General features: G+C 51.1%; 49 protein-coding genes and 1 riboswitch (2 of these 50 cut by a window edge). Of the genes, 11 read left to right on the top strand and 38 right to left on the bottom strand.

From position 1 onward, the window contains the following. From hemW to gpr, 4 genes are all read right to left on the bottom strand, one after another. Positions 1 to 682 carry the 5' portion of a radical SAM family heme chaperone HemW gene (hemW, locus tag DWY63_RS04765; RefSeq protein ID WP_117801483.1) on the bottom strand. Its footprint begins 452 nt before the window's first position, so 682 of the gene's 1134 nt are visible here — the first part of the coding sequence; the start codon lies at positions 680 to 682; the stop codon falls past the left edge of the window. Between the two features lie 88 nt (positions 683 to 770). Further along, the gene (lepA, locus tag DWY63_RS04770) at positions 771 to 2585 is read right to left on the bottom strand and encodes a translation elongation factor 4 (RefSeq protein WP_022462217.1); all 1815 of its coding nucleotides are present in this window, start codon (positions 2583 to 2585) and stop codon (positions 771 to 773) included. A 95-nt stretch (positions 2586 to 2680) separates the two neighbouring features. Continuing rightward, complete coding sequence (locus DWY63_RS04775; RefSeq protein WP_243001838.1) at positions 2681 to 4072, bottom strand: stage II sporulation protein P; 1392 nt, start codon at positions 4070 to 4072, stop codon at positions 2681 to 2683. Positions 4073 to 4095: 23 nt separating this feature from the next. Beyond that, on the bottom strand, positions 4096 to 4983 hold the full coding sequence (gene gpr, locus DWY63_RS04780; RefSeq protein ID WP_055218620.1) for a GPR endopeptidase: 888 nt from the start codon (positions 4981 to 4983) through the stop codon (positions 4096 to 4098). Positions 4984 to 5164: 181 nt separating this feature from the next. Here gpr and rpsT point away from each other — a divergent pair, with 181 nt between their 5' ends. Then, a complete protein-coding gene (gene rpsT, locus DWY63_RS04785) occupies positions 5165 to 5428 on the top strand; it encodes a 30S ribosomal protein S20 (RefSeq protein ID WP_117801484.1) in 264 nt (87 codons plus the stop codon). 169 nt (positions 5429 to 5597) lie between these two features. On the opposite strand, the gene holA is transcribed toward rpsT, so the two are convergent. From holA to argC, 11 genes are all read right to left on the bottom strand, one after another. Beyond that, entirely contained in the window at positions 5598 to 6581 is a 984-nt protein-coding gene (gene holA / locus DWY63_RS04790) for a DNA polymerase III subunit delta (protein WP_117801485.1), read from the bottom strand. Positions 6582 to 6652: 71 nt separating this feature from the next. Continuing rightward, positions 6653 to 8926, bottom strand: coding sequence for a DNA internalization-related competence protein ComEC/Rec2 (locus DWY63_RS04795; RefSeq protein WP_117801486.1), 2274 nt, complete (start codon positions 8924 to 8926; stop codon positions 6653 to 6655). Then, positions 8923 to 9846 (bottom strand): GerMN domain-containing protein, encoded by a 924-nt coding sequence (locus DWY63_RS04800; RefSeq protein ID WP_117801487.1) that lies wholly within the window; start codon positions 9844 to 9846, stop codon positions 8923 to 8925. Before DWY63_RS04800 ends, DWY63_RS04795 begins: the two co-directional genes overlap by 4 nt. A 12-nt stretch (positions 9847 to 9858) precedes the next feature. Further along, the gene (locus DWY63_RS04805) at positions 9859 to 11337 is read right to left on the bottom strand and encodes a sensor histidine kinase (RefSeq protein ID WP_022462210.1); all 1479 of its coding nucleotides are present in this window, start codon (positions 11335 to 11337) and stop codon (positions 9859 to 9861) included. Continuing rightward, positions 11282 to 11971, bottom strand: coding sequence for a response regulator transcription factor (locus tag DWY63_RS04810; RefSeq protein ID WP_022462209.1), 690 nt, complete (start codon positions 11969 to 11971; stop codon positions 11282 to 11284). Before DWY63_RS04810 ends, DWY63_RS04805 begins: the two co-directional genes overlap by 56 nt. Before the next feature lie 17 nt (positions 11972 to 11988). Continuing rightward, a complete protein-coding gene (locus tag DWY63_RS04815) occupies positions 11989 to 12693 on the bottom strand; it encodes a helix-hairpin-helix domain-containing protein (protein ID WP_117801488.1) in 705 nt (234 codons plus the stop codon). Between the two features lie 113 nt (positions 12694 to 12806). Next, positions 12807 to 13238, bottom strand: coding sequence for a DMT family transporter (locus tag DWY63_RS04820; protein ID WP_022462206.1), 432 nt, complete (start codon positions 13236 to 13238; stop codon positions 12807 to 12809). A gap of 292 nt (positions 13239 to 13530) precedes the next feature. Continuing rightward, on the bottom strand, positions 13531 to 14721 hold the full coding sequence (locus DWY63_RS04825) for an aspartate aminotransferase family protein (protein WP_117801489.1): 1191 nt from the start codon (positions 14719 to 14721) through the stop codon (positions 13531 to 13533). Then, positions 14708 to 15604 carry an acetylglutamate kinase gene (gene argB / locus DWY63_RS04830; RefSeq protein ID WP_117761227.1) on the bottom strand — a complete coding sequence of 299 codons (897 nt, stop codon included), beginning with the start codon at positions 15602 to 15604 and terminating at the stop codon, positions 14708 to 14710. Before argB ends, DWY63_RS04825 begins: the two co-directional genes overlap by 14 nt. A 107-nt stretch (positions 15605 to 15711) precedes the next feature. Continuing rightward, positions 15712 to 16935 (bottom strand): bifunctional glutamate N-acetyltransferase/amino-acid acetyltransferase ArgJ, encoded by a 1224-nt coding sequence (gene argJ / locus DWY63_RS04835; RefSeq protein ID WP_117801490.1) that lies wholly within the window; start codon positions 16933 to 16935, stop codon positions 15712 to 15714. A 52-nt stretch (positions 16936 to 16987) separates the two neighbouring features. Beyond that, on the bottom strand, positions 16988 to 18028 hold the full coding sequence (gene argC / locus DWY63_RS04840) for an N-acetyl-gamma-glutamyl-phosphate reductase (protein ID WP_022462202.1): 1041 nt from the start codon (positions 18026 to 18028) through the stop codon (positions 16988 to 16990). A gap of 282 nt (positions 18029 to 18310) precedes the next feature. Between argC and DWY63_RS04845 the strand changes: the two genes are divergently transcribed. Beyond that, positions 18311 to 19543, top strand: a complete 1233-nt coding sequence (locus DWY63_RS04845) for an argininosuccinate synthase (protein ID WP_055218598.1) — start codon at positions 18311 to 18313, stop codon at positions 19541 to 19543. A gap of 97 nt (positions 19544 to 19640) precedes the next feature. Here DWY63_RS04845 and DWY63_RS04850 read toward each other — a convergent pair whose 3' ends face one another. Genes DWY63_RS04850 through DWY63_RS04860 form a run of 3 tightly spaced genes read right to left on the bottom strand, consistent with a single transcriptional unit; the run spans position 19641 to position 23521 of the window. Then, positions 19641 to 21458: an N-acetylmuramoyl-L-alanine amidase gene (locus DWY63_RS04850; protein WP_117801491.1), complete on the bottom strand. Its 1818-nt coding sequence runs from the start codon at positions 21456 to 21458 to the stop codon at positions 19641 to 19643. Positions 21459 to 21473: 15 nt separating this feature from the next. After that, entirely contained in the window at positions 21474 to 22658 is a 1185-nt protein-coding gene (locus tag DWY63_RS04855; RefSeq protein WP_117801535.1) for an iron-containing alcohol dehydrogenase, read from the bottom strand. A 23-nt stretch (positions 22659 to 22681) separates the two neighbouring features. Further along, positions 22682 to 23521, bottom strand: a complete 840-nt coding sequence (locus DWY63_RS04860) for a carbon-nitrogen hydrolase family protein (protein ID WP_117801492.1) — start codon at positions 23519 to 23521, stop codon at positions 22682 to 22684. 643 nt (positions 23522 to 24164) lie between these two features. Between DWY63_RS04860 and DWY63_RS04865 the strand changes: the two genes are divergently transcribed. Both DWY63_RS04865 and DWY63_RS04870 read left to right on the top strand, forming a co-directional pair. After that, complete coding sequence (locus tag DWY63_RS04865) at positions 24165 to 25928, top strand: ABC transporter ATP-binding protein (RefSeq protein ID WP_117801493.1); 1764 nt, start codon at positions 24165 to 24167, stop codon at positions 25926 to 25928. Positions 25929 to 25995: 67 nt separating this feature from the next. Then, complete coding sequence (locus DWY63_RS04870) at positions 25996 to 27780, top strand: ABC transporter ATP-binding protein (protein WP_117761029.1); 1785 nt, start codon at positions 25996 to 25998, stop codon at positions 27778 to 27780. A gap of 2 nt (positions 27781 to 27782) precedes the next feature. On the opposite strand, the gene DWY63_RS04875 is transcribed toward DWY63_RS04870, so the two are convergent. Continuing rightward, the gene (locus tag DWY63_RS04875) at positions 27783 to 28136 is read right to left on the bottom strand and encodes a hypothetical protein (protein WP_199607186.1); all 354 of its coding nucleotides are present in this window, start codon (positions 28134 to 28136) and stop codon (positions 27783 to 27785) included. A 13-nt stretch (positions 28137 to 28149) separates the two neighbouring features. Between DWY63_RS04875 and DWY63_RS04880 the strand changes: the two genes are divergently transcribed. From DWY63_RS04880 to DWY63_RS04895, 4 genes are read left to right on the top strand one after another with little or no spacing between them, the layout of a single operon-like run. Next, positions 28150 to 29103 (top strand): metal ABC transporter substrate-binding protein, encoded by a 954-nt coding sequence (locus DWY63_RS04880; protein WP_242856691.1) that lies wholly within the window; start codon positions 28150 to 28152, stop codon positions 29101 to 29103. Next, positions 29104 to 29811 (top strand): metal ABC transporter ATP-binding protein, encoded by a 708-nt coding sequence (locus DWY63_RS04885; protein ID WP_117509517.1) that lies wholly within the window; start codon positions 29104 to 29106, stop codon positions 29809 to 29811. Then, complete coding sequence (locus DWY63_RS04890; protein WP_117801495.1) at positions 29808 to 30632, top strand: metal ABC transporter permease; 825 nt, start codon at positions 29808 to 29810, stop codon at positions 30630 to 30632. Before DWY63_RS04885 ends, DWY63_RS04890 begins: the two co-directional genes overlap by 4 nt. 43 nt (positions 30633 to 30675) lie before the next feature. Next, complete coding sequence (locus DWY63_RS04895) at positions 30676 to 31200, top strand: VanZ family protein (RefSeq protein WP_055227373.1); 525 nt, start codon at positions 30676 to 30678, stop codon at positions 31198 to 31200. Between the two features lie 97 nt (positions 31201 to 31297). Here DWY63_RS04895 and DWY63_RS04900 read toward each other — a convergent pair whose 3' ends face one another. The 11 genes from DWY63_RS04900 to sigK all read right to left on the bottom strand — a co-directional run bounded on the left by DWY63_RS04900 (position 31298) and on the right by sigK (position 44122). Continuing rightward, the gene (locus DWY63_RS04900; protein ID WP_117761020.1) at positions 31298 to 32008 is read right to left on the bottom strand and encodes a peptidoglycan recognition protein family protein; all 711 of its coding nucleotides are present in this window, start codon (positions 32006 to 32008) and stop codon (positions 31298 to 31300) included. Between the two features lie 101 nt (positions 32009 to 32109). Further along, complete coding sequence (guaB, locus tag DWY63_RS04905; RefSeq protein WP_117509520.1) at positions 32110 to 33567, bottom strand: IMP dehydrogenase; 1458 nt, start codon at positions 33565 to 33567, stop codon at positions 32110 to 32112. 69 nt (positions 33568 to 33636) lie between these two features. Next, positions 33637 to 34146, bottom strand: coding sequence for a DUF6106 family protein (locus DWY63_RS04910; RefSeq protein ID WP_055227377.1), 510 nt, complete (start codon positions 34144 to 34146; stop codon positions 33637 to 33639). Beyond that, positions 34139 to 34810: a hypothetical protein gene (locus DWY63_RS04915; RefSeq protein ID WP_117801496.1), complete on the bottom strand. Its 672-nt coding sequence runs from the start codon at positions 34808 to 34810 to the stop codon at positions 34139 to 34141. The genes DWY63_RS04910 and DWY63_RS04915 overlap by 8 nt, the downstream gene beginning before the upstream one ends. Before the next feature lie 268 nt (positions 34811 to 35078). Further along, a complete protein-coding gene (gene groL, locus DWY63_RS04920) occupies positions 35079 to 36704 on the bottom strand; it encodes a chaperonin GroEL (RefSeq protein WP_022462186.1) in 1626 nt (541 codons plus the stop codon). 36 nt (positions 36705 to 36740) lie between these two features. Next, entirely contained in the window at positions 36741 to 37025 is a 285-nt protein-coding gene (gene groES, locus DWY63_RS04925) for a co-chaperone GroES (RefSeq protein ID WP_022462185.1), read from the bottom strand. Positions 37026 to 37372: 347 nt separating this feature from the next. After that, entirely contained in the window at positions 37373 to 38194 is an 822-nt protein-coding gene (gene codY / locus DWY63_RS04930) for a GTP-sensing pleiotropic transcriptional regulator CodY (RefSeq protein WP_022462184.1), read from the bottom strand. A 260-nt stretch (positions 38195 to 38454) separates the two neighbouring features. Next, positions 38455 to 40536, bottom strand: a complete 2082-nt coding sequence (topA, locus tag DWY63_RS04940; protein ID WP_055227381.1) for a type I DNA topoisomerase — start codon at positions 40534 to 40536, stop codon at positions 38455 to 38457. Between the two features lie 367 nt (positions 40537 to 40903). Beyond that, positions 40904 to 41773, bottom strand: coding sequence for a DNA-processing protein DprA (dprA, locus tag DWY63_RS04945; RefSeq protein ID WP_022462182.1), 870 nt, complete (start codon positions 41771 to 41773; stop codon positions 40904 to 40906). 3 nt (positions 41774 to 41776) lie between these two features. Beyond that, positions 41777 to 43300: a YifB family Mg chelatase-like AAA ATPase gene (locus DWY63_RS04950; RefSeq protein ID WP_117801498.1), complete on the bottom strand. Its 1524-nt coding sequence runs from the start codon at positions 43298 to 43300 to the stop codon at positions 41777 to 41779. Between the two features lie 195 nt (positions 43301 to 43495). Further along, complete coding sequence (gene sigK / locus DWY63_RS04955; protein ID WP_022462180.1) at positions 43496 to 44122, bottom strand: RNA polymerase sporulation sigma factor SigK; 627 nt, start codon at positions 44120 to 44122, stop codon at positions 43496 to 43498. A 136-nt stretch (positions 44123 to 44258) separates the two neighbouring features. Between sigK and DWY63_RS04960 the strand changes: the two genes are divergently transcribed. Next, positions 44259 to 46310 carry a HelD family protein gene (locus DWY63_RS04960; RefSeq protein WP_117801499.1) on the top strand — a complete coding sequence of 684 codons (2052 nt, stop codon included), beginning with the start codon at positions 44259 to 44261 and terminating at the stop codon, positions 46308 to 46310. A gap of 58 nt (positions 46311 to 46368) precedes the next feature. Here DWY63_RS04960 and DWY63_RS04965 read toward each other — a convergent pair whose 3' ends face one another. Then, on the bottom strand, positions 46369 to 47913 hold the full coding sequence (locus DWY63_RS04965) for an alpha-amylase family glycosyl hydrolase (protein ID WP_117761016.1): 1545 nt from the start codon (positions 47911 to 47913) through the stop codon (positions 46369 to 46371). 198 nt (positions 47914 to 48111) lie between these two features. Here DWY63_RS04965 and DWY63_RS04970 point away from each other — a divergent pair, with 198 nt between their 5' ends. Then, complete coding sequence (locus DWY63_RS04970; protein ID WP_158568323.1) at positions 48112 to 48987, top strand: AraC family transcriptional regulator; 876 nt, start codon at positions 48112 to 48114, stop codon at positions 48985 to 48987. 91 nt (positions 48988 to 49078) lie between these two features. Here DWY63_RS04970 and DWY63_RS04975 read toward each other — a convergent pair whose 3' ends face one another. Continuing rightward, a complete protein-coding gene (locus DWY63_RS04975; RefSeq protein WP_022462176.1) occupies positions 49079 to 49903 on the bottom strand; it encodes a TrmH family RNA methyltransferase in 825 nt (274 codons plus the stop codon). 359 nt (positions 49904 to 50262) lie between these two features. Here DWY63_RS04975 and DWY63_RS04980 point away from each other — a divergent pair, with 359 nt between their 5' ends. Continuing rightward, positions 50263 to 50721 (top strand): DUF2798 domain-containing protein, encoded by a 459-nt coding sequence (locus tag DWY63_RS04980; RefSeq protein ID WP_022462175.1) that lies wholly within the window; start codon positions 50263 to 50265, stop codon positions 50719 to 50721. 112 nt (positions 50722 to 50833) lie between these two features. On the opposite strand, the gene DWY63_RS04985 is transcribed toward DWY63_RS04980, so the two are convergent. The 6 genes from DWY63_RS04985 to DWY63_RS05010 all read right to left on the bottom strand — a co-directional run. After that, complete coding sequence (locus tag DWY63_RS04985; protein ID WP_022462174.1) at positions 50834 to 51445, bottom strand: hypothetical protein; 612 nt, start codon at positions 51443 to 51445, stop codon at positions 50834 to 50836. A 139-nt stretch (positions 51446 to 51584) separates the two neighbouring features. Next, positions 51585 to 52889 carry a sirohydrochlorin cobaltochelatase gene (locus DWY63_RS04990; RefSeq protein WP_117509530.1) on the bottom strand — a complete coding sequence of 435 codons (1305 nt, stop codon included), beginning with the start codon at positions 52887 to 52889 and terminating at the stop codon, positions 51585 to 51587. A 294-nt stretch (positions 52890 to 53183) separates the two neighbouring features. Further along, positions 53184 to 53377: riboswitch (cobalamin riboswitch) on the bottom strand. A 63-nt stretch (positions 53378 to 53440) separates the two neighbouring features. Continuing rightward, on the bottom strand, positions 53441 to 55171 hold the full coding sequence (locus tag DWY63_RS04995) for an amino acid ABC transporter ATP-binding/permease protein (protein WP_117761011.1): 1731 nt from the start codon (positions 55169 to 55171) through the stop codon (positions 53441 to 53443). Beyond that, complete coding sequence (locus tag DWY63_RS05000) at positions 55171 to 56910, bottom strand: ABC transporter ATP-binding protein/permease (protein ID WP_117801501.1); 1740 nt, start codon at positions 56908 to 56910, stop codon at positions 55171 to 55173. Before DWY63_RS05000 ends, DWY63_RS04995 begins: the two co-directional genes overlap by 1 nt. A 13-nt stretch (positions 56911 to 56923) precedes the next feature. Next, positions 56924 to 57271 (bottom strand): nitrous oxide-stimulated promoter family protein, encoded by a 348-nt coding sequence (locus tag DWY63_RS05005; RefSeq protein WP_022462170.1) that lies wholly within the window; start codon positions 57269 to 57271, stop codon positions 56924 to 56926. Next, positions 57268 to 57671, bottom strand: the 3' portion of a protein-coding gene (locus DWY63_RS05010) for a YbaN family protein (protein ID WP_117801502.1). Its footprint extends 1 nt past the window's final position; the window shows 404 of its 405 coding nt (coding positions 2-405); only part of the start codon is in view: it crosses the right edge, with 2 bases visible at positions 57670 to 57671; it ends in the stop codon at positions 57268 to 57270. Before DWY63_RS05010 ends, DWY63_RS05005 begins: the two co-directional genes overlap by 4 nt.

The following is a 57671-nucleotide window of genomic DNA, read 5'->3' on the forward strand; positions in this document are numbered from 1 at the left end:
CGAGGATTTCCGCCGTTCTGGCATACATTTCGCGTTCTGTGTCCTCATCCGGCAGATCCAGTTTCTGCTCCGCAAACGGGGTTCCCGGCTCCACGATCAGGCTGTAGGCGGAAATGTGCTCCGGAGAAAGCTCCGCGATCGTCCGAAGACTCTCTTCCCATTTCTCTTCACTCTGCTCCGGCAGACCTGACATCAGATCCACGTTGATATTCGCAAACCCGGCATCCCGTGCCAGTGCAAAACTCTCCTGAAATTCCGCAAACGTGTGGATTCTTCCCAGCCGTTTCAGCTCCTCATCGTGAACCGACTGACAGCCGATACTGATCCGGTTGAAGCCGCTCTTCCTGTAACATTTCAGTTTTTCCGCATCCAGCGTTCCCGGATTGGCCTCCAGCGTAATCTCAGCATCCTCTGAAAAAACGTACTTGCTCCGCAGTTTTTCCATCACACGGGCGAGCATTCCGGCATCCACTGCGGATGGTGTTCCGCCGCCGAAAAAGACGGAAATCACTTCACTTTCTGCCGTCTCTTCCGCTGCATCGATTTCTGCCAGCAGAGCCTCTTCATACTCCTTCTGCATTGCTTTCGTGCCCGGTCCCGAGACAAAATCACAGTAGGCGCATTTCCGGATGCAGAACGGGATATGCACATAGAGTTCCAGTGGTTTTCTTTTTTTATTCATTCTGCTTTTCCTCCGTACGATCGAAAGACCGGCCCCTGCGCTCCCGCAACAGCAGGCGGCGCCGACAGGCCGGTCTCATTTTTATTTCTTAATTTTCATCCAGTTTCAGTACGCTCATAAAGGCTTTCTGCGGAATCTCCACGTTTCCTACCTGGCGCATCCGCTTCTTACCTTCTTTCTGCTTCTCCAGCAGCTTCTTCTTTCGGGAAATATCGCCGCCGTAGCACTTGGCGAGGACGTCTTTGCGCATCGCGCGGACGGTTTCTCTGGCGATAATCTTCGATCCGACAGCCGCCTGGATCGGGATTTCGAAGAGCTGCCGCGGAATCTCTTCTTTGAGCTTCTCGCACATCTTTCTTCCGCGCTCGTAGGCAGATCCCTCGAATACGATGAAGGACAGCGCATCCACTTCTTCTTTATTGACGAGGATATCGAGTTTTACAAGCTCGCTTCTCTCATAGCCGAGCAGCTCGTAGTCGAATGACGCGTAACCTTTGGAGCGGGATTTTAAGGCATCAAAGAAATCGTAGATAATCTCATTCAGCGGGAGATGGTAATGAAGCATCGCACGCGTCGTCTCCATGTATTCCATTCCCTGATACTGGCCTCGTCTCTGCTGGCAGAGCTCCATGATCGGTCCGATGTAGTCGGTCGTCACCATAATCTCTGCTTTTACCAGCGGCTCTTCCATATAATCAATCTCGGACGGGTCCGGCAGATTCGACGGGTTGGTCAGGTCAATGACGGTTCCGTCGGTTTTGTGAACCTTATAGATAACGCTCGGTGCGGTCGTTACGAGATCCAGATTGTACTCACGCTCCAGGCGCTCCTGAATAATTTCCAGGTGAAGCAGTCCAAGGAAACCGCAGCGGAAGCCAAAGCCCAGTGCTGCCGATGTCTCCGGCTCGTAGAAGAGGGATGCATCGTTTAACTGCAGTTTTTCCAGCGCATCGCGCAGATCGCCGTACTGTGCGCCGTCGGCCGGGTACATGCCGCAGTATACCATCGGGTTGACTTTTTTGTAGCCCGGCAGTGCTTCTGCACACGGACGGTCGGCATCGGTCACGGTATCACCCACGCGGGTGTCGCGCACGTTTTTGATGCTGGCGGTGATATAGCCTACCATTCCGGCGGAGAGCTCGTCGCACGGGATCAGACGGCCTGCGCCGAAGTAGCCGACCTCGACAACTTCCTCGACAGCGCCTGTCGCCATCATACGGATTCTCGTTCCTTTTTTCACGCTTCCTTCCATCACACGGCAGGAAATGATGACGCCGCGGTATGCATCGTAGACGGAATCGAAAATCAGTGCTTTTAACGGTTCCGTCGGATCACCTTCCGGTGCCGGAATTTTCTGTACGATCTGCTCGAGCACCTCGTCCACGTTCAGGCCGGTTTTTGCGGAAATCCGCGGTGCATCCTGCGCTTCCAGTCCGATGACATCCTCGATCTCTGCAATTACACGGTCCGGCTCGGCGCTTGGAAGGTCTACTTTGTTGATGACCGGGAACACATCCAGGTCATGGTCAAGGGCGAGGTAGACGTTGGCAAGGGTCTGCGCCTCGATACCCTGCGATGCATCGACAACGAGCAGCGCGCCGTCGCATGCGGCAAGGCTTCGGGAAACCTCATAGTTGAAGTCAACATGGCCCGGGGTGTCAATCATGTTTAAAATGTACTCCTCGCCGTCGGCCGCTTTGTATACGGTACGGACTGCCTGTGCCTTGATCGTGATGCCGCGCTCACGCTCCAGATCCATATTGTCCAGCACCTGATCCTGCATCTCACGCTCGGTCAAAAGGCCTGTTTTCTGAATAATACGGTCCGCAAGGGTTGATTTTCCATGGTCGATATGGGCAATAATACAAAAATTACGAATTTTACTCTGATCTATTCCTGACAAGTTTTTTCCTCCTGCTTTTTCACGGGTTAAATATCAATTTTATCTCATGTCTATTTTGTATGATACGAAATTCCACTCAAAAAAGCAAGATAAATTTATCCGCCTGATGCCGGACTTTTGCCCGACAGAACCTTATGCAGGATATCCGCAAACGGCCCCATTGCATTTTTCACCTCCTCGACCGTATTCGTCTGCGCACCAACCTCGAGAAGAACAGATCTCGGGCGGAGATGGAGGTTGTAGCGGTAGCCTTTTAAATAGATACAGCGCGAAAAGCCGGGATAATACTGTTTTGCCTCATACTCCATCTGAAAGGAAAATGCAAGGTTTTCCGCCTGATACGGATTGGGCAGGCTTGTCAGTTCGCCGCTTTCTTTCGTGCGGGAAAGGCCGTTGAAAAACATGATCTGCGCGGTCGGCTTTCCGTTGATTTCTGTCACAAGACGTTTTGAACCATTGACCCCGTCCCGGTGCAGGTCGATCACGACCTGAATGGACGGGTGTTCTTCCAGCGCCGCTGCGATGACCGGCTCCGCGTAGTTGTAGGCGCGGCTCCGCTCGAGACAGCCTTCTTTCATGTCAAATGCCTCTGTAATATGAAGCACTTCGTATCCGTACTGCTTTTCCAGAAGCTCCTGCAGATCATCACCGAGGCCGATTACCGTGTCCGCTCTTTCTCCCGGACGGGAATCGGCGAAGGTTTCCTGCGAATGGGTATGATAGATCAGAATCTGCGGGCCTTCGGCATTTTCCGGCAGGGTCAGGTCTTTTCCGAGCAGGGTGCTGCCGTCGATCTCGCCCGGCAGGACCGAAGTGTTGGGATCGACAACGAAGAAGCGGTTCAGGAGCGCCTGCGGGTCAGCAAGAAGGTCAGGTGAAATTGTCTCCTGAATCGTGTCGGCCTCCGGGTAGAGAATCTCACGCGGTGCGCCGCCGGTTTCGATGGTCTCCTCCGGGACAGACTGCGGCGCTTCGGGTTCTGCCGTTGATGCCGACTCTCCGGCTGCCGGTTCTGTGATTCCTGTTTCCGTCTGCTCCGGCTCCGTAATTTCCATTCCATCTTTTTGAGTTCCATCCTTTTGATCTTCCTCAGTTCCCTGCTCCTTCGATTCTGTCTGCCCTCTTTCTGCTCCCGGTCCCGGATTCGAATCCTGCTTCGCCGTATCCGTTTCCGCTGCTTCTGTCCCGGCAGACAGCGTATTTTCTGCCGTGCTTCCCTCCCGAAGCGCCGGTATCTGATCCCGCACTGCCGCGAGGAGATTTTCCATCCATCCCCTTCCGTCCTCTTTTCCGTCATAAAAAAGAAGCGGCATCATCACATCCACGGATAACTGCTCCGCCTGTGCTGCCGCCCGCTGCAGCAGAACTTTCCCCTCTAAGAAATGATTTTTCCGGAGAACCGCTGCACTGCGGAACAGCAGTATACTGCAGGACAGGAAAAGACATCCCCATCCGAACCATCGTCCATTTCGCCTGGCATTCCACATATTATCACCATATTCATGATATGTTACAGTTCCCCGGAAAATGCCTGATTCATACCTGCCGCAAGAACCCCGGCCAGGCGGCGGACCATCTCGTCGATCTCTTTTGTCGTCACGTAAAGGCTTTCGAGCGCCGGTGAAATGACTTCTCCCAGAAATTCATCCATCTCGGACTCCTCCAGCGATTCCAGAACACCTGCGACGGCATCGTGGACGATCGTTCCTGCCCCTACAACGGTCGGCACACCGATTCCGATGACCGGCACGCCGAGCGTCTCCTGATTTAAGGCATTGCGGTGGTTTCCGACGCCCGAGCCCGGCCAGATTCCGGTGTCGGCAAGCTGGATCGTACAGTTCAGCCGGTGAATACTGCATGCGGCAAGGGCATCCACGGCGAGAATCACATCTGGATGGGTCTGTTCTGCCGTTCCGCGCAGGATTTCCACTGCCTCCATGCCCGTCTGTGCCATAACGCCGGGAGCAAGGGCACTCACTTCCCGGCCCTTCTTTCCGTAGGTGCGCACCAGATGGCGCGTAACGTTAAGTTGCTCCACCGTCTCCGGCCCGAGCGCATCCGGCGTGATGCCGCGGTTGCCGAGGCCGGCCACAAGAACGGATCCGCACGCTTCCGGCACCATTTCCATCAGACAGTGGGAAAACTCCTCCGCCGCTTTCCGGCTCTCCTCCTCGTCTGCCGTCAAAAGCAGCGGCGCTTCGATCGTCACATACGTCCCTTTCGGCTTTCCCATCATTTTTGCACCCTGCTCCGATGTGATTTTCACAATGGTTGTCTGAATTTCCGCCTTTCTTTTCTTCTTCTCAATCTCGACCCCGGAGATCTCCACATGGTCCCTCTCAAATTTTTCCTGATTCTCCATCGCCAGGTCTGTCCGCATCCTATACTTTCCTATCATACTTTTCTCCTTCTCCTGTATTTTTGTTGTAGTTTTTGCAATTTTTTCAAAAATATGTATTGACAAAACATGCGAAATATTATAGGATAATAAAGCATGTTTCAGTGGAGCGCCCGTGTCTGTTCCATTGAATAACATCCCTTAAATCACATTAATTTTAAAAATATTGGAGGTGTACAGTTTGGCTAACATTAAATCCGCAAAGAAAAGAATCCTGGTAAATCAGACAAAGGCAGACCGCAACAAAGCAATCCGTTCTGCAGTTAAGACTTCTATGAAAAAAGTAGATGCTGCTGTTGTTGCAAACGATAAAGAGGCTGCTGCTGCTGCATTAGTAAATGCGATCTCTACCATCGACAAGGCTGCTTCTAAAGGCGTTTATCATAAAAACAACGCTGCCAGAAAAGTATCCAATCTGAGCAAAGCTGTAAACTCAATCGCATAATAAAGATATAAAACAAAGAGAACTTAGTCATACCGTCATGTGGCTGGGTTCTTTTTTTATGCTTACCAAAAGAGTGCGCCGCGACAGATCTTTTGATAAACACAGAACAAGGCGTACCGGTACAGGAAAACTGGCCGATACGCCTTGTTCTTTTTAGAAAACTCTGCTCTTACGCCGCCCTGCTGTATTTCGTAATCAGCAGCTCCACGCTCAGCAGATCGGAAATTTTTCCCGTCTTCACGTCCTCTTCCATCTGCACGCAGTCATTGACCGCCGCTTTTAATTCCTCCGCCGCATACTGGCGTGACATGGGAATATAGTTCCGCACAACGAAGCTCTGCAGTCCCGTCCGTTTTGCGATCGTCGCCTGATCGCAGTGCTCTGCCAGCAGCTCTTTGACCTGCAGCAGCAGATTGAACTGGCGTGCCAGCAGAAAGAGAATCCGCATCGGCGGCTCCTTTAAAGCCAGCAGATCCTGATACAGATCGAGCGCTTTCCGCTGCTTCTTCTCCGTTACCGCGCGGATCATCTCGAAAATCCGGTTCGTAATCTGCGTTGTGCAGACTGCCTCGATATCCGCCCGCGTGATCACATCTCTTCCCATCGTATAGCTGAGCAGTTTTTCCAGCTCCTGCGAGATATTTCCCATATCCGTGCCCGTCTTTTCCAGAAAATCTTCCATATCCTGGCGCGTGATCTTTTTTCCCTCTTTTTTCATCATGCCGAGTACCCAGGTCATCAGCGTCTTTTCGTCCTGACGAGCAAATTCCACTGCTCTTCCCTGCTTCTGCACCGCCTTGTACATACGGTTCCGCTTATCGACTTCCTCCTCCACGAAGATCAGCACCAGATAATCCGGCAGGGATCCCATGTAGTCTGCCAGCGCGTCGGCTTTGTTTTTGAAAAATCCTGTATTTTCCAGCAGAATCACACGGCGGTCCGCAAAAAACGGCATCGTCTCCGCAAGGTCAATCACTTTGGGAATCTCGGTTCCTTTTCCCTCAAAGCGGGAGAAATTCATCGTGTCGTCCTCCGGCAGCAGTGCGTTTTTCAGCTTGTTTTTATACTGATGCTTCAGATAGGCTTCTTCTCCGTAGAGCAGGTAGGCCTTCTTAAAATTCTGCGTTTTGATATCTTCTAAAATACTTTTCATTCCATCCTCTTTCTTTCGTTCCGGCAGAAACACGTTTGCGCAGTGCCGCAGCAGCCGGAGCTTTTGACCATTCAGGAGACGGGAAATTCCACATCCGACCGGTATCCGTGAACCGCCAGGCGGTCACGCTTCAGCTGTACTGTCACGGCTCCATCCACCGGTGTTCCGTAGATATGGCTTTTGCAGGCACGAAGCCGCTCCAGCAGCTCCCGGTGCGGATGGCCGTATCGTCCCGGCCACGCGCAGGAAATCAGGCTGATCTGCGGCTGTATGCGGTTCAGAAATGCCTCGCTCGTTGAATTTCTCGAGCCGTGGTGCGCCACCTTTAAAATCTGGCACCGCTCTGCCGCCCCCAGGACCTCTTCTTCTCCGCTTCCCTCCAGATCTCCCGTCAGAAGCGCGCGGCAGGCACCGCAGGAAAGCTGTAATACAACACTTCCGGCGTTTTCCTCTCCCGTATAGTCTTCGCCCGCTCCCGGATGAAGTACCGATACGGTGAGTTCTCCTGCACGGATCTCGTCTCCCTTTTTTAGATATTCTACCATAATTCCCGCTTTTTGTGCGGCTAAAATAAAAGGATTTTCTTTTTCGCTTCCTTTCATCCACACAGGCAGGAACAGATGGCGGATGCGAAGCGCCGTTTTCTGCTCCCCGATCAGCTCCAGCAGTTCGAGGATTCCGTTCGTGTGATCTGCGTCCGGGTGCGTGACAACAACGGCATCAAGAGCGGCAATGCCGCGCTGTTTCAGATATGGGAGAATCCTTTTTTCCCCGACCGCAGACGCACTGCTGCTCCCGCCGTCATTCAGCATCACAAAACGGCCGCTCTCCACCACCAGCGAATCGCCCTGGCCGACGTCCAGCGCTGTAATGGAAAACGTTTCCCGGGGACGGTAAAAAAGCAGAACACAGGCAAAAAACATGGTAATACCAAAGAGCATCCGCTCCCGCTTTCGTGCCTGCGCACCTTTTCGTTTTGCCCCATCCGGATTCATCTCCCGTTTTCGCTTTCGCACATACAGTATCACCAGCAGACCGGTCAGAATGATTCCATATCCTGCCATCTGCCATTTTTCCGGCTGACCGCAGATCCACACATTTCCCGGAATCTGTGCGACCGCCGCTGTCATCTGCCGCAGAAGTGTGAGCAGGAACCGCGCCGGAAGCAGAACAACACTTCCCGCTTTCACGCTTGCAAGTCCCGCCAGAAGCCCCGCAGCACCCGTCAGCAGCACCGCCGTCATGACAGCTCCTGCAAACAGATTCGGCAGAAACGCAAAGAGCGGAATCTCATAAAAATACCACGCCTGCAGCGGGATCATGACAAGCTGCAGGGAAAGGTACACCATCGCAGCCTCTTTTCCTTTCGCCGCAAGCTTTTCCAACCCCGTTTTTTCCCCGCGTCTCTTCCGTTCCGCCTTCTCCCCCGCCAGAACCGGATAAACCCCGGAAATGGCTGTTACTGCTCCAAACGAAAGCCAGAACCCGCTCTGCTCCAGATACGAGGGGTTTTCTGCCAGCATCAGAATTGCCGCAAGAGAGAGCGCACTTAAGGAATCATACGTCCTTCCCACTGCGACAGCTCCCATCCGCACCGCAAACATCACCACTGCACGCACGGTCGCCGTTCCGCTGCCGGTAAACATGCCATACAGCACCATACCGGCGGCCGCTGCCAGAGACGCGGAAGTTTTCGGCAGATGCAGCGCCATCAGCAGCCGTCGGAGTGCCATGCCGAGCAGCATCAGATGCATGCCGGAAACGGAAACCAGGTGCAGCAGACCGCTCTGCTGATACGCCAGATACGTCTCCTCCGTGAGTTCCGACCGTTCCCCGAGCAGCATCGCAGAAAGCACACCTGCCTCCTCCTCCGGCATCATTTCTTTTAAAACGGCACAGCACCGCTCCCGCTCCAGCCGGAGCGCTTCGCCGAGATTCCACCGCCCGGCATCCACAACTTCCTCCCGCTCCGAAATCACGTAGAACGCACAGCCTTTTCCCTCATAATATGTTTTCTCATCAAACATCCCCGGATTGCGCGGGCTTTCCGGCTTTTTTACAGTTCCGTACACCCGCACAGCGGCTCCGACCGGCAGATCTCCCCGCTTTGCGAGCAGATAAATTTTCCCTTTGCTTCCCTCCCCGCGCAGCACATACCCGTTGTTGCTGCTCTTTTTCTCATACGTTTCAATTGTCCCTGCAATCCACACCTTCCTGCCCTGCTGCGCTTTGTTTTCGTATTTGGGGTCAGAAAAAGGCGTGCCAAGAGGCACGCCCGCAATCCGCAGCAGCACAAGCACCAGCATGAATCCAAGACACGCCAGGCACATGGGCCGTTTTCTCATGTATCTTTTTCCTCCAGATAAGACAGGTCTTCCTCGTAGAACTGATTGAGTTTCATCGTTTCACGGAATGTTACATCGCTCTCTCCGTTGATGGAAAACTGCACCTTATCCACCTTACAGTTCGCCGTGATGGAATCCACCACCGCATAAATCGGAATCTGCTCCGCCACATTCAAAAGTGCAGAATCCTTAAAAGATTTGTCAAAATTCACATAGGCAATCCGGTCAGACGTTGTAACGCTGAGGACATTCATCGTCTCAGGAAATACTGCGTAGTGGCCGTCTTCTTTCGGCCCCTTCATCAGCTGCTCCACCACGACCCGCTCAAGCGGAATGTTCGTGCTGTACGGAACCCGCCGTGTCTCCTTCACAAGATGATCGCCTGCTTCATTTGCAAAATACAGTGTCAGCGTCGCATACTGATACTGATAAATTTCCCTTCCGGAATTTTCCAGAAAGCTGTCCGCCGTCATCGTTCCGATCTCGCGTCCTTTGGAATCCTTTAACGGATCCCCGTCGATCAGAAGCGTCACGCGCTCCACCTCCGGAACCTGCACAAAGGTACGCACCAGTCCTGCACGCACCAAAACCTCCTGCGGCCGCGCAAGCTCTCCGTACTCTCCGCTTAAGTTCAGCGTAAGGAGCCCGTTCTCCAGCGTATACGTCTTGATGGAAATCCCATTGGAAAGAAGTGCCTGGTTTCCGTCCTTGGCAGGTTTCTCCTGCAGCGCGTCAACCAGCTCCTTGATCAGTTTCTGATCCGTTCCTTCTTTTGGTTCATACGGCTCCTGCACCAGTGTTGTGCCGGTTTTGTCCAGGCAGTACAGGTGATACGCCGACTCCTTCTGGCTCTTCTGCCACTGCCCGCAGCCGCTAAGAAGCAGCACGCCGGCCAGCAGTACGCCAAGTATCCGTTTCATGTGCGCCACCTCCTACATCACGTAATTCAGAGGAATCCGCACGGAAAATGTCGTTCCCTCGTTTTCTTTGCTGTATACACGGATCGCTCCCCGGTGCATGACAATCGCGCTCCGCGCAATCGCAAGGCCAAGGCCGGTTCCGCCGATTTCCCGCGAGTGGGACTTGTCCACGCGGTAGAAACGCTCGAAGATATGCGCAATCGACTCCTCCGGGATGCCGATGCCGGAGTCTGCCACCGTCACGTAGAAATATTTGTGATCCGCATTTAAGGATACACGCACCCATCCATTCTCGTTGTTGTACTTGATGCCGTTTTCGATCAGGTTCGAGAACGCCAGCGAGAGCTTCGTCGCATCCACCTCCGCATTGACCGGGCGGAAGCTGTCGAGAATGAGCTCCACATTTTTCTGTGCGGCAATCGGATGAAGCCGCTTCAGCAGCTGCTCTAACAGCTCGTTGATATTGACCTGGGTGATATTGAGGTCTGCCACCTTTTTATCCATCTTGACCAGCGACAAAAGGTCGGTAATAATCTGGTTTTCGCGGTCGATCTCCGAGGTAATATCCTGCATGAACTCCTGATAAAGTTCCACCGGAACGCCCTCCTGCCCGTTCAGCGAATCCGCCAGAACCTTCATGGACGCAAGCGGCGTCTTTAACTCATGCGAGACGTTCGAAACAAATTCCTGGCGGGAATCGTCGAGCGTACGGACGCGGGTCAGCATCTTGTTGAATGCGTCCGTGATCAGCTCTGTCTCGAGGTAATCCGGAACAGAAATGCTTTCGTCGAGATAGCCGTCGGTGATGTCCTCGATGGAACGGGTGACCTTCTGGAACGGCTTCATCAGAATGCCCGCGAGCAGATAGCCAAAAACCAGCACGAGAAGCGCAATGATCGAAAGAATCGTCATTCCCTTCGTCTCCAGAATTTTCATATTCGCACGGATCTCATCCGTCGAAATGCTGACGAGCATAACGCCGAGCGTCTCCTTCGTCTCGGTATTCTGAATCCGCACCGTCATTTCCAGATAGCTGTTTTTCCGGTCGTACTGGCTCGTCTCCTTGCCCTGAAAGCTCTGGATGACCTCCTGCGAGATAATCGTCTTTCCGCGGTCCATATCGTACGTATCTTTGATGACGCGGAAATCCTGGTCGATAATCAGGATTCTGCCGCCGTAGATATTTGTCAGCATACTGAGCTGTCCGTTGATGACATCCGATCCAGGATCTTCCATGTAATTCTGCTGGATGAGCTGGTTGCAGATAATATCGCACTGATTTTTTACGGTAATGCTGCGCACCGATACCGCACGGTCCTCATAGCTGTTTACGATGCTCTTCTCAAGGATCACACACGGTACAATGCCGATGATCACAAGAATCACCGTGATGCGGAAGCGCAGACTCCGCAGAAACTTCCATTTTTCTTTGTTTTTAAGCCTGGAAATAGTAACCAACTCCCCACTTTGTGTGAACGTACTTCGGTTCACTTGGATTTTTCTCAATCTTTTCGCGCAGACGGCGGATATGTACATCTACGGTGCGCACGTCGCCCGGGTACTCATAGCCCCAGACAATATTCAGCAGGTTCTCTCTGCTGTACACCTTGTTCGGATTGAAGACGAGAAGCTCGAGCACATCGAACTCCTTCGCAGTCAGATTGATCTCGCGGTCTCCGATGAAGACTCTTCTGCTCTCGCAGTCGATCCGCAGGTCTTTCACCTGTACGACTTTTGCTTTCTCTTCTTTTGGCTCCTGGCGGGCCGCACGGCGCATGATGGCCTTGATGCGTGCTTTTACTTCCAGAATGTTGAACGGCTTTGTGATGTAATCATCTGCGCCGTATTCCAGTCCCAGGATTTTGTCCATGTCCTCGCCCTTTGCGGTCAGCATGACGATCGGAACGTTGGAAAATTCACGGATCTGCTGGCAGACGGACAATCCGTCCAGCTTTGGCAGCATCAGATCCAGAAGGATCATATCGTATTCTTTTTCTTTTGCCATGGAGAGTGCTTCCTCGCCGTCGTATGCGCAGTCAACCTCCATGCCGTCCTGCTCCAGGCTGAAGCGGATTCCTTTTACGATCAGTTTTTCATCATCAACTACAAGAACTTTCTTTGCCATTTCTTCTCCTTCTTGTTCTAAACCTCGATAGAACCCCTTATCTTTTCAAACATCTTTCCCTTGATGCCCTCAATGTTCATAATCTCCTCAATCGAACCAAACGGGCCGTTTGCTTCGCGGTAGGCGATGATGGCATCCGCACGGCTCTCTCCGATGCCGGAGAGTGTCATCAGTTCTTCTTTTCCGGCCGTGTTCAGGTTGACTTTGCCGGAACCGGAAGCCTGCTCCGTGCCGCCCGTATTCTGCTGCGGCGTTTCCGTGATTTCCATGTTTTCTGCCTCCTCGCGCGTCCAGACGGTGATCTGCTCTCCGTCTTCGATTTTCCGTGCAAGATTGAGGATTTTTTCTTCAGCATCCGGCAGAAATCCGCCTGCCGCTTCCACAGCCTGCACTACGCGGCTTCCGCCCGGCAGCGTGTAGACACCGGGGGAAGCGACCGCACCGCAGATATAAACCTGCACTGTTTCTTCCGGTGCTGCCTCCTGTGCCTCACGTTTTTCCGGAATGCCTGTGGTTTCTCCGGCGCTTTTTTCGGAAACCGTCTGCTCCTCATCCACTTCCTTCTGATTCCCGAAAACGGTTTCCGCCGTGCTCCCGCCTGTGCTATCTGACAGTTTGTATTCTGTATCCCTGTGGTTGCATCCGCAGAGCAAAAAAACCAGCATCGCCGCCAGTATTTTTGCATGTTTTCTGCCTCTGTCCTGCTGTTTTTTCAATTTCATGCTGTGTACTCCCTTCCGCTTCGCATCTGACGCGCAAGGGTCCCTTGTGTACGCATAACTACGTTTCTATTGTATCGAAGAAACCATAAAAATACAAGTAGAAATCTTAATCGTTATTCCCACTGAAACACTACAATTCCCACAACTGCCACTGCCATGCCGAGCAGCTTGCGCACGGTGAAATCCGTTTTTTCCATACCGAAAAGGCCGAACAGTTCAATCAGCCACGCCGCTGCGAGCTGGGAAATGACGATCAGCATCGCCGCCTTCGCCGGGCCGAGCCCTGCCATACTCCAGATAACCGTGATCGTGATAAACGCGCCAATTGCACCGCCGAGCAGCAGATACCACGGCTTTACGCGGAACAGATCCCCGATCGGCTCCCTCCCGGTAATGCACCATGCCGCAAGACAGACGACAAACGCACTGATCTGCACCCAGCCGGCCGCCAGCCATGTACTCGTCTGTTTCGTCACCTCCGTGTTGAATACACCCTGAATACTCATCAGCGCTCCGGAGAGCAGCGCTGTTAAAATTCCCGCCATTGATTTTTCCTCCTGCTGTTTTTTTATGTACTCTCGGAGTCTTTCTGCGCTTGATTTTACGAGAAGATTTTTTGTCAGTTGTGCCCAAATTTCTGAGGCGTACGCGGTGCGTACGTTGATGAAATTTGGGTGCAGCTGGCGGAAAATCGGCCGTAAAAGCAAGTGCAGAAAGGCTCCGAGAGTACATTTTATACTATTCCTTTTTTCCCCGTTTTTATACAGAACTCAGGGACAGCAGGAAAACAGCCGACCGGTCTCCTGCCTAGGAAACCAGACGGCTGTCTATTTCACATTACTGTAATGCTTTCTCCAGTTTTTCAATCATCTCATCGATGTCATCTTTCGTAATCACAAGCGGCGGTACCATACGAAGAACGTCGCTTCCGGCGGAAATCACAAGAAGTCCGTTCTCAATCGCGCGGTTGATGACTTCTCCGACCGGACGTCCCGTTACGACAAGGCCCTGCATAAAGCCTTTTCCACGGCGTGCTGCGAGGCAGTCATATTTTTCCACCAGCTCGTCCAGCTTTTTCTCCAGATACGGAGCCGTCTCTGCTACATGCTCTACGACATGCTGTTTCTCATAGCATTCAAATACAGCATTGACAGCCGCGCAGGCCAGCGGGTTTCCGCCGTATGTCGTTCCGTGGTCTCCCGGAATGAGCGAATGCTCTGCCGTCTTTTTATTCAGCACGAAGGCGCCGACCGGAACGCCGCAGCCAAGTGCTTTTGCACACGTCATGACATCCGGCTGTACGCCGTAATCCTGCCATGCGAACAGCTTTCCTGTTCTTCCCATGCCGCACTGGATCTCATCGAGGATCAGCAGAATGTCGTGCTCGTCACACAGATCGCGCACGCCCTGTAAAAATTCTTTCGTTGCCGGATAGATACCGCCCTCGCCCTGTACAGTCTCCATGATGATCGCACATGTCTTGTCGGTAATCTGTGCCTTTACGCTCTCCAGATCATTAAAATCCGCAAATTTAATGCCGCCGATCAGCGGTTTGAACGGATCCTGATAATGCGTATTTCCTGTTACAGAAAGCGCTCCAAGGCTTCTTCCATGGAAAGAATGGTTCATCGCGATGATCTCGTGATCGTTGCTGCCGTCTTTTAAGTAAGCGTATTTTCTCGCTACTTTGATGGCTCCCTCGATCGACTCCGTACCGCTGTTCGTAAAGAATACTTTATCCATGCCGGATGCCTTCGCCAGCTTTTCTGCCGCGGAGCCCATCGGCACATTGTAGAACAGGTTGGAAACATGGATGACTTTGTCCACCTGGTCTTTCACTGCTTTTTTATAATCGTCATTGCTGTAGCCGAGCGCATATACCGCGATACCTGCTGCAAAGTCCAGATATGCTTTTCCGTCGGTGTCATACAGATGAACGCCCTCGCCGTGGTCGATCACGAGCGGGAACCGGTTATAGGTGTGGAGCACGTACTGCTCGGTCTGTTCCATATACTCATTTGTCTTCATGATTGAATTTCTCCTTGTTTTCCCCTAAAATCGCCGTACCAATTCCTTTGTTCGTAAAGATCTCAAGCAGCAGGCAGTGCTGGATTCTTCCGTCCATGATGTGGACTCTTGAAACACCGTTCTCAATCGCGTCGATACAGCCCTGGAGCTTTGGAATCATACCGCCACCGACATTTCCGTTGGTGATGAGATCTCTTGCTTCCTGTACGTGGAGCTCGGAAATCAGGCTCTCCGGGTCCTTCGGATCTTTGTATACACCCTCGATATCGGTCAGGAATGCCAGTTTTTCTGCATTTAACGCCTCTGCGATCGCGCAGGCTGCGTCGTCTGCGTTAATGTTGTAGGTGTTGAAATCATCGTCCATGCCAACCGGGCAGACAACCGGCAGGAAGTCGTTGTCCAGAAGATCGTACAGCACCTTCGGATTTACATTTTTGATATTTCCAACGAAGCCGATGTCCTCTCCCTTGGACAGCTTTTTCTCTACGTTTAAGAGACCGCCGTCTTTTCCGCTGATGCCGACTGCGTTGACACCGAGCGACTGAATCATGGTGACAAGCTCTTTGTTGACCTTATTCAGCACCATCTCTGCCACTTCCATCGTATCCGCATCCGTTACACGAAGGCCGTTGACAAACTTCGGTTCCATGCCGACCTTTCCGACCCAGCGGCTGATTTCCTTTCCGCCGCCGTGTACGATGATTGGTTTGAATCCAACCAGCTTCAGAAGAACAACGTCCTGAATGACGTTTCTCTTCAGCTCTTCATCCACCATCGCGCTTCCGCCGTATTTGATGACAATGATTTTGCGGTTGAACCGCTGAATATAAGGAAGTGCCTCGATCAGCACATTTGCTTTGTCCAGATACATCTGATTTACCATGATTTTTTCCTCGCTCTCCTCTTTTGATTCCTGGTTCTGCTGTACCGGAAACACGATTTCCCGGCACGTTTTCGTTGTATTCCCTCAGAATTTCATCCGAATGTTTTTTAAGAACGGTAATCCGCATTAATTTTTACATAGTCATAGGTCAGGTCGCAGCCCCATGCCGTTGCTGTCGCCTCTCCCATGTGGATGTCGGCGATCGCAGTTACTTTCGGCTCGGAGAGGATCTCCGTTGCCTCCTCCTCGCTGTAGTCAACGGCAACACCTTTCGTGATAATCTGCAGTTTTCCGGCTGCGCTCTCAAAGTAGAGATCTACATTTTCCGGATCGAATTTTGCTCCGGAGTAACCCATCGCGCAGAGGATTCTTCCCCAGTTGGCGTCATGGCCGAAGATTGCCGCTTTCGTCAGACTCGATGTGATGACGGATTTTGCCAGTGTCACGGCCTGCTCTTTGCTCTCGGCTCCCTGAATCGTCACTTCGAACAGTGCGGTTGCGCCCTCGCCGTCGCCTGCGATGTGCATCGCCTGTGTTTTATTGACTTCAAAGAGTGCTTCTTTGAAAATCTTGTAATCCTCGTTTTCTTCCGTAATTTCCGGGTTTCCGGCAAGACCGTTTGCCAGAAGGAGAACGGTATCGTTTGTGGAAGTATCACCGTCTACGGAAACCATGTTGTAGGTGTCCGGTACGACTTCGCTCAGTGCTTTCTGCAGCATCTCTTTCGAAATATTGGCATCGGTTGCCACAAAACTCAGCATGGTGCACATATTCGGATGGATCATGCCGGAGCCCTTGCACATACTGCCGATCGTTACGGTTTTTCCGCCGATTTCGATCTGAACAGCAACTTCCTTCGGCTCGGTGTCGGTTGTCATGATCGCCTGTGCTGCTATAGCTGCGGCTTCTCTTGTAGCTGCAAGCTGCGGTTTCAGCATTTCCACGCCGGCTGCGATCTTATCGATCGGGATCTGTTTTCCGATAACACCGGTCGATGCAACGAGAACGGAGTCCTCTGGAATGGAAAGTGCAGCCGATGCTGCCTCTGCGGTTTTTCTGCAGTAGCCATAGCCCTCCTCGCCGGTGCATGCATTGGCGATTCCGCTGTTGCAGACGATTGCCTGTGCGGTTGGATGGTTGTATACAATCTCCTGGTCCCATTTGACCGGAGCTGCTTTTACGATGTTTGTAGTAAAGGTTCCTGCTGCTACGCACGGTACCTCGCTGTAGACAAGTGCCATATCCTTTACGCCCTGTTTTTTAATTCCTGCTGCGCCGCCTGCTGCCTGAAAACCTTTTGCAGCAGTGATGCCTCCTTCAATCTTTTTCATTCTTTTATCCTCACTTTTCGTAAATTCCGTCTGTTGTCTGCTTCTGTCTTTTTTACGGGAACATCGGCGGCATGCACAGGCCTTCGTTTTCCGGCAGGCCGAACATCAGGTTCATATTCTGTACCGCCTGTCCTGCTGCGCCTTTGACCAGGTTGTCCATCGCACCCATCATGATGATTCGTTTCGTTCTCGGATCGATCTTGAAGTTGACATCCACATAGTTGCTTCCCTCGACCCATTTCGTCTGCGGGCAGACATCCTTATCGAGAACACGTACAAACTGCTCGTTGGCATAATACTTATCATAAACGGCTTTAACCTCTTCGTAAGTCACATCTTTTTTCAGGGATGCATATGCCGTTACGAGAATGCCGCGGTTCATCGGAACAAGATGCGGGGTGAAGTTCAGGGTGATCGGGTAGCCGGCTGCATAGGAAAGCTGCTCCTCGATCTCTGGTGTGTGGCGGTGGCCGGCAACGCCGTATGCCTTGATGTTTTCATTGACCTCACAGTAGAGGTTGTCCACTTTCGCTCCTCTTCCTGCTCCGGAAGTTCCTGATTTTGCATCAATAATGATGGTGTTTCCATCAATCAGATCTTCCTTTAATAAAGGATAAATCGAAAGAGTTGAGCAGGTCGGATAGCATCCCGGGTTTGCCACGATGCGCGCTTGTTTTACTTTCTCACGGTTGATCTCGCACAGTCCGTAAACCGCCTCGTCGATATACTGCGGGGATTTATGCTCGATCTTGTACCACTCTTCATACGTTTTTACATCTTTAATACGGAAATCGGCGCTCAGGTCGATGACCTTTACTTTCGAAAGAATTTCATCATTTACCAGGGAAGCACAGAGTCCCTGCGGAGTTGCTGTAAAAATGACGTCTACTTCCTTTGCAAGCTGCTCCATGTTGTCGTCCTTGCAGACATCGTCTACTAACTGAAACATATTCTGGTAAACCGACGCATATTTCTTATCGATATAGCTTCTGGAACCATACCATTTAATCTCCACATCTTTGTGTCCCAGGAGAATACGCACCAGCTCGCCTCCTGCATATCCTGTAGAACCGATAATTCCTGCTCTGATCATACCTTTTTCTCCTTTTTTCTTTCGCCCGTTTTCTTGTCTTGCCGGACATTTTTTCTTTTCTCTTTATGATAGCTCAATTATTTTCTTTTTTCAATGAAAAATCTTTGTTTTCTGCTGTCATATACCGTCGATTGCATAAGTATACACCTCAAATGTATATTATGCAAGTTTTTTTTGAATTTCTGAAAAAAAGCTTGCATAATCCTGTCGTATGATGTATATTTTAGTCATTGACGATGCACCGCGCATATAGGTGCACGAGAAATCCAAGGAGGATCTTACATTATGAAAGAAAAAGTTGTACTTGCCTATTCCGGCGGACTTGATACTACTGCCATTATTCCGTGGCTGAAAGAGACCTTTGACTACGAAGTAATCTGCTGCTGCATCGACTGCGGCCAGGGAAACGAGCTGGTTGGCCTCGATGAGAGAGCAAAACTTTCCGGCGCTTCCAAATTATATATCGAAAACGTTATCGACGAGTTCAGTGAAGACTTCATCATGCCATGCGTAAAAGCAGGCGCTGTTTATGAGAACAAATACCTGCTCGGTACTTCCATGGCACGTCCGGTTATCGCAAAGAAACTCGTTGAGATCGCAAGAAAAGAAGGTGCTGTTGCCATCTGCCACGGCGCTACCGGTAAAGGAAATGACCAGATCCGTTTCGAGCTCGGCATCAAAGCCCTTGCTCCGGATATCAAAGTAATCGCTCCTTGGAGAATGACCGATGTATGGACCATGCAGTCCCGTGAAGACGAGCTGGCTTACTGTAAAGCACACGGCATCGACCTTCCGTTTGATGCAAACCACAGCTACAGCCGTGACCGTAACCTGTGGCACATCAGCCATGAGGGACTTGAGCTTGAGGATCCGTCCAACGAGCCGAACTACGACGATCTTCTCGTACTGACCACTCCTCCGGAAAAAGCTCCGGACGAAGGCGAGTACGTAACCATGACCTTTGAGGCCGGCGTTCCGAAGACCTTAAACGGAAAAGAAATGAAAGTTTCTGAAATCATCACCGAGCTGAACAAGCTGGGCGGAAAACACGGCATCGGTATTGTTGATATCGTTGAGAACCGTGTTGTCGGCATGAAATCCCGCGGTGTTTATGAGACTCCTGGCGGAACCATCCTGATGGCTGCACATGAGCAGTTAGAGGAGCTGATTCTCGACCGTGAGACCCTGAAAACAAAGAAAGATCTCGGAAACCTGCTTGCTGAGGTTGTTTACGAAGGAAAATGGTACACTCCTCTGCGCGAGGCAATCCAGGCATTCGTTGATGTCACCCAGAAATATGTAACAGGCGAAGTAAAATTCAAACTTTTCAAAGGCAACATCATCAAAGCCGGCGAGTCTTCTCCGTACAGCCTGTACAATGAGTCTCTTGCTTCCTTCACCACCGGCGATCTCTACGATCACCACGATGCAGACGGATTCATCACACTGTTCGGTCTGCCGCTGAAGGTTCGTGCGATGAAAATGCAGGAGCTGGAGAAAAACAACAACAAATAAGATCTGATCCTATGGATTCCCAAAAGAAAGCGGACTCGCTCCGCTTTCTTTTTTTGCATGCAAAAAGGACCCGCCCATTTCAGGCAGGTCCCTTTGTTTATTCGTAATATGCGTCGATTCCGTCCGCAATTCCCTGTGCCATCTTGTTTCGGTAATCCTCGGTTGCCATCAAACGGTCCTCGGAAGGATTGCTCATGAAGCCAAGCTCAATGATCGTGACCGGAATGGTACTCCAGTTGATGCCGCTCATGGAATCGGTGTAAATCACATCGCGGTTCTTCGCACCGGTGTCTTTGCAGAATGCTGCGATCATCTTCTGGGAGAGCTTCTGGCTCTTGCTGACCACATCACCGGAAAGATACGTATTTCTGCTGCTCGGTGCCATCGTGAGTGCTCCGTAAACCGACTGGTTCGAATCGCCGTTCGCGTGTACACGCACGAGAATATCTGCTCCGTTCTGCGCGGCAAGTTTTGCACGCTCGGAATTGCTGATATTGACGTCGTGCGTCTCGCGGATCATGTAAACATCGTAGCCGCGCTCCTCAAGGATATCGCGTACCTTTAAGGATACCGCAAGGTTCAGCTCATACTCATTGATGCCGGTTGCCACACCGCATGTTCCGGAAGCAACCTTCGCCTTATAGGTCGATGATCCCGGTCCGATCGGCTCTTTCTCGCTGTTTCCTCTTCTCTGGTGTCCTGCGTCGATTGCCACGCAGATATTTTTGCTGTTCCGGCGAACACCATTTTTATCAACGTAATAGCCGTCGATGTAGGTATCCTTATAGATGCCGCCCCAGCTTCGGAAGTAATACGTTTTTCCGTCCACTTCCTGCCAGCCGTTCTTGTAAATACCGCCCCAGCTCCGGAAGTAATACGTTGCGCCTTTGATCGTTACCCACTGGCTCTTATACATGCCGCCCCAGCTCTGCAGGTAATACCAGTTATTATCATACCACAGCCATTCACTGTGCATCATTTTGCCGTCCTGCCTCAGATAATACCAGTTCTTGTCATACAGCAGCCAGCCTTCCCCTTTTGGGGTTCCGTTGCTGTCCATGTAATACCAGTCACTGCCCTTGGCCGCCCAGGCGTTCACGCGCATGCCGCCCCAGCTTTCAAAGTAATAATCAACGCCGTCAATCGTCTGCCAGCCGGTACTCATCACACCGTCTGCGTCTACATGGTACGTTCTTTTATCATGCACAAACCACTGATTCGTTCTGAGACTTCCGTCCTCATTCAGATAGTACCATGTTCCGCCGACTTTTTTCCAGCCCTGGAATCCGGCTCCGCCCCAGCTCTCGAAGTAGTAGAGCGTTCCGTCAATCTTCTGCAGTCCGGTGCTCATCACACCGTTTTCATCTACATGGTATGTTCTCTTGTCGTGAACGAACCATTCATTCGTTTTGACGCTTCCGTCCTCGTTCAGATAGTACCATGCCCCGCCGACTTTTTTCCAGCCTTTGTATCCGGCTCCGCCCCAGCTCTCAAAATAATAGAGCTTTCCGTTGACCATCGAAAGACCCGTGCACATGATTTCGTCTGCATTCAGATAATATCTCCGGTTCAGATGGGTGATCCACTCGCTGGCGGCCATCGTGCCGTCCTCTTTTCTGTATTTCCAGCTTCCGTCCTCCTGTTTCACCCAGCCGGCAGGAAGTTTCTCTTCCGGCTCCTGTTCGTTGTCCTCACCTGGAATCGTAACAGCCGGCGTCTCGTTTTCCGAAGTACCGCTCTGCTCCTGCACTGCCGCTTCCTCATCCGAATTCTGCTCGGAACTTTCCGTCTCATCCTGCTGCCAGGTTACGGCCGTGCCGTCATTTTCTGCTGCGCTTACCCTTGCCGGAAGCGCCCAGCCTCCTGCCGCAACGGCCGCTGCGATCAGCAGTGCTGCGATTTTCTTTTTTGCCATCTGGTTTTCCTCCTTTTATCGCGCCATCTGGTAAATCTCATATACTTCCTGTGCGCCCAGCTTGCGGATGCGGGACAGTTTTACAGTGTCCTGCTGTGTTGCATCCATGGAAAGGGCACGCAGATCCTCATCCGACGGGTTCGGGATATCAAGCTCATGCAGGGAGGTCGGCATGCCGAGCGAATGGAAGAACGCTACTGTGCGCTCAATGCCTTCCGTTGCCCGTTTGTGATCGCTTCCCTCTGTGATGCCCCAGACTTTTTCTGCAAACCGTGCAAACCGCCAGAGAACCGTCTCCTCATCGTACTGGTATTTCGCCCAGGCACCCCAGACTGCCGCCAGGGATGCGCCGTGTGCTACATCGTATTTTGCACTCAGCGCATGGCCGAATTTATGAACCGAAAAATCTTTTCCGTGGCCGCATTCGGTCAGTCCGTTATGGGACAGACTTCCGCACCACATGATTTCCGCCATGGCATCGTAATTGGCCGGATTTTCCAGTACCTTCGGTCCGTTTTTGATTACCGTGCGAAGAAGTCCCTCCGCGATCTCATCTGTCATCTCGCACTGGCTCTCCGGAATGAAATAGCGCTCCATCGTGTGCATCATGATGTCGGTTACTCCGCAGGCAATCTGGTATTTCGGCAGGGTTGCTGCCAGCTCCGGGTTCATGATGGCAAATTTGCAGCGGTTGAACGGCGTGTTGATGCCGGCCTTTTTGCCGATTGCCTCGTTTGTCAGAACGGCTGAATCGCTCATCTCGCTTCCGGCTGCCGGTATCGTCAGAACCGCTCCTACCGGGAGAGATTTTGTCAGCGGTACTTTTTTCGTCCAGATATCCCAGAGTGCCTCCTCCGGATTTGCAGCCCCATGCGCAACGGCTTTTGCGGTGTCAATCGAGCTTCCGCCGCCGACGGCAAGAATAAAGTCTGCCTGCATTTCCACTGCTTTTTTCACACCCTCCTCGGCAAGGGCAAGTCTCGGGTTTGGTTTTACGCCGCCAAGCTCTTCAAAGGCAAGGCCCTCTTTTGCAAGAGATGCTTCCACTCGGTCCAGAAGACCGCTCCGTTTTGCACTTCCGCCTCCGTAAACGACGAGCACCTTTGTGCCGCCCCATTTCTTTACCTCAGCGCCTGCCTGGTTTTCGGTCTCTTTTCCGAACACGACTTCCGTCGGGGTATACTGTATAAACTGATCCATCTTCTTATTTCCTCCCTGCATTTTTATTCTTCATAAATCCGTACGTTTCCCGAGCTTAAACGGTAAAGATCGTCTCTCCTGTTTTCCAGAGACGGGATTTCATTTCTTGTCCGCTCCAGCACTTCCGGATCCAGCTCTGCGATGAGTACCTGCGGGGTATCATCTGCCTCCGCAAGAATTTCGCCGTCCGGCGCAATGATCATGGAATGGCCGTACGCCTCAAACCGCGCTTTCTGGCCGCACTGGTTGGCGGCGAGCACGTAGCATCCGTTTTCAATGGCGCGCGTGCGCAGCAGTGCTTCCCAGTGGCGCTCTCCCGTTGCTTTCGTAAAATCCGCCGCTATCAGAAATGCATCTGCTCCGGAGGATGCCATCAGCCGGTACTGTTCCGGAAAGCGGATATCGTAGCAGATGCTCATGCCGAACAGGCCAAGCGCCGTGTCCGCAAGAACAATTTCATTTCCCGGGCAGATCTCGTGTGATTCTTCGTAGGAGACACTGCCCGGAATATTTACATCAAACATATGTATTTTGCTGTATTCTGCAATCGTTTCTCCATCTGGTCCGAACAGAAACGACGTGTTGGACGGACGCCCCGGATGGCGCCGTACCGTCATGCTGCCGCAGTGCAGATAGACACCGTACCGTTTGGCAAGGCTGGAAAACCGGCGGCTGACGTAGCCCGGCACTGCACTTGCGTGCCCCGGCATGTCTGCTCCCGTGTATTCTGCGGTCTCCGGGAAAAGAATCAGCTTCGCTCCCTGTTCCGCCGCCTCCCGCACATACTGCTCGGCCATGCGCATATTTTCATTTATATCCGGCCCAGAATCCATCTGCACCAGGCCTGCAATTATTTTTTCCATCTTTTTGTCCCCTCGTTTCACATGTTAGCTTGTGATTTTTCCGCTTATACTCTCGTTTATTATATCGCATATTCCCCGAAACAGCTACCCAAATTCGCAATTTTCATACCTTTTGCAGCTTTTATTTTTTAATTTTTGAAAATAACAATTGACAAATCTGGAAAACAGGAGTAGCTTAGAACCATAAGCTGTCGTGTTCGATCAGATGCGGCAGAAAAAATCATGAAAGGAGAACACCACTTATGATCAATCTTATTTATGCATCCAGCGTAAAACAGAATAAACTTCGTATGGCGATCAAACCAGGTGGCTGCCCTTCTTTCGAAATTCTTTGTAAGCATTAACTCTGCATAACAAATCTCTATGCATTCTTTATGCCTGCTATTTCGCACAGAAGGCGCGGTACGTCGATACTGCGGCTTTTTTTATTGCTATAAACAGTACGAAACCGTTCTTTCCGGCTTCGCTCCGTTTCCGGCAGGCAGATTCCGCGGTCTTCTTACCGCATCGATTCCCTTCTTTTATATACAAACGCAGCCTTCGCTTTCGTTTCCCGTTGTTCCGTTCCCACACTTACGGAGCTTTTGAAAGCCTATGTTCTGCCAGACACCCAAACGACATCAATGAGGAGGTTTTAACATTCATGAAGAAAAATCCAATCGGTAAGTACCTGCTCCAGAACTGGTACTACTACGTTTTCGCTTTTGGTTCCATGGCCTTAAGTGTCTTTCTCGATATGCTCGCGCCGCTTGTCACGCTGCACATCGTGGATGACGTGCTGGTCGGTCACAAAATGGAACTGCTCTGGAAATACCTTGCCGCCTTTCTTCTGATCGGTGCCGCAAAAGCCCTGTTTCAGTACATCAAAGAATTTTTATTCGATGTCAGCAGCGTCCGCGTCGCCAGCCAGATGAGGGACAACCTGTTCCGCCACGTCCAGCGGCTTTCGGTGGAATACTTTGACAAAAACAATACCGGCGAACTCCTCGCCCGCGTGCGCGATGACGTCGACCGGATCTGGGATATCCTCGGCTTTGCCGGCATGCTGATCTTAGAAGGCCTGATCTGTATCATGATGGCAATGGTCAGTATGGTCAAACTGGATCTGCCGCTGACACTCGTCTCCGTGGCGATCCTTCCTTTCGTCGCAGGCATCGCAATCCGCCTCGAAAAAGAACTCGACCGTGTCTACGATGCGATCAGCGAGGAAAACGCCGTCATGAATACCGTTGCACAGGAAAATCTCGCCGGTGTCCGCACCGTCAAATCCTTTGCACGGGAACCGTATGAGATCAAAAAATTCCGGAAACACAATCAGAAATACTGCGATCTCAACATGGATCAGGCGCGCGTCCTGATGAAATACGATCCCGCCATCTCGTTTCTTACGAAGCTGATGCGCGTGCTCGTCCTTCTCGCGGGCGGCTACGGTGTCATCCACGGACGCATTACGCTCGGTGTTTTAACGGCCTTTATGGAGTACACCTCCAAGATCACCTGGCCGATCGAAAACGTCGGCTGGCTCGGCAACTGCTTCGCTTCTGCGATTGCTTCCAACAAGAAGCTGAACAAAATTCTCGCAGAGGAGCCGCAGATAGCAGAACCGGAAAATCCGGTGGAGCTTTCAAAACTTCCGGGTGACCTGGAATTCCATCACGTCGATTTCTCCCTGCACGACACACCGATTCTGCAGGATATCGACTTTACCTTAAAGCAGGGCCACACACTCGGCATCATGGGTATGACGGGTTCCGGAAAAACAACCATCGTCAATCTGCTTGAGCGTTTTTACGATGTCACCGACGGTTCCATCTGTCTCGACGGCCACGACATCCGCACCCTGCCGCTGCGCACCGTGCGCGATACTTCTTCCGTCGTCATGCAGGACGTCTTCCTGTTCTCAGACACGATTTCTGAGAATGTCCGCCTCGGCAGCCGCAGCACAATGAAATCCGAAGAGGTACATAACGCCGTCTCCGCTGCGTGTGCTTCCGAGTTCGTCGATCACCTTTCCGATCAGTACGAAACGGTCATCGGCGAGCGCGGCATGGGACTTTCCGGCGGTCAGAAGCAGCGTCTTTCCATCGCACGCGCCCTGGCAAAACAGGCTCCGATCCTCGTACTGGATGATTCCACCTCGGCGCTCGATATGGAGACCGAATACGAAATCCAGAGCCATCTCGCCGAGAAAAAAGATGTTTCCAAGATCATCATTGCCCACCGCATTTCTTCGGTGCAGAATGCCGATGAGATCCTGTATCTCGATCACGGACGCATCGCCGAGCGCGGCACGCATGAGAGTCTGATGGCACAGAAAGGCCTGTACTACTCCACCTGGGAGGCTCAGTACGGTGATTACCATAAAGCAAAGGCAGCCCTCGAGCAGGCACTTCCTGCCAATGCTTAATTCAATTTAATCTGTTACCCGACAACTTCTGTATTTACTTACCCGTTAAGAGAGGAACAATACGATTATGGCTATCAATTCCAGTAAAGTAGATGAAGAGCAGAAAGAGGTCTTAAAGAGCGCGACCATCCGCCGCCTCTTCTCCTACTTAAAAAATTATAAACGCCAGGTTGCCGTCGTTCTCGTGGTTCTCGCCGTTACCATCGCGATTTCCACTGTGAACCCGCTGCTCCTGGAGTACGCCATCGACGTCAATATTGCGCAGAAAGACTGGCGTGGGCTTGTTGCCCTCTGCGTATTCATGGTTGTGATCAACCTGGTTTACGCGGCCGGTGTCCGCCTGCGGATGCTTCTGATGGCGCGCATTACCAACAACATTCTTCTGGAAATCCGTGACGAGCTCTACACGCATATCCAGACCTTAAGCTTCAGCTTTTTCGATACCCGCCCGGCCGGAAAGATCCTGGCGCGCATCATCGGCGATGTCAACTCGTTAAAGGATGTGCTGAACGACGGTGTCACAAAGCTGATTCCAAACATTCTCACGATCATCGCCATTCTGGTGATCATGATGATCAAAAACATCTGGCTCTCCTTAAGTGCGATTCTCGTGCTGCCGCTGATCGCTATCGGCATGTATTTTATTCAGATCGTCGCACATAAGAGATGGCAGACGTTCCGGAAAAAATCTTCCAATGTTACGGCGTATATCCACGAGGACTTCTCCGGTATCCGCATCATCAAGAGCTTTACCGCAGAGCAGGAATCGCAGGGCGAGTTTGACCGGCTTCTTCTTGAGCATCAGAACTCCTTTATCCATGCGGTCCGCCTGGCGGATGGTTTTTCCGCTGTGATCGAGGTGACCTGGGGCATCGGAACGTTTCTTCTGTATTTTATCGGTATTTCCGTGCTCGGCGTGGATGCCGTTCCGATCGGTACGTTCACGGCGTTTGCGATGTATCTGACGATGTTCTGGGATCCGATCCAGAACCTGGCCGGTTTTTACAACAAGCTGATCACGAACCTTTCCGCTGCGGAGCGAATCTTTGAGATCCTCGACACACCGGCGGAGGTTGCCGACAAGCCTGGCGTCACAGAACTGCCGCCGATCAAAGGAGAAGTAACGTTCGACCACGTCAGCTTTGCCTACTCCGATGATCCGGACACGCTGGTTTTAAAAGATGTCAGCTTTACAGCGGCTCCCGGTGAGACGATCGCACTCGTCGGCCCGACTGGCGCTGGAAAGACGACCATTGTCAATCTGATCAGCCGTTTCTACAACATTACCTCGGGAACGGTCCGCGTCGACGGCCACAGCCTGACAGATGTCTCCATCAACAGTCTGCGTGCGCAGATGGGCGTTATGACCCAGGACAACTTTCTCTTCTCCGGCACGATTCGCGACAACATTGCGTATGGAAAGCTCGATGCCACGGAGGAAGAAATCATTGCCGCCGCAAAGGCCGTGCATGCCCATGACTTTATCATAGAACTGCCGGACGGCTACGACACCGAGATCAGCGAGCGCGGTGCCCGTCTTTCCAACGGCCAGCGCCAGCTTCTCGCCTTTGCCAGAACGATGGTGTCCGATCCGCGGATTCTGATTCTCGACGAGGCGACGTCCAGCATCGACACACAGACAGAAATTCAGGTGCAGCAGGGAATCGAAAGCCTGTTGAAGGGCCGTACCTCGTTCATCATTGCGCACCGTCTTTCTACTATTAAAAATGCCGACCGGATTTTCGTGATTGACCACGGAAAGATTTTCGAGCAGGGAACCCACGACGAACTGATGGCAAAGCAGGGCGCGTACTACCAGCTCTACCAGGCACAGTTCCGCCGGGTATCCTAAAATCAAGAAATTTTCTCAAAACTGCCTTTCTTTTTTACAGGGAAAGGCAGTTTTTTTCCCTCTTTTCTATAACTAGTTTTCCTTTCCTTGACAAATGAATCCTCCCTGCTATATGATGATAACTGATCTTTTTTCGGGGACATTTGTTCCCGTCTGCCGCTTCCCACTCCTGCGGCATTTGTCACGAAACAGTCTGATACGGAGCTTTTTCGAATGCCTCCGTGTTTTCTTTCAGAAAGGAGTATCATGACATTTTTTTCCAAAAAAACGTTACGCCTTCTCCTCCTTCCTGCCCTCCTTCTTCTGACGGGCTGTGCGGGATCCTCAAAAGAGACGGCGGATTTCCAGGAGAACACGAAACTCTCCGCCGTGGCTACGATTTTTCCGCAGTATGATTTTCTGCGCGCCATCGGCGGCGATCATCTCGATCTCCACATGCTGCTTTCCCCGGGTGCGGAAAGTCACTCGTTTGAACCGACACCGGGCGATATGATTACGGTTTCCGAATGTGATCTCTTCGTCTACGTCGGCGGCGATTCCGATGCCTGGGTCGAGACAATCCTTGATTCTGTCGATACCTCGAACAAAGAGGTAGTGACGCTGATGGACTGCGTTGACACCGTTGCCGAGGAAACCGTCGAGGGAATGGAGACCCACGGCCACGCACACGATCATGAGGACGAGGATGCGCACGACCATGAGGACGAAGATGCAGATCACGAGGATGTACACGACCATGAGGACGAGGATACACACGACGAATCTTCCCATGATCATGCGCACGAATCCCACGGCGAACAGGACGAGCACGTCTGGACCTCGCCGAAAAATGCAATGCGGATTGTCCAGAAGCTCTGTGATTCCCTCTGCCGCCTCGACCCGGAGCATGCGGATGAATACCAGGCAAACACCGCCTCGTATCTTGCTTCGCTTGCCTCCCTCGATGAGGAATTTTCCGATGTCACCGCAATTGCAAGCCGCCATACCATTGTTTTCGGCGACCGTTTCCCGTTCCGCTACTTTGCGGACACCTACGGCCTCGACTACTACGCGGCGTTTCCCGGCTGCTCCTCGGAATCCGAGGCAAGTGCCAAAACCCTTTCTTTTTTAATTGATAAAATCAAGGAAGAACAGATTCCCGTCGTTTTCCACACCGAGCTGTCCAATGAACAAATGACGGACTCCATCTGTGAGGCGACCGGCGCGAAAAAGCTGCTGCTTCATTCCTGTCACAATGTATCCAAAGATGATTTCGAAAGCGGCGCTACGTATCTCTCCCTCATGGAACAGAACGTTTCCGCATTAAAGGAGGCTTTAAACTAAATGGCTCTACTTACCTGCAGTGATGTCACCTTCTCCTACGAGGGCATCCCGGTCCTGACCGATGTCAACTTTGCCCTGGAAGCCGGCTCCTACCTCTGTATTGTGGGCGAGAACGGTTCCGGAAAAAGTACTCTGATCAAGGGACTGCTTCACTTAAAAAATCCGTCCACCGGCTCGATCACAACCGGCGACGGGCTTCATCCAAGCGAGATCGGCTATCTGCCGCAGCAGACCGCCGCACAAAAGGATTTCCCGGCGAGCGTCTGGGAAGTCGTGCTGTCCGGCCGGCAGAACCACCCGCATTTCCCGCCGTTTTACACAAAGGCAGACAAAGAGGACGCGCTCCGCAATATGGAGCTTCTCGACCTCCTTTCATTAAAGAAACGGTGCTACCGTGATCTCTCCGGCGGCCAGCAGCAGCGTGTGCTTCTCGCTCGTGCGCTTTGCGCCACAAAGAAACTGCTGCTCCTCGACGAGCCGGTCACTGGCCTTGACCCGGTCATGACAAACGAAATGTACCAGCTCATCCGCCGCATCAACCGCGAGCAGAACGTTACGATCATCATGGTTTCCCACGATATCCGCAATATTCTGCCGGACGCAACGCACATTCTCCAGCTCGACCAGAAGCAGGTCTTCTTCGGTCCGACGGACGAGTATCTGAAAACCGAGGCTGGAAAACAGTTTTTAGGAGGTGCCGACTTATGATTTCGAATCTGCTGAAAATGCTTTCTTATCCGTTTATGCAGCGTGCCCTTGTGGTCGGCATTCTCGTCTCTTTGTGTGCCGCACTGCTTGGCGTCAGCCTCGTGTTAAAGCGCTACTCCATGATCGGCGACGGCCTCTCCCATGTCGGATTCGGCTCTCTTGCAATTGCAACGGCACTCGGTTTTGCTCCGCTTGCCTTCACAATCCCTGTCGTCGTGCTTGCCGCCTTTCTGCTGCTCCGCATGAACGAATCCAGCAAGATCAAAGGCGACGCCGCCATCGGTCTGATTTCAAGCTCTGCGCTTGCGATCGGTGTCATCACGGTTTCGTGGTCGAGCGGCATGAACACCGATGTCAACAACTACATGTTCGGAAGCATCCTTGCGATGAGTGATGAGGACGTCGTTCTCTCCGTGGTGCTCTCCATCGTCGTGCTGCTCCTGTTCGTCCTGTATTACAACCGTATTTTTGCCGTCACTTTCGACGAGACATTTGCCAAAGCAACCGGTGTCCGCGCAGAGGTTTACAACATGCTGCTTGCGTTCTTAACCGCTATCACAACCGTGCTCGGCATGCGCATGATGGGCGCACTTCTGATCTCCAGCCTGCTGATTTTCCCGGCACTGACCTCGATGCGTCTCTGCCATACCTTCCAGAGCGTGGTAATCTGCTCCGCGGTTCTTTCCGTGGTATGCTTCCTTCTTGGCATGTCCCTCTCGTTTTTCCTGTCCTCCCCTGCCGGAGCGACGGTCGTAATCGTGAACCTGCTGGCATTCCTGATCTTTTCTGCGATTGCCAGAATCCGCGAGCATACCGCATAAAAAGTTTCCGATCTGACCTGCTTTGTTTTACTGGAGGTATTTTATGAATCGAATTGTAATTGCACTGTTAAAACCGTTTTCCTTCATCCCGGCGATTCTGATGATGTCGATGATTTTCTCCTTCTCTTCCCAGAACGGAACGGAATCCTCACAGTTCAGTGAAAAGGTGGCACGCGGCATTTTCATCACGATCGACCACGTCATGGACCGCGGATGGGATGATGAGAAGATCCAGGAACTGGCTGACGAGTATCAGTACCCGGTGCGGAAGCTGGCTCATATGACAGAGTACTGTCTGCTTGCAATCTGTGTTTCGCTTCCGCTCTACGTCTACGGCCTGCGCGGCTTCGCGCTCACATTTCTTGCCGGCATCCTCTGTGTCGCCTTTGCCGCGAGCGATGAGTTCCACCAGACGATGGTCGCCAACCGCGGCCCGTCGGTAAAGGACGTCGGCATCGACAGCATCGGCGTTCTCTTCGGCATCACGTTTGTACGGCTGTTCTGCTGGATTGCACTCGGCGGAAATACGAAAAAAAGAAAGCGGCGCAGACGGCGTTACTATTACTAAAAATATTGGATAACAGAAAAATCCCCGTTGGAAAAATCATTTCTCCTGAAACTGATTTTCCCAACGGGGATTTTTTCATTTTTCTTAAAAACAGCTCTTAGGAAAGTGAATCCGCATACGCCTGAATATCTGCCTTCATCTGAATCCAGGCATCCTCATGCTCCACGTAGTACAGAGGGCAGAGCTTTTCGGTTACATCATAGTGACGGATCACATCGTCCGAAGTCAGATTGAACCGCTTGCATAAGAAACCGGCGAGCTGGACCACAGAATTGTATGTCTCATCGGTAAATTCACCGCTGTCATCCGGGTGGCAGCATTCAATCGAGATCGTATCGAAATTACGCTGGTTCGATGCATACGACCATTCACTCGTCGGGATACACTGAACGACTTCTCCCTCGATGCCGACGACGAAATGGCTGCTGGCCTGCGCCTCCTGCGTCTCAGGCAGGTTTTCAAAGTAATCACGGTTCTGCATCGCCGTGCTTCCCGGGTTTGCGGTGTAGTGAATAACGATACCGTCCACCTTTTTCAGCCTCGTCTGCGGTCTGGACCAGCTGTTCGGCGTCAGAAGCTCCACATCAATCGGCGGAGCGCCGGTCCAGTCGGTGATATCGTTGTCCTCATAATCAGAACCGGAATAGTCAACGGCCGTGATATCACTTGCCGTTTTTGCCACACGGCGGATGCCGCTGTAAATGCCGACGCAGATCAGCACCACCAGAACTCCCGTCAGAAACATTCTGCGGTGAAGCTGGCGCTGCCTCTGTTTTCTTGTCGTTTTTCCCCGTCTCTTCTGTGCCATATGTTCTCTCCCCGCTGCAAATAAGCGCTCCCTCATTTGAAAAGGCAGAAGCTGAAAAGTTTCTGCCCTTTCCCCCTTCTGCCTTTTGCGACTTTTTATTCTTATTTATCGTCCACGCTGTAGTTCGGAGCCTCTTTGGTGATGTGGATATCATGCGGATGGGACTCTTTTAAGGATGCTGCGGAAATCTTCACAAATTTTCCGGTCTCCTTTAAGGTCTCAACATCTTTCGCTCCGCAGTAGCCCATACCGGAACGAAGTCCGCCGATCAGCTGGAATACAGTGTCCTCTACGAGGCCTTTGTATGCTACACGGCCTTCCACACCTTCCGGAACCAGTTTCTTGGCGCCGGTCTGGAAGTAACGGTCTTTGCTTCCGTTCTCCATGGCTGCGATGGATCCCATTCCACGGTATACTTTGTATTTTCTTCCCTGGAACAGTTCGAAATCTCCCGGGCTCTCATCGCATCCTGCGAAGATGCTTCCCATCATGCAGACATTGGCACCGGCTGCGATAGCCTTTGTCATGTCTCCGGAGTACTTGATACCGCCGTCGGCGATGATCGGAGTTCCGGTCTTCTTTGCTTCCTCATAGCAGTCCATAACGGCTGTGACCTGCGGTACACCGATACCTGCAACGACACGGGTCGTACAGATAGAACCAGGTCCGATACCGACTTTAACAGCGTCTGCTCCGGCTGCGATCAGGTCTCTTGTTGCCTCTGCGGTTGCCACGTTTCCGGCGATTACCTGCAGATCCGGATAATGCTCTTTGATGAGACGAAGTGTTTTGAAGATATTTGCGGAATGTCCGTGAGCGGAGTCGATGACGATCACGTCTACGTGTGCTTTTACCAGCGCATCGACACGATCGAGCACGTTTGCCGTGATGCCGACTGCGGCACCGCAGAGCAGACGTCCCTGCTCATCCTTGGCGGACAATGGGTACTTGATGGTTTTCTCGATATCTTTGATGGTGATCAGACCTTTGAGGTTGAAATCGTCATCGACAATCGGAAGTTTTTCTTTTCTGGATTTTGCAAGGATTGCTTTTGCCTCGTCCAGCGTAACGCCTACTTTTGCAGTGATCAGGTTTTCGCTGGTCATGGACTCTTTGATTTTCTTGGTGAAATCAGTTTCAAACTTCAGATCACGGTTTGTAATAATACCAACCAGTTTTCCGTTCTCGGTAATCGGGACACCGGAAATACGGAATTTTGCCATCAGATTATTGGCATCTTCCAGGGTGTGCTCCGGAGACAGATAGAACGGATCGGTGATAACACCGTTCTCAGAACGTTTTACTTTGTCTACTTCTTCTGCCTGCTGCTCAATCGACATATTCTTGTGAATAATACCGATTCCTCCCTGACGTGCCATGGCAATTGCCATACGGTGTTCTGTAACCGTATCCATGCCGGCGCTCATCATCGGGATGTTCAGCTTGATCTTCTTGGTCAGATGCGTAGTCAGATCTACCATGTTTGGGGTTACTTCAGAATACTGCGGAACCAGAAGCACATCATCGAAGGTAATACCATCACCAATAATTGTACCCATTTTCATTTCTTCCTTTCTTCTTAAGTCTTTTTGATTTATCACCTAATTTAACATAAAACAAAAAAGCTGTCAATCCATAAATACTTTTCTTGGTGCACGGTTGCGGATATCTTTTAACATCACTTCGTCCGGCTCGAAGATCACCATCTGCATGGCATTGTCCTTGGAGATGACGAATGCGTACGGTTTGTGGCCCTGTCCTTCGATGCCGGAGGAATAGTTGTAACGTTTGATACTCTGGTTGTTTTTGTAGGAATCAAGCTGATGGGACTGGTACGGAGCCAGGATTTCCATGTTGGAAAGCTCATAGCTTGCGGCTCTTTTTCTTCTTGACTGCGAATAGATACGGTCGATATCGAGCTCGCCGTTGACGTACAGATACTCAAACTCTACCGAAAGCTTCGGGATAAAAATATAGTCTACGATTCCAAGTACCAGCGCAAGAAGCAGAATCAGCGGATTCATCATAATTCCTGCGGCTGCAAAAAGAACGGTAAAGAAGATCAGAACTCCTTTGATCGCCTTGTCTTTTCCTGTCTGCTGTTTTTTCACCAGCACTTCTGTGTACAGATCACTCATTTACTCCATCCTCCTCAAGATATTCGATCAGTTTTGCTACATTGTCCGCGTTCTTTGTATTGACCAACACGGTCAGATAACACGGCTCATAGTACGTAAGGCCCATATCCTGGTACTTTTTCAATTTGGAAATGTCGAAGCAGGTATCTCCCGCCTTTATCCCGTACTTCTCACACGTCGCTTCGTCAAACAGTGTGGACAGATCCAGAAAATAATCGTCTTTGCTGTAGTTGTCGTACACGGCCTGTGAACAGATCAGAACATCCATGCTCTGTGCGGCAATCACGGCTGTGAATTTCATCAGCGTGTTGTAATCCGCGTTTTCCAGGTTTTCACCGAAGCTGTAGCTTGTATCGATGCTTACCTTTTCGTACTTATCTCCGGTTCCGAGCGCTTCTTTTAGGTCCTCCTCGATCGGACTTACATCCTGCAGTCCTGCGTAATCCACTACGGCAATGCTCACGAGGTCATAATACTTCGCATTTTCATGGATATTCACAATCGTGCCGATGATGAAGATAACAGCGATGATGCCAAAAATGACAGCCTTGTAGTATTCCCAGATATAGGCCAGTTTCTCTTTAAAATTCATTTTCGACAGCTTCTCTTTTTCGAGCTGCATCTTCTCCTTCCTTGTCATGTCGGATTCATAACGACTTGCCATGTGTGTTTCTTCTCCTTTGTTGTATTTCCCCCAACATCCTACAAATCAGTATAGCATAAAACGCCGGAAGCGTCCATATACGCCGCCCGGCGAAAGCATGAAAACTTTCTGAAATTTTTTGTAACGATTCAGGGCCATGCGAAATGGAAGAAAAACTTTCCACTAAAAAATCGGCCGGCAAAGACAGGACTTCGGAACCCATGTTCCGCTACGGTCTTTGCCAGCCGGTTTTCTTATTTTGTTTTACCAGACATTTTTATCCCGGAAATTACATCATTCCCATTCCGCCGTCTGCGCCTGCCGGCATAGCCGGAGCCGGCTCTTTGATGGTGGAAACTACGGACTCGGTGGTCAGCAGGGTTGCGGAAACGCTGGTAGCGTTCTGCAGTGCGCTTCTGGTAACCTTAACCGGATCAAGGATACCAGCCTGGATCATGTCTACATACTCTTCGTTGTATGCATCAAATCCAACACCTACTTTGGACTCTTTTACTTTGTTGATAACAACAGCGCCTTCCAGACCTGCGTTTGTTACGATGTGGAACAGAGGAGCCTCAAGTGCTTTCTGTACGATTCTTGCACCGATCTTCTCGTCGCCGTCCAGGCTGTCAATCAGCTCTGCAAGCTGTGTTGTTACATGGATGTATGCAGAACCGCCGCCTGCGATGATACCCTCTTCTACGGCTGCTCTCGTTGCATTTAAAGCATCCTCCATACGGAGTTTTTCTTCTTTCATCTCGGTCTCGGTTGCTGCACCTACACGGATCACAGCTACGCCGCCTGCCATTTTTGCCAGTCTCTCCTGCAGTTTCTCTTTATCGAACTCAGAAGTGGTCTCCTCGATCTGGGATCTGATCTGGCCGATTCTTGCTGCGATGGCATCTTTTGCGCCGGCGCCGTCAACGATAACGGTGTTCTCTTTCTGAACTTTAACAGATTTTGCACGTCCGAGCATTTCCAGAGTAGCGTCTTTTAATTCCAGACCAACTTCCTCGGAGATCACCTGGCCGCCGGTCAGGATTGCGATATCCTCGAGCATTGCTTTTCTTCTGTCGCCGTATCCCGGTGCTTTGACAGCTACTACGTTGAAGGTTCCGCGCAGTTTGTTGATCACGAGTGTCTGGAGAGCCTCGCCCTCTACGTCCTCAGCAATGATCAGCAGTCTTGCGCCGCTCTGTACGATCTGCTCCAGCAGCGGAAGAACTTCCTGAATGTTGGACAGTTTCTTATCGGTAATCAGAATATATGGATTGTCGAGAACGGCTTCCATTTTCTCCATATCGGTGCACATGTAAGCGGAGATATATCCACGGTCGAACTGCATACCTTCTACCAGCTCCAGCTCGTTCTGCATAGTCTTGGACTCCTCGATGGTGATAACGCCGTCTTTGGAAACTTTTTCCATGGCGTCAGCTACCATCTGGCCTACTTCTTCGCTTCCGGAAGAAACAGCTGCAACTTTTGCAATCTGCTCTTTGCCTGCTACCGGCTGGCTCATCTCTGCAAGGATCTGAACAGCTTTATCGGTTGCTTTCTTCATTCCCTTACGAAGAACGATCGGGTTCGCACCTGCCGCCAGGTTTTTCATTCCTTCGTTTACCATAGCCTGTGCCAGAACGGTTGCGGTTGTGGTACCATCACCTGCTACGTCGTTGGTCTTTGCAGCAACTTCTTTGATGAGCTGTGCGCCCATGTTTTCAAAGCCGTCTGCCAGCTCGATCTCTTTTGCAATCGTAACACCATCGTTTGTGATGAGCGGAGCGCCGTACTGTTTGTCCAGAACAACGTTTCTTCCTTTCGGTCCAAGGGTTACACGTACGGTATCTGCAAGCTGGTTTACACCATTCTGAAGAGCGTTTCTTGCCTCTGCTCCATATTTAATCTCTTTTGCCATGATTGTCATGCCTCCTGATTTTTACTTGATTATTCTTTATTTTACAACTGCCAGAATGTCATCCTGTTTTACGATGATGTACTCTTCGTCTTCCAGTTTGACGTTGGTTCCTGCATATTTGGAATAGATTACCTGATCTCCGACTGCAACTTCCATTTTTACTTCTTTGCCGTCTTCTACTTTTCCAGGTCCTACTGCGATAACCTCAGCCTGCTGCGGTTTCTCCTGTGCCTGTCCCGGAAGTACGATACCGGATTTTGTGGTTTCCTCTGCTTTTAACTCTTTTAATACAACTCTGTCACCTAAAGGTACTAACTTCATTTATGTTTCCTCCTTCAAGATTTCATTCAGTTTTATTTATTAGCACTCAGTTCATTCGAGTGCTACTTGATGGTTCTTACTATAGTGTTTTCCACCTCATTTCGCAAATGTATGAATTTTGTAATTCTCTTTTTTTTTCTCATGATAGCTCTTAATTTCTCTTATTTTCTCGTTTTTTCTTATTTTGGCAACTTTTTCATATTTTATACTCTCTTTAGAATCTAATTATAGTTTATTCCTAAAAACGGGAATGATACCATTTTTTTCCGCTCCACGAATGCTTTTTTGCACAAAAAGAAACGGCGCCATTCTTAAACGGCTCCGATTCTTTTCTACATTCCACTTTTTTATTTTTTCGCCTCGTCCGGATGGGCATCGCCCTTTCCTTTCAGGTTCTTTCTTGCTTTGATCTCGTCGAGTTCATCAAAGATATAATCATTTAATACCTTGATATACGTTCCCTTCATACCGCTGGAACGGGACTCGATGACGCCTGCGCTCTCGAATTTGCGGAGGGCATTTACAATGACGGATCTTGTGATGCCGACGCGGTCTGCAATTTTGCTTGCAACCAGAATGCCCTCATCCCCGTTCAGTTCATCAAAGATATGGATGATGGCTTCCAGTTCGGAGAAGGACAACGTGTTGAATGCGGATTTAACCACCTGAACCTTGCGGTTTTCCTCCACATTTTCCTCGTTGACGGAACGCATCATTTCCAGTCCGACAACGGTTGTGCCGTACTCACTGACGATGATATCGTCGATATCGTACTGCGGGGTGCAGCGGTACATAAATACGGTACCAAGGCGTTCTCCGGCGATCTCGATCGGGCAGATAATTGCGGTGTAGCGCTCTACACCAGGCCGCTCAAAGCCGAGGGTCTGTAAATTGACGTTCTCTTTTGTGGAGAGTACGCCGAGGAGACGCTCGTTTAATGCGGCATCGACATAACCGCCCACCTTATCCTCGATCAGCTCCGTAATTTCTTCCACGCCCGGGCAAAGGCTGATGCCCAGCACTTTTCCTTTTTTACTGATCACCAGGATATTGGAACTTAACGTTTCCATCAGGACTTCACAGATATCGTTGAACACGACCTTCGTGGAGTGATTGTTATGAAGCAGTTTGTTGATTTTTCTGGTTTTATCCAGCAGTTGTACGCTCATGTTCTTCTCCTTTCTTTATTTTCTGCATTTTTTTTGCGTATCCGCCGAAAAAAATGCACACTGATGCCTTTTTCAGACAACCCTTAAAACTAAGCTCATTCTATCATGTAGTTTTCCGGAAATCAATATATTTTTCAGAAAACTATAAATTTTATAAAAATTCATGCTAAATTTTTTCGGATCTTCCTGTTTTTCCGCCTCGATAAGCAAAAAAAACGGCCTGCACCAGTTTTTCACCAGTACAGACCGCTTTGTCATTCTCAGTCTTCGTCTTTCTTTTCGCGTGCTTCTACATAGCCGCACTGCTCGTCCGCGCAGACCAGCTTATTGCCTTTTTCCAGCATATAGCCGCCGCACTGCGGGCATTTCTTGGCAGACGGTTTCTGCCAGGACATGAAATCGCATTCCGGATTGTTTTCGCATCCATAATATTTCCGTCCTTTTTTCGTCTTGCGCAGGATCACTTCTTTTCCGCACTTCGGACACGGAACACCGATCTTTTCCAGATACGGCTTCGTGTTCTTGCAGTCCGGGAATCCCGGGCAGGCGAGGAATTTTCCGTGCGGGCCGTATTTGACCACCATGTTGCGGCCGCAGTTCTCGCAGATGACATCTGTCACCTCATCCTCTACCTTAACTTCTTCGAGGTTCTTTTCTGCCTCTGTGACCGCCTCATAGAGATCCGGCCAGAAGTTCTCGACTACTGTCTTCCACGGAACACTGCCATCTCCAACCCTGTCGAGCAGAGCTTCCATCGTTGCCGTAAAGTTGACATCCACGATGCTCGGGAATGCCTCTTTCATCATGTTGTTGACCACCTCGCCGAGCTCTGTCATGTAAAGGTTCTTGTTCTCCTTTGCCACGTAACGGCGGTTGATGATCGTTGTGATGGTCGGCGCATACGTACTTGGACGGCCGATGCCGAGTTCCTCAAGCATTTTGACAAGGGATGCCTCGGTGTAGTGTGCCGGCGGCTGTGTGAAGTGCTGCTGCGGATCCATCTTTTCCAGTGCCAGCTCCGTTCCTGCCTCCAGGCTCCGGACAGCGGCGTTTTTCTCTTTCTTTTCCTCATCCGGATCGGTGTAAACGGACATGAAACCATCAAATGCCAGACGGGAGGAAGCTGCTGTAAAGAGATACTCTCCTGCATTGATCCGTGCGGAAATTGTCTCATAGACGGCCGGCTGCATGCGGCTTGCCACAAAGCGTTTCCAGATCAGCTGATACAGGCGGAACAGATCTCTTGGCAGGGATTCTTTTACCATTACCGGTGTATTCGTCACATCGGTCGGACGGATGGCCTCGTGCGCATCCTGTGCCTTGCTGTTTTTATTCTCCGTCGTGTCCCCGCTTGCGGTATATTTTGTGCCGTACTGCTCCTGGATAAAGGAACGTGCTGCCGCATCGGCCTCCTCGCTGATTCGTGTAGAATCGGTACGCAGATAGGAAATCAGAGCGATCGTTCCCTTTCCTTTTACTTCCACGCCCTCGTAGAGCTGCTGCGCCAGACGCATCGTCTTCTGCGTGGAGAAGTTCAGCACCTTCGATGCTTCCTGCTGCAGGGTACTCGTGGTGAACGGAAGCGGCGCTTTCTTGGAACGCTCTCCTTTTTTCACTTCGGATACGGTAAAGGTCTCATTTTCCAGTCCCTTTAAGATTTCATCGAGCTGCTCTTTCGTCTCGATCGCCATCTTTTCACTGCCTTTTCCGTGGAATTTTGCGACGAGCGGTTTCTTCTCGCCTGGAATTTTCAGATCTGCTTCCAGTGTCCAGTATTCTTTCGGAATGAACGCATTGATCTCATCCTCGCGGTCGCCGATGATGCGCAGTGCAACGGACTGCACACGGCCGGCGGAAAGTCCGCGTTTGATTTTCTTCCATAACAATGGGCTGATTTCATAACCTACCATACGGTCGAGGCAGCGGCGCGCCTGCTGCTCGTCCACCAGGTTCATATCGATGTCGCGTGCCTGTTTGATCGACGCTTTGACTGCTGATTTTGTGATCTCGTTGAAGGTGATGCGGCGCATCTTGTTCTCATCGAGATTCAGCGCAATCGACAGATGCCAGGAAATTGCCTCTCCCTCGCGGTCAGGGTCAGTTGCGAGATAAACTTTATCTGCTTTTTTTGCGGCTTTTCGAAGAGATGCCAGAAGCTCTCCTTTTCCGCGGATGGTGATATATTTTGGTTCAAAGTCATGTTCTACATCAATTCCAAGCCGGCTTTTCGGCAGATCGCGCACATGGCCCATAGATGCTGCAACTTCGTAATTTGCCCCGAGATACTTTTTCACCGTCTTGACTTTTGCCGGTGATTCCACTATTACAAGATATTTTGCCACCTCTGATGCCTCCTGAATACATATTTTTATAACTGTCCAGATCTATATTGCGTTTTTCATATCGCATAGTTCTGCATCATTACAAATTCCAGAATAATTCCTAAATTAGTCGTAACTTCCACTGACTATACACCAAAAAGTTTTTTCTTGCAAGTGTTTTCCATTTTTAAAATGTACCATTTTTCGATGTTTCCCGACAAAATAACAGGATTTTTTCTATTTTTTAACGATTTTTCCTGATTTTTTTCTTTTCTTTTTCCTTTTTCAGACATGCACGCGGCGCAGAAGAGCCCCCTTTTTTCTTTTTCTTCTATTATAATTGTGCACCGGGCGGAATATCACAAAACCTTTCTTTTCCTCGTCCCTTTTACGATAACGCCATGTACACGCCCGGCGGATTTTCCGCAATAACACCGTCAATTTCGAGTGCCAGCAGAATGCCGGTCAGCTCCTGCAGCGGGATTCCGGTGCTGCCGGCAAGCTGTGCAAGATTCTGCGGTTCTGCCGCGAGTGTTTTCAGAACCATTTCCGCCTCTTTTCCATAGCGCGGACGCGGTGCGGCTCTTTTTGTCCCAGCCTTTTTCACGCCCAGCTCCTCGAGAATCGTTTCGGGTGAAATCGCAATTTCCGCTCCCTGCGCGATCAGGCGGTTGCAGCCGCGGCTTGTCGCATCCGTTGTCCGTCCGGGCAGGGCAAATACCGTTTTTCCCTGCTCCAGCGCATAGTCCGCCGTAATGAGCGAGCCGCTCTTCTCTTTTGCCTCAATTACCAGAACGACATCTGCCAGCGCACTGATCACGCGGTTGCGGATCGGGAAATGCCACGGAAGCGGCTCTGCGCCCGGCGGAAATTCGCTTAAGACACCGCCTCCGTTTTCCAGCATCCGCCGCATCAGTGGGTAATTCTGTTTCGGATAGCAGATATCCACGCCGCAGCCAAGCACGGCAAACGTCTTTCCCTTTCCGCGCAGTGCCCCCTCGTGCGCCGCCGCGTCGATTCCGCACGCCAGTCCGCTGATCACCGCCACGCCGTTTGCCGCCAGCACCTGCGCGAAAAAGGCCGCCTGGCTCTTTCCGTACGCCGTACATATCCGCGCGCCCACAATCGCCGCTGTTTTCTGCTCATCCGCCGGCAGCGCGCCCCGCACAAAAAGGCGGGACGGCATGTCCGCGAACGGCATAAGCCGCTCCGGATAGCCCTCCTGCCCGCGGCCGACTGTAAAGATTTCCATCGCCATATGTCAGATCCTCCATATACTTTTGTCGGCGCTCCGAAAGCAGATCGCCTCGCTGATATGCGGCACGCCGATTTTGACCGCCCCGTCCAGATCCGCGATTGTCCGCGCGGTGCGGATAATCCCGTGGTAGGAACGCGCGCTGAGGCGCAGGCGGCGGAAGGCATCCTCTAAAAGCTCTTCCGCTGCTTTTTCCAGGATACAGTATTTCTCGATCTGGCCTGCTTTCAGTTCGCTATTGAAATGAATCGACTCCTGCCGGTAGCGCGCCGCCTGAATTTCCGCCGCTGCCGTCGCTTTTTCCCGCATCTTGGCCGAGGATTCGCACCGCTCCTCGCCGTGCAGATCCTCGTAGGAAAGTGCTTCCACCTGCACGCAGAGATCCATGCGGTCGAGGAACGGCTGGCTGACTCTCGAGAGATACCGGCTGATGTCGCCGGGTGCGCAGGTACAGCGCGATAAGTCGGGGTAAAAGCCGCAGGGGCAGGGGTTCATTGCCGCCACCATCAGAAATGACGCCGGGAACACATAGTTTCCGCTGACACGGGAAATCACAATCCGGTGCTCCTCGAGCGGCTGGCGCAGGATCTCAATGGTTGTGCGCGTCATCTCCGGGAGTTCATCAAGGAAGAGAACACCGCGGTGTGCCAGCGTAATTTCGCCCGGGGACGGCTGTTTTCCGCCGCCTGCAAGAGCCTGCGGCGACATCGTGTGATGCGGAGCACGGAAGGGCCGCTCCCGGCGGACACCCTCTCCTTTGGCAAGCATTCCGGCGATGCTGTAGATCCGCGTTACTTCCATCTGCTCCTCCTCAGACATCGGAGGCATGATCGTCGGAATCCGCCTTGCAATCATGGATTTTCCGCTGCCCGGCGGCCCCAGCATCAGCAGATTGTGAAATCCGGCCGCAGCGATGAGCGCCGCCCGCCGCGCCGCCGTCTGGCCCTGCACTTCGGAAAAGTCCGGCTCTTTTCCGTCCTCCTTCTTTTGATTTTCTATAGACGGAAGCGACGGCATTTTCCCTTCACAGCAGTAGTTCAAAAGCTCCTGTAAATTCTGGATTCCAACGACGTGAAGCCCGCCGACCAGACCCCCTTCCGCGGCATTTCCGGCCGGAACAAGAAGCGTTGTGCATCCAAGCTCCCGCGCCTTCGCCGCTGCCGGAAATACACCGCTGATCTCCTGCACATGGCCGTCAAGGCCGAGTTCGCCGAGCACCATCGTTTTCCGGAGTGACCCGGGCGGAATCCGGCCGAGCGTCATCAGAACGCCCGCTGCAATCGGAAGATCGAAACGCGATCCTTCTTTTCGGACGTCCGCCGGGGATAAATTAATCGTAATTCGTTTCGGCGGCAGGGAAATTCCCATGTTTTTGAGGGCTGTCCGCACGCGGTCCTGCGCCTCCTTTACCTGGGCACTCACGTAGCCGACCATCGTAAACTGCGGCATGCCGTCACTGACATCCGCCTCCACCTGCACCGGAATCATCTCCATGCCCGAGACGGTGGCTGATAATACACTGCAATACAAAGAAAACCTCCTTTTCTTTCAGTAGCAGGTCGTATAGTTCCTATTTATTTTTCATTTTGGGAAAATGTCCGGCAAGAACACCGGGAAGATATTATCTTTGATTTTTGTTCGAAAAAGTAAGGATAAGGAAACCTTTTCTGCACCTGATTTCCTTACCCTTTATTATAGAAGCAGTCCGTTTGAAATGTCAAGCATTTACGAAGCGGCAAACCGTAACCGCAACTTTTCAATTGCATTCTTCTCGATCCGCGACACGTACGAACGGCTGATGCCGAGCCGGGCAGCGACCTGTTTCTGTGTGTATTCTGCTTTTCCGCCAAGGCCGTACCGGAGAAGAAGCACCTGTTTTTCCTGCTCTTTTAATTCCGAATCCAGATAACAGTACAGCCGCACCGCGTCCTCTTTCCGGTTGTACTGTTCCGCGATATCCTCCCCGCCGCCCTCCACGATGTCGAGCAGATGGATCTCATTTCCCTCCTTGTCGGTTCCGATCGGCTCGTAGAGGGAAATCTCCCGTGCCGTTTTCTTTTTGCTCCGAAGATACATCAGCAGCTCATTATCAATACAGCGGGCGGCGTATGCGGCCAGCCGGTTTCCTTTTTTCGAATCATATGTCATCACCGCCTTGATGAGGCCGATCGTTCCAATGGAAATCAGATCGTCGAGATCATCGGGCAGGCCCTGATACTTTTTCACAACGTGCGCGACCAGGCGCAGATTCCGCTCGACCAGAATGTCTCTGGCTTTTGTATCGCCCCTCTGATACGCATCCAGACAGCTTTTTTCTTCCTGTGCAGACAGTGGTTTTAAAAAGGGTTCCAAGAAAAGCGGCACCTCAAAGGGGATTTTTCTTTATTTTATGTTTGAATTGCAGGAAACGTGCCTGTCTGCTATACTGATAAGATCAGCCGGGTTTTCCGGCACTCGACATTATATTTTTAAGAGGAGGTTTCCTTTTATGACAGACCAGAAAAACGGACAGGAATATCTTTCTTTTGTGCTGGAAAAGCTGCAGGCGCGTCTTGCCGAGATCAGCCAGTCTCTGCTGGACGGACAGAAAGAGATTGAAAATATGCACGATTATTACTGGCAGAACTATACCGAGATGGACCAGTACGGATATGAGGATTACGACAATCAGCAGGCGCTGCTGCATCAGGTGAATGCGAATCAGGAGCAGCTTCTTCTGCGGAGCCGCTTCCGGAAAATGCTGGATTCTCCGTTCTTCGGGCGTGTGGATTTCTGCTATGACGGGGATGATGAGCCGGAAATTTTCTATATCGGCATCGGCAATTTTGCGGAGCGGCCGGGCGAGCTGCCGCTGATTTACGACTGGAGAAGCCCGGTCAGCGGTCTTTTCTACGATTTTGACCGCGGGCCGGCTTCCTATCTGGCGCCGGGCGGCGAGATGACAGGGGAAATCTGTTCCAAGTGGCAGTATAAGATCCGGGATGGAAAGATGATTTACGGATTTGAGAGTGATGTGAAAATTGATGATGATATTTTAAAGGCGGAGCTTGGTAGCAACGGCGAGGTACAGCTGAAGAATATTATCCGCACAATTCAGAAGGAACAGAATGCGATCATCCGCAATACGAAGGACCGGATTCTGGTAATTCAGGGAGCGGCGGGAAGCGGCAAAACATCGGTGGCGCTGCATCGGATTGCCTACCTTTTGTATCATGACAGACAGAATCTGAAGTCTTCGAATATTCTGATTTTATCGCCGAACGGGGTATTTTCGGATTATATTTCACATATTCTGCCGGAGCTCGGTGAGGAGAATATTCAGGAGATGAGTTTTGATCTCTTTGCTTACCGCAAATTACAGGACACGGCGGCGGACTGTGAGGATCGCTGTGATCAGATTGAGCGGGAGATGCGGGATCCAAAAGCCGCAGAACGGTTTGCTTTAAAACAGTCGCAGGCGTTTGTGGACCAGATGGAGGGATTTGCGCTGGAGCTTGAGGACGAGCTGATGAATTTCTCAGACGTTTCGTATAAGTCGTTTGTGAAGTCAGAATCGGAGATTATTACGCTGTTTTATGACAAGTTTGCGGATATTCCGCTGCTCTCGCGGATGGATGCGGTGGCGGAGACGTTTATTGACGAGATCGAGACGCTGCTGAACCGGGATCTGCCGGAGGAGGAGCGGATTCCGCTCCTCGAAAAATTCCGGAAGATGTATGAGACGATGGATTTTTATGTTCTCTACAATCGTTTTCTGAAGAAAGAGGGATATCAGACGCTGCCGCGGCGGCCGTTGGAGAAGCGGAAACTGCGGTATGAGGATGTGTATCCGGTTCTGTATCTGAAGTACCGCCTGTCGCGGCAGGCGGAGCGGTCGAATATTAAGCATCTGGTGATTGATGAAATGCAGGATTATTCGCGGCTCCAGTATCTGATGATCCGGCGGATGTTTTCCTGTAAGATGACGATTCTCGGCGACCGGGCGCAGACGATGGCGGATCAGCAGCAGGATGTACTGCAGTTTTTACCGGGGATTTTCGGGAAGGATCTGCGGCGGATTGAGATGCGGAAGAGTTACCGGAATACGGTGGAAATTGCGTCGTATGCGGCAAATCTCATTGGCGTGACGGATCTGGAGCTGTTTGAACGGCACGGAATGCCGGTGTTGGAACGGGATGTCACGGATCTTGAGGCGGCTCTGCGGGAGGCAGTGGATACGCTGTTTCCAGATGAGAAAACGTATGAGACGGCGGCGGTGATTGTACCGGATGAGAAGACGACGGAACGGGCTTATTTGATTTTGCGGGAGATTCTGGCAGAAAAAGATTTTGACTGTGAAAAGCGGCTTTCTTGGCTGAACCGTGACAGCTCCAGTTTTAAGAAAGGACTGACGGTTACCACATTTTATCTGGCGAAAGGGCTGGAGTTTGATCAGGTGTTCTCTATTTTCCCGAAGGACGAGAAACGGGAGATAATGATGCAGGCGCAGTATATTGCAGCGACCAGGGCATTGCATGAGCTGAGAGTGTATCATATTTAAAAACAGGGAGATCCTCCGAAAAAATTCGATTGGATCTCCCTGTCATTTTTATTTTCGATCAGATATGATAGAATCCTGCGGACTGTGCCGGGATGGTGATGGTTCCGTCTTTGGATTCTGCTTTTCCTCCGATCGTGTAGAGGGCATCCTTCAGCTCTGCACTGTATGGGAAGGACTGCTCTTTGTCGGATGGGTTGATGATAACGAGGACTTTTTCACCCTCAGCCTCACGGACGTATGCCAGCGGATACTGGTTTTTCTCTGCATAAACGAACTCGATGGTTCCGCGGCTTAAGAGTGCTTTGCTGCTCTGGCGGATCTGGATGAGTTTTTTAACTTCGTGGTACAGGGAATCCGGATCGGCCATCTGTGCTTTGGCGGTCGGACGGTCTTTGCCCGGGTCCATGGTGATGTAGAGGTCACTGGCCGGTGCGCTGGAGAATCCTGCGTTGGTGCTGTCATCCCACTGCATCGGAGAACGGGAACCGGTGCGGTTGTATCCGCCCTCAACGGATTTCAGGCCTTCGACGTAGCGCATACCGATTTCATCACCGTAGTAGATGAACGGCGCACCTGGCATGGAAAGAAGGAAAGCGAAAGCAATTTTCAGCTCATCCCCCTGCAGACGGCGTGCCAGACGGTCCATATCATGGTTTCCGGACGGGATGCAGATCAGGCCTTTCTGTGCGGTCTTATTGTAGTTGGTTTTGTAGGTCTCTACAAACTCAGAGATATCTCCTTTTCCGCGTTTGGAGAAGAATGGCTCATCGCAGCGGAACAGATCGTTGTAATGGGACGGTCCAAAGTGAAGCAGGAAGTCCATGTGGAAGCCGCCCTGTAAGGATTTGTCCGGCTCGCCCCACTCGGATACCATGGCTGCATCCGGGAACTCGGCGTCGAGGAATTTCCGTACCTGCTGCCACAGGCGGATGGTTCCTTTGCCTTCCTGATCGTTCTTTACCAGGGAGCCCGCCATATCGACACGGAAGCCGTCGCAGCCCATGTTCAGCCAGAATCTCATGACATCTTCCATCGCTGCCAGCGTTGCCTGCGGTCCCTCATCATCAAAGGACTGCTGCCACGGTTTTTCCGGATCCGGCTGATAAAAGCCGTAGTTCAGGGCCGGCTGGTTGGAGAAGAAGTTGATGGCGCAGGCGCCGTCACGCTCGGAAATGCCGCGCAGGCTTCCCATTCCTTCCGGTGCTTCCCATACGTTATTGGTCCATACGTAGCGGTCTGTAAATTCATTGCGGTCTGCTTTCATGGATTCTTTGAACCATGGATGCTCAACAGATGTATGGCCCGGAACCAGGTCGAGCAGAACGTGCATGTCACGTTTGTGTGCTTCTTCGAAAACTCTCTTCAGATCCTCATTCGTTCCGTAGCGCGGTGCAACGCGGCAGTAATCTGCGACATCGTATCCTGCATCACCGAATGGGGACAGGAAGCACGGGTTGATCCAGATGGCGTTGCAGCCCAGCTCCTTGATGTAGTCTAATTTTTCAATGATACCCTGGAAATCTCCGATTCCGTCGGCGTTGGTGTCGTTGAAGGACTGCGGGTAAATCTCATAAAATACTGCGTTATCTAACCATTTTGACATTTTTTCTTTTCCTCTTTCGCTCTTATTTCTACTGTATTTTCGTCGTTGCAGCAAGTGTTTCTATATGATATATTACTACTGTATCCGCTGAAATACCAGTAATTTCCTATTTCATTCTAATACTATTCTATGATTTTATGCATGCCGCGCTCTGCCATTTCCGGCATTTTACAGACATGCTTTTTGGAGGAGGATTTTATGATGCTTTCTGCTGCGAAAGAAAAACGCCAGCACGGCTCCATGCAGGTTCCCTACAGTTATTATGACTGCCGGATGCCCGACTATTTTCCCGGCGTACCGCTGCACTGGCACGGGGAGATGGAGCTGAATTATATCAAACGCGGAACGGGGTATTTTCAGTATGAGGACCGTCTGCTTACGGCGCATGCCGGTGATATTTTTCTGATTCAGCCGAACCTCGTACATGCCATTCTGCCCGCCGAGCAGGAGTCGATGTTTTATGATACGATTGTTTTCCACCAGAATATGCTGATCGGCGGGTATGACGACCGCAGCTACACGGAAATTCTGCAGCCGTTTTTCTCCGCCCGGCGCCGCATCCAGGCACCGATTTCACCCGAACATTCCGGTTATGCTGCACTTTCTGCATCCGTCCATCAGATTTTCCGCTGCATCCGTGAAAACTCTGCTGTCTCCGATCTTCTGCTGAAAAGTGAGCTGCTCCGCTTCTTCTATCTGCTCGCCGCATCGCCGGAACTCTGCACCGATCGTCCCGCCATGCCTGCGGCTGCTGAAAACCTGCGGCCTGTGCTCGCCTATATCCAGGAGCACTTCGCCGACCCGATTACCATAGAGGAACTTGCCAGGCTGTCGCATTTGAGCAAAAGCTATTTTATGAGCTGTTTTAAGCAGACCTTCGGACTCGGGGCCGTTGAATATCTGACACAGCTTCGGATCAAAGCCGCCTGCGAGGCGCTGCGCAGTACGACGCGGAGTGTGTCCGAAATCGCGTACGACAATGGTTTCCGCAACCTTTCCAACTTCAACCGGCAGTTCCGAAGCAAAGTGGGATGTACGCCGCAGATGTATCGGAAGGAATTTCAAAATCCGTAAATTCAAAAAGGGATGCATCAAAATATGCATCCCGAAAATCTATCTCTGATCCTATTTTTATTCCGTAATCTCCGGTACCGACGGAACATCTTTATCTTCTTCCCGCCAGCTCCCAGAATGCGACAGCGCTCGCCGCAGCGACGTTCAGTGAATCCACACCGTGTGTCATCGGAATCAGCACGGTTGCATCTGTTTCAGCGATCGTATCACTTGCCAGTCCGTCACCCTCGGTTCCGAGCAGAATGGCGAGCTTTTCATGCGTTTTTAACGACGGATCATCCATCGGAACGGAGTCTTCTTTTAATGCCATCGCAACGGTATAAAATCCAAGTTCCTGCAGTGCAGCAATTCCCTGCTCCGGCCAGTAACTGCCGCCTGGCAGCACGGTCCACGGGACCTGGAAGACATTTCCCATGCTCACGCGGATGGCACGGCGGTACAGCGGGTTGCTGCAGCCTGATGTGAGGAGCACGGCATCGATGCCAAGTGCGGCGGCAGAACGGAAAATCGCACCGACATTCGTCGGGTTCACGACATTTTCCAGGATCGCCACGCGGCGGGCATTCCGGCAGATTTCCTCCATAGCCGGAAGCGTGCGGCGGTGCATCGCGCAGAGCATGCCGCGCGTGAGGGCAAAGCCTGTGAGCTGTTCCAGCACCTTCGTCTCTGCTGTATAGACCGGCGCGTCCGGGCAGTGCGCAAAGAGTGCTTCGTTTGCGGCAAGCTCTGCGCTTCCGGCAAGGAATGAAACCGGTTCATAACCGGCATCCAGTGCGCGCTCGATGACACGCGGACTCTCTGCGAGAAAAAGGCCTGGCTGCGGTTCATAATAGTGCAATAACTGCGGTTCTGAAAGACGCGCATACACGTCGAGCTCCGGCGCCGCAAAGTTTTCGATTTTTCTGATCTCTGACATAATATTGATTTCCTTTTGCGTTTTCTCTTTGTTTTCACTATGTTCTATTGTAGCAATCCCGCTCCCGTTTCGCAATCCATTCTTTTTCCCGCCGGTGCCGTTCCCCGCACCATTCGCCAAACCGTGCTTCCAGCACGCATCGAATTTTCTTGTTTATCTGTCTTTTTTAAAAATTTCTCAATTTCCTCTTGCCAAACGCCGCCGGAGACGTTATAATAATCGACGGTTCAAAATTAAAAACTGCAGAAAAGATTGGTATCAGATTGGAAACGGCACAAGTGCATTGCTTGGTTAACGAACAACACATGTGTCTTTTTTGCGCCCATTTTTCAAAATTGCAAAGAAAAGGAGAACAATCGATGCCAAAAACAAAATTTCAAAACGTTGTATTTACCCTCATGATGTCCTTTCTGATGGTCTATGCCATGATCTGCTACAACATTTCCATGAACATCGGCGGAATGACAAATCAGGTCTTTCTGATGGCGTTTCACGAGATGATAATCATGTGGCCGGCCGCTTTTATCCTCGAGTTTTTCCTCGTGGATCATCTGGCTCACAAATTAGCTTTTTGCATGGTAACACCGCAGGATCGTCCGATCGTAATCACGCTGGCAATTTCCATTATGATTATTGCTATTATGTGTCCGATTATGAGTTTTATTGCAACACTGCTGTTTAAAAATGCCGGAAAAGAATTTGTCGCTGTCTGGCTCCAAACCACGTTCTTAAATTTCCCGGTTGCCTTCTTCTGGCAGCTCATGTACTGCGGACCCTTCATCCGTTTTCTGTTCCGCAAACTGTTTCCGGAGAAATAAGAAAAGATATCCACAAAGGGAACCGTTTTTCCCCTCTCTGTCCACAATTTCTGTGGACAGACGGTGCAAAATGGTTCACCTTCTGTGGATATCTTTTTTGTTTTTTCCCGGATTACTCCTGTGGTACCGGATTGGATACGCTGACTACATGATCATACCAGGTTCCTTTTTTACCAATGATCGCAACATTGAAATCCTCGTCCAGTTTTTCTACCGGGATATCAAAGCCGTACACTTCATCTGTGGTTCCGTCAGAATACGTTACCTCATCTGTGGTCGGCTCGATCAGCTCTGCACCGTCTGCCTGCGCTTCTTCTTTTGTTCCCACAAAGACATTGACAATGTTTTTGGATACCAGGCTGACGTGGATGGTCATTTTTCCGTCTTTTACCGTCAGGACACCTTTTCCTTCTTTTGCTTCATTGACATGGAACATATTGCTGTCTGTATTGAAGTCTGCCGTATACGTACCGTCTTCCAGCTCTGATGCGCTGCTTTCTCCTGCAGTCTCCGCTGCCGATGCGCTTTCTGCTGAAACATCTGATGTGGATGTACTGCTCTCTGCCTTAGATGCATCCTGTACAGAAGCGGAAGATGCGTCTGCCGCAGAAGACGCAGATACTGCAGATGCAGAAGATGACGCTGCATCCTTTCCGCCACATGCGCCGAGCATGGATACAGTCAGTGCTGCTCCAAGAAAAAGAACTGCCAATTTTTTTCTCATAATAAATTTCCTCCTTGTATCACCTTGAAGCGGATCTTTTTCATCCGCTCAACTTAAAATCCGACAGCACACTGAGTCTCTTCAGCCGTACTGCCGGATCTTATTTTACTCTATTTTACGTTCGGAATGCAACCCCTAATTATTCAGCATCGTCCTGAACGCCGTTGCCGTCCATAGCTGCCTTGGTATGCTGTACATACAGCTGCTCAACAGCATCAATTCTTCCAAGACCTTCGATCTGAGTGTCGATCTCGTCGAATGCACCGGATGCCTCAAACTGGCTCTTCCAGGAATCCTCATCCTCGCCTGCCATATCGTTGTTTGCGTGGTCACCTGCAACAACCATCAGCGGCCGAAGAATTACTTTCTTGTATCCGGCTGCTTTTACTGCCTCGATCACATTCTCGCAGGCGGTCTCTTCCGGCTTGCCCTCAACGGTTCCGATGAATACGTTTTTGTATCCAAGAGTATCCATCTGTGTCTGCATCTGGCTGTAGGTTACATTTGCAGTGTGGGAAGTACCATGTCCCATAAATACGAAAGCAGTGCCGTCCTCTGCTGCTGCATCCAGACTGTCATAATTTGCAGATTTTACTGCCTGTGCCGTGATTGCTTCTGCAACGGCCTGTTTGTCCTCGTTGATTACGGTAGCGTCACTTCCAACCTCGCCAAGCAGCGGCTCTGCGATGGTTACGGACTCAAATTTATCTTTATAGCTATCTACTGCTTCTTTCAGCTCGTCGTACTCTGCGCCGTGCATCAGATGAGTCGGCTGAATAATCAGTTTTTTCACGCCATTGCTTACAGCTCTTTCCAGTGCCTGATCTACGTTGTCGATCTTCTCGTCATCGCGGGCCTGTACATGGTTGATGATGATCTGTGCAGTGAAGGCACGTCTTACGGACCAGTCCGGATATGCAGCCTGCAGAGCTTTCTCAACGCCTCCGATATCCTCAGCACGGCTGTCGTTGAAGGAAGTACCAAAGCTTACAACCAGAAGCTCATTCTCGCCGATCTCGTCTCCGTTTAACGGATCATCCTTGGAAGCATCCCCTGTGTCTCTTCCGAAGTAATCCGGATCTGCGTTCTCACCTTCTACGAGTTCTTTCTGTGCGTCTGTCAGGGCATCCCATGCCTCTTTTGCTTCTTTGCACTGCTCGTCGGTGTTATCATTTCTTTCCTGTACATAAATTGCGTCAATCAAAGCTGCCACTTTATCTGCTGCCTCCTGGTCTGCATCTGCGGATACCTCTTCAGATGCGGAAGATGCGCTTACGCTGCTGCTTGCTGCTGTGGTGTCTTCCTCAGATGCGGAAGATGCACTTACGCTGCTTGTTGCTGTGCTGCTTGCGCTGCTGCTGGATGCGTTGCTGCTTCCGCATGCGCCGAGCATAGATGTTACCATAGCTGCTGAAATTAAAGCGACTACAAGTTTCTTTTTCATTTTTGTTTTCCTCCCATTTGCTGGTATCTTTGCAACAACCAATATCGGGGACGTTTTACATTTCAAACTATGAGAAACACGCTCCGCGAGTTTCTCAAGTTATCGCGGCAGTCGCTAAGGTCTCGTGCAAGCACGGACTTTGGCTCGTTGCCCGCGTAAATAGAAAGAAGCCCTTTCGTTTTTCAACGAGGGGCTTCCAGTATTTTCATCACAAAGAAAACCATCTCACCCGCTGTGGGGCAAATGTCCGCTTTCCTGTTTTGTACTGCCAGTTCCTCGTGGCACGAACGTAACGTTCCTGTACTGCGAAAGGCAGGTCTCCCGGCTCATTGCTTCAGGATTTGACTCCAGCGCATCGGTCTCCTTCCCGGTTTCCCAGTGGATCATTCCCCTGCTTGCAAAATACGGTGACGAGTTCGTGCAGGATTCACACCTGCTTCCCTTTTCACCGGACACGCATGTCCGACACCTTACACATCGATATTTAATTGTTTTTTCTTTAACGACTGTTAGTGTAGCACATCGTCTTTTCTCTGTCAAGTGCTGTAAAATCAGGAAATCCGGCCATTTTCCATTTCATATACCACATCCGCGACGTTCATCGTGGACACTCTGTGCGATACGAGCACAATGGTTTTCTCTTCTGCCGATTCTTTCAGGGATTTCAGAATAATTCCTTCATTTAAGGAATCAAGATTCGATGTCGGCTCGTCCAGCAGGATCATGGATGCGTCATGCAGGAATGCCCGCGCGATACCGATCCGCTGTTTTTCTCCGCCGGACAGCGTATCGCCGAGTTCTCCGACTTCGGTGTCGTAGCCGTTTGGCAGTGTCATGATGAAATCATGTATGGACGCCTTCTTCGCCGCCTCCATAATTTCTTCCCGCGTCGCGCCGGGTTTTGCAATAGCGATGTTGTTCGCAATCGAATCGTGGAACAGATGTGTCTCCTGCGTCACATAGCTTTCCATATCGCGCAGATACTTCGTCGGGATTTCGCGGACATCGGCTCCGTCCACGGAAACGCGCCCCGTCTGGACATCCCAGAAGCGCATCAGAAGTTTTAAGATCGTCGATTTTCCGGAACCGCTCGCGCCGTGGATGCCGGTGATTTTTCCCGGTTCCAGTTTCAGCGAATACTGATCCAGAATCGTCTCGTCTTCGTAGGCAAACGTTACATTCTGCGCCTCGGCTCCTGCAAATGCGTGGTCACCGCCGGATGCCGCATCTCCCGGAATTTCTTCCACCAGCGGCGCTTCCTCGAGAAGGGAAAGCACACGCTCGCCGCTTGCCAGCGTCTGATTCAGGTTATTCGACAGGCTGGACAGCGCCACGACCGGGCCGAAGGAACCCATCATCGCGATTGTGCAGGTCAGGACTCCCTCAAATCCGATCCCGCCTTTCGTGTAAAGATAGATCGTCAGTGCCAGCATGCCGAACGATGCCAGAAGAATCACCATGTTGGTGACAGACCGCTGGGAGCCTTCCATGCGGCTTAAGTTTTCCTGCACAGAAGTCAGTTCTTTCGACCGCCCTGACATCTGCTCTTTCCGTTTTTCGCCCTGTCCGTACTGAATCGTCTCGTCGAGGCCACGCAGGGAATCCAGCACGAAGCTGTTCAGCTCGCCAAAGCCTGTCCGGAACTCCATTCCTTTCTGGCTTCCGCGCTTTCCGTTCCACATCGGGATCACAACGCCGACCGTCAGATACGCCGCAAGTGCAAGCAGCCCTGCCAGAACATGGTATCTTCCAATGAAGCATACCATAATCAAAGAAGTTAATGCTGCAATCGCAATCGGGGAAATCGTATGCGCATAGAATACTTCCAGAAGTTCGATATCGGTTGTGATAATCGAAATCAGATTTCCTTTGTCCCGTCCTTCCAGCTTCGCCGGGCAGAGCTTCCGCAAAGCTGCAAACACTTTATGGCGGATGATCGCCAGCAGTTTAAAAGCAATAAAGTGGTTGCAGTACTGCTCCGCATAATGCAGAATGCCGCGCAGCACCGCGATCACGATCATCACCGTGAGTATCGTTTTTACCGGGGTATGTACAAGCCACATGTTTTGCACCGAAAGGCTCGTCCCTGCCGCGCCCGTCAGTAAGCCATGCACGATGACCTGTCCTGCCAGAATCGTCAGGAAGATCGCACATAAATATCCCATTGTTCCAAGAATAATTGCCGCCATCATAATATGAAGCAATGGCTTCACCAGCCCGATCAGGCTTCCCATAATCCGGAGGGCGCTTCTGCGTTTTGCTGTATTTTTCTTCTCGTGCATCATGCATTCCCCTGCTTTCCATAGTTTTCCAGTACCATCTGGCTGTCGTACAGATGCCGGTATGCGCCGTTCTGTTCCATCAGTTCCGCATGCGTTCCACGCTCGCAGATGGTACCGTTTTTCAGGAAATAAATCTGATCTGACTGTACGACGTTCGCAAGGCGGTGGGAAATCAGCAATACCGTTTTCGTCTTTGCGAGTTCATGAATCACATTCATGATCATCTCTTCACTCTCGACATCAATATTCGATGCGGCTTCATCAAAGATATACACCGCACTGTCGCTCCGAAGCAGCGCCCGCGCAATCACAAGACGCTGGCACTGGCCGCCGGAGAGGTTTCCTGCTTTTTCGAGAAGCTCTGTCTGCAGTCCGTTCTGTGTCTGTAAGAATCCCAGCAGATTGACTTTCTGCAGAACCGCCTCCATCTCCTCCTTCGTCGCATCCGGTTTCGCCATGCGCAGGTTCTCTTCTACGTTTCCTTTAAATAAGTAACTATTGTGGCGGACCAGAACAATGTGCTTCATCAGATCCGTCTCAGCGACTTCCGAGAGCGGCACACCGCCCAGGGTGATGCGCCCTGTATATCCACGGTTCTTTGCCGCAAGGATACCCGCGATCGTACTCTTTCCGCAGCCGGATTCGCCGACCAGTGATACAAAACTGCCCGCCGGGAGCGTCAGGTCAATGCCTTTTAAGATTTCCCGGTCCTCTTCATAGGAAAAATGTACATCCTCCAACACGACATCCAGCGGTCCGTCCGGCAGCGTCCGCTCTCCCGTCTGCGGCTCCGGCAGATCGAGGATTTTGAAAATCTTGTCACTCGCCGCCATGCCGTTCATCGCAATGTGGAAGAACGATCCGAGCAGACGCAGCGGCAGGAAAAACTCACTCGCCAGCAGCACAATGCAGAGCGCGCCGGACACGGTGAGGTTTCCTTTCAGAAATTCCGATACCGCCACCGCCATGCCAACCGCCGCGCCGCCGTATGCTACGATGTCCATCACGCTCGTTGAGTTGAGCTGCATCGTCAGAACTTTCATCGTGATCCGGCGGAAGTTCTGGGATTCCACATCCATCTCGTCGGCTTTCTGCTGGTCGGCCTGATAGATTTTTAAGGTCGTCAGACCCTGCAGATTTTCAAGGAACGAATCGCCGAGCCCTGTGTAAATACTCCAATATTTGTTCAGAAGCTTCTTCGCAATCTTCTGCACAACCACAATCGAAATCGGGATCAGCGGCACACAGATCAGAAGAATCACGCTCGCTTTCATGCTCACCCGGCAGAGGATCACAAACAAGGTGAGCGGCGCAATCAGGCTGTAGAACAGCTGCGGAAGATACTTTCCAAAATAGGTTTCGAGCTGCTCCACGCCTTCCGTGGATACCTGTACGACCTCCGAGGATGATACCTGTTCGCTGTAGGATGCCCCCAGTTTCAGCATTTTCTCATAAATTTTCTCACGCAGAATCCGTTTCACATCCACACACGCAAGATACGACGACCGCGCGCCCATCCGCTCGCAGAAAAAGCGGATCACAACAACAATTGCCAGTGTAAAAATCGTCCGTTTCACAGCCGCTGCCGTTACCGCACCATACACGACCCGTTCCAGCAGATCGGCAACCGTAAATACCGCGATCACCTGCGACAGAAGCGCCGCCCACTGCCACAGAATCGTGTACACGATATACTTTTTCGCGTGGGACAGCAGCCCCACCAGTCTTGTTTTAATCATAAGTACCTCTCTTTTATGCTTTTGCTTTTCGCTTCTCTCTCATGCTGCAGATTAAATGCCAGATAGCTAAAATCGGATGATACAGCAGCATCCTCGGCCCCGAAAACCGCATAACGGCGCGGATCTTTTCCCGCATTTCCGGCTTGTAGCAGTGTACTTTGCAGTTTGCGCAGAATGTTTTCTGTTCCATGAAGGGACATTTCTGGCTCCGCTGTTTTGCATAGTCCGCTAATTTCTGACATTCCGGACACATTCCGCCGGATGCATGCCCCTCTTTTCCATGGTTCTTCCGGCAGTACAGGCGGATCATCTCTTCCACGACGTACTGTTCTTTCTGCCGCTTTTTTTCTACTTTGTTCATTTTGTTTCTCCTAGGATATGATCTTCTATTTTTACGGTTTTGACCCGCAGGAAGAAATACAAAATATGGCACATCCATACCACAGCAATACAGATTCTTCCGATCGGCACATTCTTCATAGCAAAAAAGCCGATCGCCATCACAACCGTTACCATCCCGATAATTTTACATTTCGTTCCTACCGTCATCGCCCGATGCTGTACGAAGCTGTCGAGATGCTTCTTATATAATTGAGTTCCAATAAACCAGCTGTGCAGCCGTTCCGAACTTTTCGCAAAGCAGAACAGGGTCGCCATATAGAATGGAACTGTCGGCAGAATCGGAAGCACAATGCCGATGGTGCCAAATCCCAGGCACAGAAAGCCGAGTATAATCCAAAAAATTGTCAGTGGATTTCTCA

It is taken from the genome of Blautia sp. AF26-2, from assembly GCF_003460955.1.
Taxonomy (GTDB): Bacteria; Bacillota; Clostridia; order Lachnospirales; family Lachnospiraceae; genus Fusicatenibacter; species Fusicatenibacter saccharivorans.

Bases quoted from the DNA above. Each gene is read 5' to 3' on its own strand.
- DWY63_RS04775 (WP_243001838.1), bottom strand. From the start codon at position 4,072: ATGTGGAATGCCAGGCGAAATGGACGATGGTTCGGATGGGGATGTCTT.
- gpr (WP_055218620.1), bottom strand. From the start codon at position 4,983: ATGATAGGAAAGTATAGGATGCGGACAGACCTGGCGATGGAGAATCAG.
- holA (WP_117801485.1), bottom strand. From the start codon at position 6,581: ATGAAAAGTATTTTAGAAGATATCAAAACGCAGAATTTTAAGAAGGCC.
- DWY63_RS04795 (WP_117801486.1), bottom strand. From the start codon at position 8,926: ATGAGAAAACGGCCCATGTGCCTGGCGTGTCTTGGATTCATGCTGGTG.
- DWY63_RS04800 (WP_117801487.1), bottom strand. From the start codon at position 9,846: ATGAAACGGATACTTGGCGTACTGCTGGCCGGCGTGCTGCTTCTTAGC.
- DWY63_RS04810 (WP_022462209.1), bottom strand. From the start codon at position 11,971: ATGGCAAAGAAAGTTCTTGTAGTTGATGATGAAAAACTGATCGTAAAA.
- DWY63_RS04815 (WP_117801488.1), bottom strand. From the start codon at position 12,693: ATGAAATTGAAAAAACAGCAGGACAGAGGCAGAAAACATGCAAAAATA.
- DWY63_RS04820 (WP_022462206.1), bottom strand. From the start codon at position 13,238: ATGGCGGGAATTTTAACAGCGCTGCTCTCCGGAGCGCTGATGAGTATT.
- DWY63_RS04825 (WP_117801489.1), bottom strand. From the start codon at position 14,721: ATGAAGACAAATGAGTATATGGAACAGACCGAGCAGTACGTGCTCCAC.
- argB (WP_117761227.1), bottom strand. From the start codon at position 15,604: ATGGTAAATCAGATGTATCTGGACAAAGCAAATGTGCTGATCGAGGCA.
- argJ (WP_117801490.1), bottom strand. From the start codon at position 16,935: ATGAAAAAGATTGAAGGAGGCATCACTGCTGCAAAAGGTTTTCAGGCA.
- argC (WP_022462202.1), bottom strand. From the start codon at position 18,028: ATGATCAGAGCAGGAATTATCGGTTCTACAGGATATGCAGGAGGCGAG.
- DWY63_RS04850 (WP_117801491.1), bottom strand. From the start codon at position 21,458: ATGGCAAAAAAGAAAATCGCAGCACTGCTGATCGCAGCGGCCGTTGCG.
- DWY63_RS04855 (WP_117801535.1), bottom strand. From the start codon at position 22,658: ATGGATCAGTTTATACAGTATACCCCGACGGAAGTCGTGTTCGGAAAA.
- DWY63_RS04860 (WP_117801492.1), bottom strand. From the start codon at position 23,521: ATGGAAAAAATAATTGCAGGCCTGGTGCAGATGGATTCTGGGCCGGAT.
- DWY63_RS04865 (WP_117801493.1), top strand. From the start codon at position 24,165: ATGAAGAAAAATCCAATCGGTAAGTACCTGCTCCAGAACTGGTACTAC.
- DWY63_RS04870 (WP_117761029.1), top strand. From the start codon at position 25,996: ATGGCTATCAATTCCAGTAAAGTAGATGAAGAGCAGAAAGAGGTCTTA.
- DWY63_RS04885 (WP_117509517.1), top strand. From the start codon at position 29,104: ATGGCTCTACTTACCTGCAGTGATGTCACCTTCTCCTACGAGGGCATC.
- DWY63_RS04890 (WP_117801495.1), top strand. From the start codon at position 29,808: ATGATTTCGAATCTGCTGAAAATGCTTTCTTATCCGTTTATGCAGCGT.
- DWY63_RS04895 (WP_055227373.1), top strand. From the start codon at position 30,676: ATGAATCGAATTGTAATTGCACTGTTAAAACCGTTTTCCTTCATCCCG.
- DWY63_RS04900 (WP_117761020.1), bottom strand. From the start codon at position 32,008: ATGGCACAGAAGAGACGGGGAAAAACGACAAGAAAACAGAGGCAGCGC.
- guaB (WP_117509520.1), bottom strand. From the start codon at position 33,567: ATGGGTACAATTATTGGTGATGGTATTACCTTCGATGATGTGCTTCTG.
- DWY63_RS04910 (WP_055227377.1), bottom strand. From the start codon at position 34,146: ATGAGTGATCTGTACACAGAAGTGCTGGTGAAAAAACAGCAGACAGGA.
- DWY63_RS04915 (WP_117801496.1), bottom strand. From the start codon at position 34,810: ATGGCAAGTCGTTATGAATCCGACATGACAAGGAAGGAGAAGATGCAG.
- groL (WP_022462186.1), bottom strand. From the start codon at position 36,704: ATGGCAAAAGAGATTAAATATGGAGCAGAGGCAAGAAACGCTCTTCAG.
- groES (WP_022462185.1), bottom strand. From the start codon at position 37,025: ATGAAGTTAGTACCTTTAGGTGACAGAGTTGTATTAAAAGAGTTAAAA.
- codY (WP_022462184.1), bottom strand. From the start codon at position 38,194: ATGAGCGTACAACTGCTGGATAAAACCAGAAAAATCAACAAACTGCTT.
- dprA (WP_022462182.1), bottom strand. From the start codon at position 41,773: ATGGCGATGGAAATCTTTACAGTCGGCCGCGGGCAGGAGGGCTATCCG.
- DWY63_RS04960 (WP_117801499.1), top strand. From the start codon at position 44,259: ATGACAGACCAGAAAAACGGACAGGAATATCTTTCTTTTGTGCTGGAA.
- DWY63_RS04965 (WP_117761016.1), bottom strand. From the start codon at position 47,913: ATGTCAAAATGGTTAGATAACGCAGTATTTTATGAGATTTACCCGCAG.
- DWY63_RS04970 (WP_158568323.1), top strand. From the start codon at position 48,112: ATGATGCTTTCTGCTGCGAAAGAAAAACGCCAGCACGGCTCCATGCAG.
- DWY63_RS04975 (WP_022462176.1), bottom strand. From the start codon at position 49,903: ATGTCAGAGATCAGAAAAATCGAAAACTTTGCGGCGCCGGAGCTCGAC.
- DWY63_RS04980 (WP_022462175.1), top strand. From the start codon at position 50,263: ATGCCAAAAACAAAATTTCAAAACGTTGTATTTACCCTCATGATGTCC.
- DWY63_RS04985 (WP_022462174.1), bottom strand. From the start codon at position 51,445: ATGAGAAAAAAATTGGCAGTTCTTTTTCTTGGAGCAGCACTGACTGTA.
- DWY63_RS04990 (WP_117509530.1), bottom strand. From the start codon at position 52,889: ATGAAAAAGAAACTTGTAGTCGCTTTAATTTCAGCAGCTATGGTAACA.
- DWY63_RS04995 (WP_117761011.1), bottom strand. From the start codon at position 55,171: ATGCACGAGAAGAAAAATACAGCAAAACGCAGAAGCGCCCTCCGGATT.
- DWY63_RS05000 (WP_117801501.1), bottom strand. From the start codon at position 56,910: ATGATTAAAACAAGACTGGTGGGGCTGCTGTCCCACGCGAAAAAGTAT.
- DWY63_RS05005 (WP_022462170.1), bottom strand. From the start codon at position 57,271: ATGAACAAAGTAGAAAAAAAGCGGCAGAAAGAACAGTACGTCGTGGAA.